Below are 57,671 nucleotides of genomic sequence, written 5' to 3' on the forward strand. Positions count from 1 at the left end.
CTCGTTTCCCCTCAATATAAGGGTAGAGGCAGAAGGCACAGTCGTAGGGACAGCCCCGCTTCGACTGGACCCCGATGGACTCACCCAGATACTCCTTATATTGCGGGAAGATCGAGGTCAGGTAGGGCAAGTCGACGGTCAGTGCATCCAGGAGAGCCGGCGCGCCCTGCTGGCCCTTTCGAACAGTCTTTCCCTCGCGGAGGATGTAGCGCTCCTGCTCCAGCGACTGGCCTTCGACCACCTTGAGGATGGCATCTTCACCTTCGCCAAGAATCCCGATGGTGCCTTCCGGGAGTTTCTGAATCAGTTGATCGGCAAAAGCCGTAAAGGCTCCCCCGCCGATCATGATCTGCGCCTTCGGGAATTCTTTCGCGATCAACCAGGGATAGGAGAGGGCGGCCCGGATATGGCTGTAGTAGCGGTAGAGCTGTTGCAGCCCCGCAAATGAAGCGGTAATCCGCTTGAGCGGGTTGCTCGCAAAGTAAAAGTTAAACGCATGTTCCAGCGAGGAGTCTCCCTCATGCGGCGAAAAGATCTGAATGTCGCGCCAGGAGAAACAGACGAGGTCCGGCTTGAACTCGGTGGCGGCATCCCGAACCGCGCTGATCCGCTGGGCGTCGGGAAAGAGGGACAGATCGAGGATGCGTTGCCGCACCTCCGGCTTGCGCCGATGAATAAAATCAGCCAGATAGGTGACCCCGATGGGGTAGACCTTCTTGCAAGGGAGAAAAATATAAAGAATGGATTCCATAGTCGGAGCTGATGGCTAATAGCGTATGGCGTGTAGCCGAGAAAAAATTGAGACCGTTATCTTGTGCTATATGCCATACGCCATAAGCTCTTTGCTATTTTGTCGCCACATGGATCGCCACGATTCCACCGCTTAGATTGCGATAGGTTACCTGGCGAAAGCCTGCATCGAGGAGTATCTGTTTCAACCGTTCCTGGTCCGGGAAGTTCCTGATGGAAGCAGGAAGATATTCATAGACGCCGGTCGTGTCGCGCGCCACTTTTGTCCCAATCCAGGGAAGCAGCCGGAACGAGTACCAATCGTACAGGGCCCGGAGCCACCCGAAGATTGGCCGGGAAAACTCCAAGCACACAAATCGCCCGCCTGGCTGCAAAATACGATGAATGTCTGTGACCGCCTGCTGAAGATTGCCAACGTTCCTCATGCAAAATCCTGTGGTGACGGCATGGAAGGTCCCGTCGGGAAATCCCAGATGCTCGGCGTTGGCTTCGAGACAGGTAATTCTCTGTCCCAGGCCTCGGCTGGTGACTTTCTTTAGCCCCTCGACGAGCATGGCATGGTTCAGGTCGGAGGCAATGACCCGGCCGTTGGTTCCCATGCGCGGTTCGACTAACAGCGCGAGATCGGCCGTGCCGGCTCCCACGTCGAGTGCTCTGCCTCCCGTGGTGACAACAGGGACATAGGAGGCGGTAATTTTCTTCCACCGGTGGTGGAGTCCAAAACTCAGGACGGTGTTGTTGAGATCATAGACGCCGGCAATGGCGGTGAACATCCGCTGGACGGCCTGCTCGCGGGCCTGACCCGACCAGGTCGAGACGGCGAGCGGAGGCGCCGGGGCGTCGGTCCCCTTCTGGACTGGTGGTGTTTGAGCCTGCAGCATGAGAGGTTGGTAGCACCGGCCTTCCAAGTTTGTCAAGGCGCGCCGGTTCGCATGGTATAATCCCGTCCCTTATGCATAACTCAATCATCATCAAAGGCGCCCGCGAGCACAACCTCAAAAATATCGATGTCACGCTCCCGCGCGACCAGCTCGTCGTGATCACGGGGCTGAGCGGGTCTGGCAAGTCGTCGCTAGCCTTCGACACGATCTATGCCGAGGGGCAACGGCGGTATGTCGAGTCGCTCTCGGCCTATGCCCGTCAGTTCCTTGAGCAGATGGGCAAGCCGGACGTCGATTCCATCGAGGGCCTCTCGCCCGCCATTTCCATCGAACAGAAAAGCACCAGCCACAATCCCCGGTCCACGGTCGGCACCGTGACGGAAATTTACGACTATCTCCGTCTTCTCTATGCCAGGGTCGGGCGGCCCTCCTGCTTTCAGTGTGGGGAGGAGATCACCGCGCAGACGGTGCAGCAAATGGTCGACGCGATCGGTCTGTTGCCGGAGGGAAGCAAGTTTCAGCTCTTGGCTCCCATCGTCCGGGGGAGGAAGGGCGAGTATCGGAAAGAGCTCCTCGATATGCGCCGGGCTGGCTATGTCCGGGCCAGGATCGATGGCCAGCTCATCGATTTGGATGAGGACATCACCCTCGATAAGCAAAAGAAACACCAAATCGAAATCGTGATCGATCGGCTGGTGATGAAACCAGGCGAGGCCTTGACGAGACGGCTGGCCGATTCGGTAGAGACCGCGTTGAAGCTCGCAGGTGGGCTGGTCGGGGTCCTGACGGAGAACGGGAAGGTCTCACTCTATAGCGAGAAGCTCGCCTGTATCAGCTGCGGAGTCAGTTATCCGGAAATTACCCCGCGCGTCTTTTCGTTCAACAGTCCTCATGGAGCTTGTCCTGCCTGCGACGGTATCGGCTATGCCATGACTCCCGGCTCTTCCGACGATGAAGATTTTACTTTGCTGGAACCTTGCGAGACCTGTAAGGGCGCGAGGCTCCGGCCTGAAAGCCTGTCTATCAAGTTAGCCACACAGTCGATTGCCGAGGTGACGCATCTTTCCGTTCGAGCAGCTGCCGACTTCTTCGGGTCGTTGAAATTCACCGAGCGGGAACTGGTGATTGCCCAGCGTATCTTGAAAGAGATTCGAGAGAGGCTCGGGTTTCTGGTCAACGTCGGCCTGGATTATCTGACGCTAGATCGGGCGGCCGCCACCTTGTCAGGCGGAGAAGGTCAACGGATCAGGCTGGCCACCCAAATCGGGTCCGGCCTTGTCGGCGTCCTCTATATCCTCGACGAGCCCTCGATCGGTCTCCATCAGCGGGATAATCGGCGCTTGCTCCAGACGCTGCTGCGCCTGCGCGATCTGGGCAACACGGTGGTCGTGGTCGAACACGATGCCGAAACGATGATGGCGGCGGACCATCTGCTGGATATGGGGCCTGGCGCCGGCACGCAGGGGGGCCATGTCATTGCCCAAGGCACGCCGAAAGAAGTCATGAAGAATCCCGCCTCCTTGACGGGTCAGTATCTCCGTGGCACGCAGATGGTCAGTCTCCCACGCCGCGAACGTAAGGCCAAAGGGATGTTGTCCATCGTCGGGGCGAAGAAACACAATCTCAAGGGGATGACCGCCAAGATTCCGCTCGGTCTGCTCACCTGTGTGACCGGTGTGTCGGGGTCCGGAAAGAGCACGTTGGTCTTAGAGGTATTGTTTCATTCACTTTCTCAGTTGCTCTATCACAAGAAACCGAAGATCGATGGCTGTAAGGAGCTGCTGGGTGTCGAGGCGTTGGATAAAGTCATCGACATCGACCAGTCCCCGATCGGCCGGACTCCGCGCTCGAATCCTGCGACCTATACAGGTCTGTTCGACTTCATCCGGGATCTCTACTCCAACCTACCAGAGTCTCGTGTGCGGGGGTACAAACCAGGCCGTTATAGCTTCAACGTGAAGGGCGGCCGCTGCGAGGCCTGTCAGGGTGACGGGTTAATCAAGATCGAGATGCATTTCCTGCCGGATGTCTACGTGACCTGCGAGGTCTGCAAGGGGCAGCGGTACAACCGCGAGACGATGGAGATTCACCACAAGGGGAAGAGCATCGCCGACGTGTTGAATATGACGGTGGACGATGCCGTGCAGTTCTTCGAACATATTCCCTTTATCAAGCGGAAGCTCGATACCTTGCACGATGTCGGGTTGCATTATGTGAAGCTTGGCCAGTCTGCCACGACGCTGTCCGGGGGGGAAGCGCAACGGGTCAAGCTTTCACGTGAACTGTCGAAACGTCCGACCGGACGCACCATGTACATTCTGGATGAGCCGACGACCGGGCTGCATTTCGCCGACGTGCAACGATTGCTGGATGTGTTGGATCGTTTGGTCGAGGCGGGGAATACCGTCCTGGTGATTGAACACAACCTCGATGTGATCAAGAATGCCGATTGGATCATCGATCTCGGCCCCGAGGGTGGCGACCGTGGCGGCGAGATCGTGGCGGAAGGCCCTCCAAAGGAAATCGCCAAGTCGAAACGGTCGTATACGGGGCAAGTACTCAAGGAAGCAGGGGTTTAGGGTGGAGTCCATAAGTCAATTGAGTCGTGTGAGCAACTGTCGATAATTAGGCTTGATGAAATGCGGTGGCGTAGTGTCGACTGTTATTGAATGTATCTATTGCAGAGAGAAGCAGCCGGTGTCGGCTTATACAAAGGCCGAGCATGTAATTCCTCAATCATTTGGGAAATTCAGGAATAACTTCACGCTGAGGCAACTAGTCTGTGATGCATGTAACCAATTCTTTGGTGACAATATTGAGCTAGCCCTCGCCCGTGACACATTGGAAGGGCAATCCCGAGCAGATATTGGGGTCAAGAAAGCAGAGGACTTTAAATCTCTAGGGCATCAGAGTCGAATCAGGATCATGATTGCTGAAGGTGATTTCAAAGGGGCATACGCCTTCCGCGATTATTCGGAGGCCGATGGGAAGGTTACGCTCCAACCTGTCCCACAGGTAGGTTTTCGTCAGAGAGAGTCAGGGGGGTACAAGTATTTCCCTCTCGATGAGCTTCCAGATAAAAAACAGCTTGCAGAACTTGATCTTGACTTGCAGCACCCTAAAAGTATTAGGGCTGTCGGTCTTGATGTAGAGGAGCTGTCAGGGAAGCTCGCTGAGAAAAACATTTCGTTTCGGTATGACTGTGACGTGGTATCGACGAATGAATCCACATCATTGCTCTGCGAAGTGCAGGGCACAATCGACCAAATAATTCACCGCGCCACGGCAAAGATTGCTTTTAACTACCTCGCTTACTGGGTCGGTGGTGATTTTATTAGACACTCATCATTCGATCAAACTCGGAGGTTCGTGAGACATGGCCAACTAGCACCCTATCCGCTTGTTAAGGTAGGTCAGCAGCCGATTCTTGCAGACGAAGAAGTGAGGAGAAGAGTGGGACACCTTGTGACGATCAACTGGGCTGCAGATGGAGTTTCAATTGTCGCGCAGGTTTCGCTACTTAACGTGTTTACGTATTCGGTCTGTCTTGCGAGGAACTACGACGGAGAGCGAAGGGGGATCACTCGGGGTCATTTCTTTAACGTGGCTGACGGAGCGATTCTAGAACTCGGCACGAACTGAGCAGGCTAGATGGTCAGGATAGGCACTTCCTGATTCTGATCTATGTGCCATATGCCATCAGCCATTTGCTCTTTCCCGAAAGGAGTTCATGCACACCATTCTGCTGCTCACCATCTCCAACATCTTCATGACCTTCGCGTGGTACGGGCATCTTAAATATAAAGACTCGCCCTTGTGGATTGCGATTCTGGTGAGCTGGGGAATTGCTTTCGTTGAGTATTGCTTTCAGGTGCCGGCAAACCGGATTGGGCATTATGAATTTTCAGCAGCGCAGCTGAAGACGATACAGGAAGTGATCACGTTGGTGGTGTTTTGCGCCTTTTCCGTGTGGTACTTGAAGGAGCCGCTGAAGTGGAACTATCTGGCAGGGTTTGCCCTCATGGCCGGCGGCGTGTTCGTGATTTTCAAAGAATGGTGAGGGCCGTTAGCAGGTTGCGGAAAGGCCTGCCTGTATTCCGGAGTTCCGTCGGGCTGCACGTCTGAGACAATATGAACGAAGCTGGCGGTCTTTTTCAGCATCCCGTTAGAAGTCGGTGAGCCGATCGTAGAGGTACAGCACATCCACCGTCAGGCGAGCACCGAAGGAGGGGCCATAGTCCTTCTGGTTGATGAGGTCGTTCCAGGTTTCAAAGGTCACGGCTGAGTATCGTAGCGCCACTGTCACGAACCGTTCTTCCAGCGAGTCTCCTCGATGGTCCACAAACAGGCCGGAATCCACGGTTAGGCCGAGCTCGATTTCCCACGGGGTGTCGCAGTCTGTTCGACGGTAGTTGCCGATCCCGACGGACGCCTGCCCGAGGTAGGAATGGTTGGAGACCTGGTGAAATGCGGCTCCGCTGAATGGACGGCCGGCGCGGGCCAACGCGGAGAAACGTATGTAGTCGGACACAACCGGCACAAACTCCAATAGAGATAGCCGTCTAAAGCCCATTTGGGCATAGGGCTCATAGTAGAGGGACCCTGCCGCTCCGCCTACCCCGTAGAAAAACACATCGTCGCTCCCCAAGAGCCCTGTCCATTTCGTCAATGTGCCACTGGTCATGAAGTCGATCGCATCGCGTGTGGCGCCGACGGGCACAGGGGTCAGACCGCGGAACTTGTGCACGACGTCGTTCTGAAGATACCGGCTAAACCTGTCTTGTGTGGGGCCGGCTCCGACCGTGAGGTTGGCATTCCAGCCTTTGAACCGTTCCAAGCGTTCCGTCCAGCTGAGCGACCAAAAATTAAAACCATCCGTTTGGCGCATGTCGTTATAGCGCTTGCCGGCTCCGTCAAACTCTGTGAAGCGATCGGTGGTGAAACCGAGTGCGACGGTGCGGTCGTGATCGGGAAATGCGAGGGCTCCCCAGTGGGTGCTTTGCGCCGTTGCTTCCGCCCAACTTGGCTGAGTCCATCCGAGTAAGGCCAGGACAGAGAACGCAAGAGTCGCTACGATTCGTGTAAGACCATACATCATCCGCGCATCCTGCACTGAAGTGGATTGGGGAGGCAACATTTTTTTGAGGGGCCCCACGGCAGGTACTGCTGAAGCCCGAGTGCCCATGCGGCTAGAGCAAGAGGAAAATATCCCACTAGAGATCGGCGAGTCGGTTGTAGAGGTAGAGGAGGTCCAGGGTCACGCGAGCACCGAAGGTTGGCCCGTAGTCCTTCTGGTTGATGGCGTCGTTCCAGCTCTCCACCGTTACGGCTGAGTAGCGGAGTGCGATCGTCACGAACCGTTCATTGATGGAGTTCCCGCGATGGTCCGCGAACAGGCCTGAATCCGCGGTCAGCCCGATCTCGATTTCCCAAGGCACGTCGCAATCTTTGCGCCGGTAATTGCCGATTCCGACGGACACCTGTCCGAGATAGGAATGGTTGGCGACGTGATGGAACGCGGCTCCGCTGAAGGGACGGCCATAACGAGCCAGCGCGGAGATGCGGACGTAGTCGGACAGCAAGGGGCCGACTCCCGGTAGAGACAATCGCCTCAAGCCCATTTGAACATAGGGTTCATAGTACAGGGACCCCGCCGCTCCCCCTATTCCGTAGAAAAAAACATCGTCGCTCCCCAAGAGTCCCGTCCATTTCGTCAACGTGCCGCTGGTCATGAAGTCGATCGCATCGCGCGTCGCGCCGACCGGGACACGGGTTTGACCGGTGATCCTATGCGCGACGTCGTTCTGGATCGCGCGGCGAATCTTGTCTTGTGTCGGGCCTGCCCCAACCGTAAGGTTGGCATTCCAGCCTTTGAACTGTTCCAGATGTTCCGTCCAGCTCAGCGCCCCAAAGTTAAAGCTAGCCGTTTGCCGCATGTCGTTATAGCGCTGGCCCGACCCATTAAATTCCGTGAAACTGTCGTTGTAGAACCCGAGCGTCACGGTGCGGTCGTGATCGGGAAATGCGAGGGCGCCCCAATGCATGCTTTGCGCAGTGGCCTCAGCCCATGCTGGCGAGGCTCCTGGTAGGACCAATAGGAACAGTGCAAGAGAGGCGGTGAGTCGCGTCAATGAAGAGATCATGTCATATCCTGCATAGAGTCGAATGCGCGGCAATATAGCATGTTGGCTTCGTCGCTGGTTGGTACGTTATCTTGCAGTCCGCAGGCCTCCTTACTAGAATGGCGCCGCGGATATGCGCAGATATTTAGCCGGCAGGCTCGTCGAAGCGACTGAAAGGAGTGTGGCGCCGTGGAAGATTTTGAAAAACTCGGGGTGTTCTACCTCGGACGTCCATACGATCTGGCCAAGAAGAAACCGAAGCCAGGCTGGTTGCTCTACGACTCGAAAGATCTGGTCACCCATGCCGTCTGCGTCGGGATGACCGGCAGCGGTAAGACGGGGCTCTGTCTTGGGCTTCTCGAAGAAGCGGCGATCGACGGAATCCCGGCTATCGTGATCGATCCCAAGGGGGACTTGGCGAATCTGATGCTGACCTTTCCGCAGCTCCGCGGCGAAGACTTCGCACCCTGGATCAACGAGGATGATGCGCGCAAGAACGGTCTCTCTCCTGGCGATTTTGCGACGCAGCAGGCGGAGTTGTGGAAGAAAGGTTTGGGTGAGTGGGGCCAAACCGGCGAGCGCATTCAGAAACTCAAGGATGCGGCGGATTTCGTCGTCTACACGCCGGGCAGCAATGCGGGAATACCGGTGTCTATTCTGAAGTCGTTTGCCGCGCCGTCTCAGGACATCCTGGACGATGTCGAGTTGCTGCGCGAGCGGGTGGGCACCACGACGACCAGCTTGCTTGGTTTGATCGGCGTAGAAGCCGATCCGATCAAGAGCCGCGAGCACATCCTGCTCTCGACGATTCTGGACCAAGCCTGGCGGAAGGGGCAGGACCTCGACCTCGCCGCGCTTATCCAACAGATCCAAACGCCACCCGTATCTAAAGTCGGTGTGCTCGACCTCGATTCGTTCTATCCGTCGAAAGATCGCTTTGCGTTGGCCACGCAGCTCAACAATCTGCTCGCGGCGCCGGGCTTCAGCGCCTGGCTCGAAGGGGACGCGTTGGATGTCGGGAAGATGTTGTATGGCCCGGAAGGCAAACCGCGGATCGCCATCTTTTCCATTGCGCACTTGAGAGATGCGGAGCGGATGTTCTTCGTGACCCTGCTGTTGAGCCAGACCCTTGGCTGGATCAGGGGGCAATCGGGAACAACCAGCCTGCGTGCCATTCTCTATATGGATGAAATCTTCGGCTACTTCCCTCCGGTGGCGAATCCTCCGTCGAAAGCACCGCTGTTGACGCTGCTCAAGCAGGCACGGGCCTATGGCCTTGGAGTCGTGTTGGCCACGCAGAATCCCGTCGATTTGGATTACAAGGGGCTGGCCAACACCGGCACCTGGTTTATCGGACGGCTTCAAACGGAGCGTGACAAGGCGCGGGTTCTTGAGGGGCTCGAAGGCGCTGCCGCCAGCTCCGGCAAGAAATTCGATACGCAAAAAATGGAACAGCTTCTTGCCGGACTGGGGAGCCGGGTCTTTCTTCTGAACAATGTCCACGAAGATGCGCCGGAGGTCTTTCAGACCAGGTGGACGTTATCCTATCTGCGCGGCCCCCTTACTCGGAATCAAATCAAGTTGCTTATGGATAAGGCGAAGGGCAAGGGGCTAGAGGCTAGGGGCAGTGAAAAAGATCAAAGCGGTCAGATCGCGTCGTCTTTCCCCTCGCCTCGTGCCTCTGGCCTCTCGCCTAGCGGCGCTCGTCCTCTGCTTCCCCCCGATGTCCCGCAACAGTTCATCCCTATTCGTGGCGCTCAGCCGAGTGGCAGTCGATTGGTCTATCAGCCGATGTTGCTGGGAGGGGCGCAAGTGAGGTTTTCCGACAGTAAAGCGGGAATCGATGTCACGGAGGATGTCACCGTACTGGCTCCGATTACAGAGGGGGCCGTACCGGTGGATTGGGACCATGCGACAGAGGCAGCGCTGGCCCTGTCAGATTTAGAGCAGGTCCCAGTGGAGGGGGCAGAGTTCGGGGCTCCTCCTGTCGCTGCCGGAAAGGCTAAGAGCTATGAGGTCTGGAATAAGGATTTCTCCGGCTGGCTCTTTCGCAATCAGAAGGTCGATCTCCTAAGAAGCCCCAGCACAAAAGAGGTCTCCAGGCCAGGCGAGTCGGAAAGGGATTTTCGCGTCCGGCTCCAACAGACTGGGCGGGAGCAACGAGACACACAATCGGATAGTCTCCGGAAGAAATATGCGCCGAAGATGACGGCACTCCAAGACCGTATTCGCCGAGCCGAGCAATTGGTCGAACGACAACAAACTGAGTCTCGATCAAGCCAGATCCAGGCAGCGATTTCGGTCGGTGCGACGATTCTTGGCGCATTTATGGGGCGCAAGACGATCAGCGCGACCACAATCGGTAAGGCGACGACAGCCATCCGCGGAGCCGGGCGTGCGATCAAGGAATCGCAGGATGTGGGGCAGGCTCAAGAAAATAGGGCGGTGTTAGAGCAGCAGCTTGCGGATCTTGAGGCGCAGTTCAAGGCCGAGACCGACGCGCTTGCCGCCGCAACCGATCCCCTCAACGAGAAACTCGAAACCCTCTCCCTCAAACCCACTAAAGCGAACATCGCGGTCAAACTTGTCGCGCTTGCCTGGGCCCCGCATTGGCAGGATGGGACGGGGACGTTCCTCTCAGCTTGGGACTGACGGGGTTGGCCGCGGCTGGTTCTCCTGTGCGGCTCGCAAGGCCCAGTGCGCGCGGAGATCTTCGAAGAGACGACCCTCTTTGCGGGCGGGATTCGACAGCGTCTCGTCAAACACCTCGTGGACAATATGCGCCCCGAGCTTCCTGTAGGATTCGAACTGCGATTCATCGAAAAACTGATCCGCCGTGGACTCATGCGGGAAGTCGGGGTTGCGGCCGGCATAGTCCTGCACGTCTGGCGGTTCGCCGCCCGTGAGAGAGGGCTTCAGGTATATCAGGAGGCCTTTGGGGGCTCCGGGGTCAACGAGATCGTACCGAATGGTGCCGATGGCATGGTGCCACTCGCTCTGATGCATCCCATTCTTTTGGCGCAGACGGTCCACATCTAATTCGATCTCCACGCCAAGATCGATCCGAATCTTTCGGATCGCATTTCCCAGGTCTGAAAACCCAGATTGTCGATCGCAGCCTGCATCGCTGACCACAATGATGTGGCAACGGCGGAGGATCATCTCGTAGAGACCGAGGTTTTCAAAGTGCCCACCGTCAGACAAGTAGACATAGCGCTTCTGGTCGTCGGTGAAGCCGAAGGCTTCAGCCAACAGCGGGCCTACGGAAAATTCAGGGCAGGACCTGCCGTATGTTGCCTGGCCGGCTTCTCCGGGATTGCCGAGCCACCACCCGAGCCGTACGTTGAAGAGGGTGAGGAGCATCGTCACCGGCGGCGAAGAATGGTAGCCCATGTTGGGGCTTGCCGCCGCGCCGGAAATCGCCAAGGCCGTTCCAATTGAAATGGATTGATTCACCGCGGGGTTTTTCCCGTACTCGGCAGATCGGCGATAGCCCAGGCTGTTCGCCGCGCTGCCGCAGTGGAGTGGAGTCACGGTAAACGATTGCGCCTTCCGCTGCTGCCAGGCGAGGTTCGTCCCATGCACCAGATTGAGGGCAATATTGACGACGTGCAACGGCCTCTGAATCGGACCCTGCTGCGAGGCCAGGTCCGCCATCGGAAAGTTATCGTTGGGATCGAATCCCGTAAACGGATTGGGCGACCGTTGCTCGCCGCGCGACGCACCGAGGTAGGCACGGATGAGACGGTTGCGATACATCGCATGGAGGGAGAATTTATTGATGTTGATAAAGAACGACATGAGCACGCTGAACAGAGCCATCCCGAGAATGAATTCTCCGACCTCGAACCATGAAGCCTTGCCGAGGACCGCGGTGTTTCCATAGGCGAGTGCCATAAGGATTAGCACGATCGTTGCTGGCGCCAGCACGAGGAGATACAGTTGTTGTCCGAGCTGTGTCAGCTTTCCCGGTTGTTCACCGGCCTGCTGCGCGGCTGTTTTCGCGCTGAACCCGAACAGCAGCGTGAAGAGTCCCGTGAGCCCGCCCGCCGAGGTGATCCAGCCTGGTATGTGTGAGAGCATCCAGGGTCCAAATATCACGATGCTGGAGGCTCCTGCCCAGGACACCGATCCGATGAGAACCCATGCCCCGGTGCGTCCCCACCATTCACGGTCGGCATCCCCGGTTGATCGGCTTGCAATTCCAACAAACAACGTGGCGGCGAGGATGAACAGCGTCAGAAAGGCCGGCACGGCACAGAATGTGAACCAATCGTCATAGCCGGCATGTCCGTAGAACGGCGACGTTTTTTTGAGGGTGAGCCAGAGCAGCCATCCGCCTAACAGTCCGCTGAACATGATGGTGAGCAGTTCCAGGTATCGCCATCCGTCGCCCCATGGGCGACGCAGCACGATCGCCGCGATCAGCCATGCGGTGCTATGCATCGCTGCGGCCCCAAGGGCCAGGGTTACGAGGCTGGAGAGTCCAAAGAGCGAGAGACTGTCGAGGCTGTGGCCTGCGGCTTGGAACCAGGCCCAGGCCATTGTTAATAGGATCACGCCTGCGAGCAGAGGGAGTAGGCTGAAGAACAAGAACGAGCGCTGTTGCTCAAACCATTCCCAGGTCTTGAGTGGCCGCAACTTCCGGAGACTGGGACGGCAGAGATGCAAGTAAATCAGATTCATGAGCAGGCACAGGCTTCCCACTGCGACGCAGCTCGCCATCAATTCGACGGACGGACGTGTTCTAACCAGCGCCCGATAAAACAAGGGGATGGCCAGCAGCGCCAGAAGAAAGGGAATCAGCACGAGCCAGTTGAGGATGAGATTTCTCAGGTAGGTTCCTATGAGAGTCCAGGAGTCCGCCGACAGCAACCCGAGCCGAGGACTGAGGTAGTTACTGTACATGCGAAGGTGCGTGATGGGACTTGGTTCAATATCTTGCTGGGGCTGGGGCTTCTGTCGCAAGGCCTCTGCGACCCCCGCGAGTCCCTGCGGGTGATTGCGAATCCATGCGGACAGCCAGCTGCCGATATATCCGCCACCGGATACGGTGGAAAGGCAGTCGAGTTTCTCGAGCAGTTTGAGCTTGGCTAACCCTTGAATGATGCCGAGGCCGAACGTGGCACTTCGAATCCCTCCACCGGAGAGACAGAGCGCCACACGCCCTCCTGGCACGCGATGGATGAGTGCGTAGATTGCCGCCTGTCGAACCTGATCCGATCCCGTCAGGGGATAGTCGGCGGGAAGTGGGCCATGGAGCCGAACGTACTCCTCCTCCAACACTTGACTGAGGAGTAGCCGTGGTTCGTGGGTTTCCGGTTGAGTTACGTCGTTCATCGCGCCTCAATAAAATTGATGATCCGCTGTTGCTGTTTCTTGACGACCTTTTGAGCCGCAGCAATCAAGAGTGCGCCGTGGCAGGCATCTTCGATTTTGAATAACGTCGGCACTTGGCGAATTGTGTGGGTGATGGCCTCAGGCGTCAGGGTGCTGGGGCAGCCGGCAGGAATGGGATCGCCCGCGGTCCACTCAGAATCCGTATAGCGAAGAATGATCAGCTTCAAATGATCGTAGTCCGGAAGGAGCGCGCCTTCGGTGCGCAGGCTGTGCCAGAGCATGGCCTGATAGGCATTAGCCCGCTCTTCCATGATTCCGACGATGCGGGCGGGATCGTGGGCAAAGACTTCAAACCCCTTCTCACTCGTATTGAGATCGGCATCTCCTTCGTCGAACGGGTAGGAGGCGTCGACGACGATGATCAAACCTCTTTTGGCGGCATGTCCGGTCGAGGTCAGTTTATTCAGGAAAAGCGTGGTCAACGACTCGGTGCCGAGGTTGTCGAACAGGCCGCCGTCCCCGACGTGGGTGTACATATCCGTTCCGGCGGTTTGATAGGTCACAGGTCCGACTACGGGAGGAAAGGACGCGGACGTGGCGACCGCGAGCGAAACAGGCAGTCCACGATGGTCTCCGGCGAGACCCTCAAATGTCTGCGGGAGGAATTGATGTTTTGCCCGTTCCACACTCTTGTCGAAGCTGGCTTTGCCTTCCGGGGTGAATTGCTGACCCTTGGAGACGAGTTTGGCCCGCAGTTCTTTCGTGAAGTCATAGGCAAAGTCTGCCGGTGGAAGCGTGGTCAGGACCAGCCGTCGCCCGCTGTTATAGATAGTGCCGTTCAAGATGATCCGCGGCGCATTCCCGCGCTGCTCTCGCTCATAGAGGCCCGCAAAAGTGATCTCGTTGAAGAAGTTCGCGTCCCAGACATCGGCGAAGGAGTAGGCCAGCTTCGTGGGATTGGCGACACGAAAATTGACCATCTGCCGACCGAGCGCCCGGAGCTGAAAGTTCAGCTGCATGTCCTCTTTGAAGGACGCGAAAAACTGCCGGTAGGTTGGAGAGAGTCCGTCCCCTGCCAAGATGGCTTCTGACTTGGCTGGTTTTTTGACGGCATAGTAGGCCGTGGCCAGGCTGCCACCGGACACGCTGGACATATGGGTGACTTTGTCCAGCACGCTTCGAGACTGTCCGTTTTCTAGAATGCGAACATTTGCCAGTGCTTCGAGGGCTCCGGCGGCAAAGGTGGCAGCGCGACTGCCGCCACCGGATACGGCAATGCCGACGAGCATGTCTTGGTCTGGCAGGGGTGCAAAGACCGGTGTGGCCGTATCAGGATGGGCCGGGAGTTGATGGATCTTCGCAAAGCAGCCGGTCAGGAGCAGGCTGATGCTGAGTGCAACCGACATGGACTTCATCGTCGTGTCTCCCTACTGGTACTGGTTCAATCGCGGCTCACCGACGGACGAACAATATGCCGTCCGTGCCTGTTACGAGCCCTGTGTGACTTGGAAATAGCAGAACCCCTCGTGTTCAACAAGCTTCTTGGCCATCACCCCAGCAGCGGTTTCGAGTGTGGCGGCAACGGTTTCGTTCTGGGTACTGAATACCGTGCCACCGCGGACGGCTTTCCCTACCAGTGATGTAACGGCCGCTTCGGCTCGCAGGGCGTCACGAGTCACTCGGGCCAAGGCCTCCAGTGGGATTGCGGGATGATGGGCATCGAATTCCGGGTAGGGCGACTGCTGGGGGATTGGCCCCACTTGCAAGGCGGTCGCGCCATGCACGGCCGGCACTCGAAACGCGGTATCGAAGAAGGCTTCCAGGAAAATACGTGTCAGGTCGGCACTGACACGCTGTGAATCGACCGTGGTGGCGGATACACGAACCGAATTGGTCGGACTCACTTCAATTTCCGCTGAGATTCCTGGGAAGAGCAGGGTATTCCCGCTTCGATCGACGAACCCCTTCGAGGTGACGCGTACGACGCCGTGGGACGCACCTCCGGATGAGTCGGGCTTGGTGGCAAAACTGAGATCGCCAAAATAGGCTTTATTGTAATTCAGGAGCATCCTGGCGAAACGAGAGGCGTCTTGTTCCAGTTGATCCTCATCCACTCCGAGATGTCCGTGCCATTGTCTGGCGACGTCAATGACCTGCTTGAGTTTGTCCAGGTCGATGCGCGCGTTCGCATCGTTGGTCACGTCATCGAAGACCTGGGCGAGGATGGTGAGGGAGGCCCCCTTGTCCTGGTGCCGCAGGCGAATCTTCTCGATGACGGCCGCGAGCGGACGGACGCTCGTGGTTTGTCCCTCCGGGGTCAGCTGCACGAGATCCTGTGGCGAAGTTCCCGTATCTCGTCGATCCCCCGGCTGTTCATCGTGAGCCTGTCTAGTACATGCGAGGAACTTTGCCGTGAGTTCTTTCTTGTCGGCTAACTTTTGGCGGAACGTTCCGCGATGGAGATCCAGTTGGTCACGGAGCTGCAGGACGGAAGAACTGCAGGCAGCCTGTGAGAGTAGAGCGATCAGGAGAATGAAGAGGGAGTAGGGTCGTCGTGTCATCGCAACCTCTTGATGGTGAAGGGGTAAGTCCTGGATGATGTCATGTGCGCTGCTGCCCCGATGGGTACGCAACAGCCATGCCGATCATAGGAAGGCTGTAATGGAGTAGGGGGCTTGATTCGACTGATTTTTCAAACGGTTCTGTGAGTGGCATAAGCAGGCTAGGTATCGCATCGGATACGTTCGTATCCGATGCGATACCTAGCCCATGTGTCAGTGCTTGCGATCTTTTTGCATGATCTTGTCAGTCCAGGCGAGGAGAATCGCAGAGCCGATGAATGTCAGGTGAATCAAAATCTTCCACTTGATATGTTCGGTGTCTTCATTCGCAATGTTGACGAACGATTTCAACAAATGGATGCTGGAGATGCCGATCAGCGAGGCGGCGAGTTTAATCTTGATGGTGCCTGGGTCGATGTGGGTCAGCCAATCCGGCCGGTCGGGATGGCCCTCTAAGTCTAATTTACTCACGAAGGTGGCGTAGCCGCCGATGATCACCATGGTCAATAAATTTGCCACCATCGTGACGTCGATCAGTCCCAGGATGCCCAGCATGAAGATCGTCTCTTCCTGCTGATTGATATGCCGGACCATCTCCCACAGCTCGACAAGAAACTTGTATGCGTACAGCAGTTCTGCGACGATCAAGCCGCCGTAGAGCGGAGCTTGAATCCATCGGCTGGCGAACACAACGGTTTCGAACACGTGCTCGATCCGGCTTGCGACCGAGGGGGTGTGTTTCACGGGTGTGGGTTCTGTATGGTTGGAATGACTCACGGCGCGTTATCCTAATCGGCGAGGGGGCAGCCTGTCAATTTGTATGACATGGGGGTGACTCGTTCTGGAGACGGGACGATCATGCCCGCAACGATGCTCAATTATTGGGGGTGGCAATGAGGGAGGCTAAGACGTCGACCTGGTGTTGTGTGACACAGAGTCGACGAATGGTATCGATCACCGTGCGATCGTCAGAAACCTTTTCGCAAATAAAATCAGCGCCAGCGACGGAGTAGGCATTTTTATTATCGAGCGAGGGGTTGTTCGTCACGACAATGATCGTGGGAGGAATCATCAATTGCCGAACGTGCCGAAGGACATCGAGGCCGCTGCTGCCCTCTAAGAGGGAACTCACGATGGCCACATCCGGGTTTCGATTGAGAATCATCGCGGTGGTTTCTGTCGAGTTCGACGATTCTCCCACCACAGTCACACCCGAGACTTTCTCCAGACGTTTCCGGAGTCTTCCTCGAAGGTGGGCGTCTATGTCGGCCAGAAGGATGGTCATATGATCGTTTTGCCAGAGATGACTGTGCGTTGTGTCATGCCTAGTCTTAGGGCAGATCGTAGGAAAAGACAATCAGCTGAATAGACACAGCCTGTAGGTGGATTCTGACGCCGACTCGATTGTCATGCAGAGGCGAATGGCTCCGGTCGCCACCTCTGTGTTCTGTGCCCCTCCGATGTGTCTGTACGCTCGGGTGCATCATCGTTGAGGCTATTCCACCAAATGATGGTCGAGTGCGTATCGGATGAGTTCAGCGGTAGTGGCGAGTTGCAACTTATCCAGGAGCCGCGCTCGATAGGTACTCACGGTCTTCATACTCAAACCCAGAGATTGTGCGATATGCTTGACGGACTGGCCCTGGGCTAACGACACGAGAACTTCGAACTCCCGCTCAGACAAGGTCTGATGGGCCAGGCCAGCGGGGTGTTTACTCAGATTGCCGGCCATACGCTCTCCGAGGGAGGCGGTCACATACCGGCGGCCGGACAGGACCTGCTTGACGGCTCTGGCCAGCTCTTCCGGTGCTGTCTGTTTGGTGAGATAGGCCATCGCCCCGGCACGGAAGGCGCGAACGGCATATTGCTCTTCCGGGTGCAGGCTCAGGACCATCAGTGGGAGCTGTGGCGCCATGTTGTGTAACTCACACAAAAGTTCCAGCCCGTTCTGATCGGGAAGGCTGATATCCACGATGGCCAGATCCCAAGGCCCTTGCCGTACCGCAGCCATTCCTTGCTGTGCGGTATCGGCTTCTCCGACTTCGACGTGAGGAACGGTTTCCTCCAGAATCTGTTTCACGCCCCGGCGGACGACTTCGTGATCGTCAATGATGAGAATTTTCACTACGTGTGTCCCAATCATGGTGCGGCGCACTCCGCAAGCGGCAGGGAAGCGGAGGCCGTGGTTCCTATGCCGGATGTGCCTGCGATATGAAAGCTCCCCCCCAGGAGAGAGACACGTTCCTGCATGCCACGAAGCCCGAAGGAATCAGTGGTGGTCACTCGTTCAGGGCTAATGCCCTTTCCGTTGTCCGTCACGTCTAACCTCACGTTGTCGCCATCACGGGTCAGTCGAATCTGTGCCTGCGAGGCCGCAGCGTGACGCATCACATTCGTCAGGAGTTCTTGTGCGATTCGAAATAATGCAGCCGACATCTCGGAGGGCAGTGCGAGGGATGACAACTCCGGAGCCACAGCGACCGCACATCCTGCGCCCGTACGATCTTGAAACGCAGTGGCGAGAGATTCGAGTGCCGGGATCAGTCCGAGGTCGTCCAGCATGGCGGGGCGCAAGGCTGTCGCAGTTGCACGAACAGCATTCAAGAGCCGATCGACTGAACCGGACATGGTTTGGACTTTGTGCTGGAGATCGCCGTCGTCGGTACAGGCAGGCGCTCGCGGAAGCTTCCTGTTGAGCCAGGCCAGGTCGAACTTCAGGCCGGTTAGTGCCTGTCCGAACTCATCGTGCAGTTCCCGCGCAATTCTGCACCGTTCTTCTTCTGCGGCGATGTGCGCTCGGCGCGTTGCGCTACGAGCTTGGGTCTGGGCCAATCGGAGTTCTTCTTCGACCCGGGTTTGCGGAACCGTGGCGGTGCCGATTGCGATGAGGCCGATCAGGCGCCCGTCGGCCCCTACCACCCGTGACATATTCCAGGAGAGTATCGTCAGTGAACCTGTACATGTCCGGAGGGGGCTCACGAGCCCTCGTAATTCGCTCCCTTCGGCAACTCGCACGAGTTCGGCTAAGAACGACTCACGCGCCTCGATGGGGAGACAGAGCTCCACATAGCTGCGGCCCAGTGCTTCGTCGGCTGTCCAGCCGGAGACCACTTCGGCTGCATGGTTCCATTCCAGAATGATGGACTCAGTCGATAGAAGCAGGATGGCGTTGCCGGATGCCTCCAAGATCGCGCGATAACGATGTTCGATCGGCTCCCCTGTGTGGGTAGCCGACTTCAGTGGGCGCAGGGTCTCGGTCCTACTGTGAGTGTTGGCGGTTCGCCGCAACGCGGGAGACGGTGTGGCGGTGACAAGATGGCTACGTGATCGTTTCATATCATTGTGAGAATCGGTTCAAGATAGACGTCCGCGGTGATGCAGGTGCCTCGCCCTACCGTGGACTGGATCTTCAGGCGGCCACCGATCTTTCGAACCTGGTCTTCCATTTGGACAAATCCCAGTCCCTTGGCTTGTGCCTGAGCCATGTCGAAGCCTGACCCGTTATCACGGATGCGCAGTCGAACGCAGGAGCCGATATGTCGAAGTGCGATCACGACTTGTGTGGCGCGAGTATGGCGAACGGAATTATGCAGGGCTTTTCTGGTAATGGCGACAAGTTCACGGGCTTCTTCGCCGGTCAGAATCTCCTCGGCTGCCGACTCGACCTTTACGCGAATTTGTACCGCATGTGTTTGCTCTGTTGTCCTGGCGAGGTCCTGTAACTCAGAGATCAGCCGAAATGGATCCACACGGTCGGACTCGAGACTTCGAATCATGCGTTCGATGTTCTGAATGAGCAGGCTGAGCTGGTTGGCTGCCTGATTGTGGGCATGAGGCCCAGTCGATGGCGCACCGTTGTGCAAGGCAGCAGGTTGCGCAAGGCTCACCCTGATCGTGTAGAGCGCCTGTAGCACAGACTCGTGCAGTTCCTGTCCAATGCGGCTGCGATCGTGCAGCAGGGCGTGTAGCCGTTCCTCGGATGCCTTGAGGGCAAAGGCAAGGTTGTCCTCAACCTGTCCGAGCAGCAGGGCACGGAGCGCGTCGGTGTTATCGGCGAACGCTTCTCGCGCGAGATCAGTTTCCTGCGCACGTCGCTTGCCGGAGGATTGCCGAAACCCGTCTAAGATCTGGAGGCCTCGCCGATTTTTCATCGGGTAGAACGTCCTTTCTGCACATGGGGCGTAACAACGAAGGAGCAAGGAGAGGCCAAACAAAAGCCTGGCTTATGGAATTTAAAAATCGCTAGATGGCCCCATTTCATAGCTTCTTACTCCCTGCCCAACACCAAGGGTAAGGACTGATAGCCGAACACGACGAAATTTTCCGTTTGCCTTATGGCAGGTGCCGCCCCTCGTGAGAGGGTGGGGAAACGATCGAGGAGAGCGTTTAAGGTGATGCTCGTTTCTGCCCGTGCCAGTGGTGCCCCAAGACAGTAGTGGACTCCCATGCCGAAGGCGACGTGATTGTGCAAGTCGCGATCCAATCGGAAGTCGTCTGGGTTAGGAAATGCGCGAGGGTCACGGTTGGCTGCACCGTAATAGATCGTTACAAGCGAATTTGCTGGGATTGTGGTGCCAGAGAGGACTACTTCGCGAGTTGTCTGGCGAGACAGTCGTTGGGTTGGACTTTCAAATCGAAGGGTCTCTTCGATCACTGCGTCAACCAATGTGCGATCCCCTCGAAGCCGCTGCCAGAGCTCAGGGCGGTCCGCGAGAATGCCCAACATGTTGCCGATGAGGTTCGTAGTCGTCTCATTTCCTGCGATCAGCAGCAACATGCAAAAGCCTAAGATCTCAGCATCCTCAAGGGATTCTCCCTCAATCTCTGCTTCCACGAGGGCTGTGATCAGATCTTCGGCTCCATGAGCCCGCCGCTCAGCGGCCATACGGCCAAAATACATCATCATTTCTTTATTGCTCTTCGCCCGTTCCTCTGGACTCACGGAGTCGAAGGCGAAAAATGTTTCACTCCACCGCTTGAAGGTTAGATAATCCTCACCGGGAATGCCGAGGAGGCGTGCGATGACTTTCAGCGGCATTGGAATCGCTAATGAGCCGATGATGTCGGTTTCTTCCGTGCCAATCTCACCCAGCAACTCATTGGCCACACGCTCCATCCATGGCGTCAGAGACTCAACGCGTTTGAGCGTGAAAGTCTTATTGACGAGCCGGCGAAATCGAGTGTGGCGAGGGGGATCGTCATTGATAAGCGCAAGAGGTGGGCCAATTTTCCCGACAAGACAATGGTGGGATGAGAATGTTTCGTGGTCACGTAGAGCGTGATACACATCATCATGTCTCATCAGCGCCCATGCCCGGACCGGCTCATCAAATCCTAAGACGGCTCCGGCCGGAAGAAATCGATAGTTGAGCGGGGATTGGTCACGCAGTTCATGAAAATACGGATATGGGTCTGCGATGACCGCTCGAGTCGATAGTTGATCGGCTGTGAGTCCCAATGTTGTAGTCATATCGTTTCTCCTCTTGAGCAGGTGTATTTCGCTATTTCCATTGAACAAGGTTTGCACGAAGCGATCGAGCCATGGCCGCTCCGACCGGCTGATTATGGATTGCATCCCAATCACTCATTCGTAGGAGCGGATCTTGCGGCGCGACCGCGTTGACGTGCGAGAGTGCCAACACGATATTCTTGCCCCCAAAGCCGAAGCTGTTTACCAGTGCCCGACGGATTCGTGCCGATCTCCCCGTTAAGGCGACATAGTCTAAGTCGCAGGTGGGGTCTGGGGTCGTCAGATTGAGAGTTGGCGGAATAAACTGATGCTCAAGCGCGAGTGCGGTCCCGATCACCTGAAATGCGCCACTGGCGGCGAATGCATGGCCGAGTGCTCCCTTGAAGGAGCTGACAGGAATTCGATAGGCCTGGCTGCCTAGGGCATGTCTAATCGCCGCTGTTTCAACAGCGTCGAGGTCGACGGTGCCTAATCCGCAGGCGTTAATGTAGTCCACTTCTTCGGGAAACCAATGGGCAGCAGAGAGACTTTGCCCGATGGCACGCTGTTGCTGCGCTCCCGTCTCAAGCGGTTTGGCCATCGAATAGGCGTCGCAGGTAAATCCCCAGCCCTCCAGCTCCGCGTACATCGGTCCGCCCCGTCGTCTGGCATGCTCAAATTCTTCGAGCACCACACAGCCGGCCCCTTCACCGAGAACCATGCCGCTACGATTGAGATCGAATGGCCGAGGGTGGTTTCGTACGGTTCCTCGCTCGTCAGGGGCGAGGGTTCGCGCTGCCTCCATGACGGAGAAGATGCTGGGGTGGAGAGGCGCTTCTGCTCCTCCTGCAATGACCACGTCAGTATGGCCCCCTGCGATCAGCTCATAGGCGCGTCCGATAGCATTTGCCGTAGAGGAACAGCCGATTGAGTAGGTTTCGCAGCTGCCGTGCACGTTCAGCGCAATGGCCACTTCTGCAGAGACGGCATTGGGAAATGTGGAGGTCATGGCGAAGGGGCTGGTGTGCTGGTACTGTTTCCGCAGGATGGAGTCGTGGGTCTCAAGGGCTTCCTTCAAGCCCGCAATGGATGTTCCCATACAGATTCCGATCTCTGATCGATCTTCAAGGTCGAGATTGAGCCGGGCATCTCGGACGGCCATCATGGCCGATCCAACCGCAAAGTGAGTCACGCGACCCATTCGGCGAGCCTGTTTGCGAGGAATGAAATCCAGGGGGTCAAAGTCCTTCACTTCGGCTCCCAATGATGAACTAAACGGGGACGTATCAAAGGAAGTGATCGGTGCAACACCGCCCAGGCCTTGACTCAATAGATGCCAAAATGTCTTGGGGTCACATCCGAGAGGAGAGATGACTCCGAGACCGGTCATAACGACTCGACGGGGCGCCCTCATAGCTTGCTCCCTTGCATGGCGAATGCGGGGTCTTTTTCCTGCAAGACTTCTTCGCGATGCCAGGTCCCAAGATGATCACGGTGGCCCTGTGGAAGCGATTCGCCCGGGTAGAATCGATCGTAGAATCCCACATCAACATGATGCGCTTGAAAGGCGATGACGGATTTGAATGCATCGACATGGGCGGGGAACCGCCCGTAGGTCCGATAGACGTAGTTGCAGAAGGAAATGGTGGCGTCGATCGCACGTTGATCGTGAGGGACGATGCCTGGTCCTCCCTCCTGGCCCATCCAGGGGCGTTTTGAGGGATTGGCGTAGATGCCTCCGGCTCCGAATTTTGAAGCAACGAGATTGAGGACGGCCTCTTCCATCGATGCGACAAAGGGTGGACAGACCCCTTCCCATACTCCTGGGATCCCGACAGGGTTGGGTCGCACATTTTGCATAGGAGACTTGGAGAAGGTGAAGCCTAACCCGGGGTAGATTTGGGGTTCGAGACCAAGCAAATGGCGGCCGCTTCCGACGTTATGAATTCCACCGCCAAGGCCGATCGCTTGTTGCATCAAGAACAAGTTTTGTCCGACCATCGCCTGTTCTTGAAGGGCGGTGTCGCAGATGCCGGCATCAAGGTCGCGCAGGGTCAGGACGCGGTTAGTACTGAGATCGTCATGTAAATGGCCTCCCCGACTTTTCCTGAACTGATCCAATCCGCAGCTGACGTCTCCCTGATCGCTATCCACGATATAGTATCCGTACTCCTCGCTGAGGAGGACCAAGAGCAAATTGAGATAGACGCGTGCCACTTCTGTGACGGGCATGAAGTAGAGAGTGCCCGGACGATTGGCATACCATTGGTTGAACGAGAGCATGTAGGGGAGCCGGCGCGGAATTTCGAGCCGCCCCTCTTGAAGCAGGGTCAAGTCAGGAGGTTGTCCGCTGTCCGGATGGGATGCACCTGCGACAAAGTACAGCCCTTCGTCATTTGTCATGAACAGTTTGGTCGTCTGAGCTGCACAGGGACTTGGCACTGTTCTGCCCAGATAGTTCATGATTGCCATGCCCTGCCCGTCTTCACAACGCAGCCGCTTGGCGTACTGCATGTCGGCCAGATGCTTTCCTGTCTCGCCGACGCCGGCGAACAGGAGATACCGCATCTCTTCAGCACTCAACGGAATGGGCGGTTGCTCGCTTCGATGTTGCAATGGGCCAGCCGGGAGCTCCATGCCGCACCCAAAGCGCCTCGTCTTACGTTCCGTCAGTAAGTCCACTAGAGTTTGGACTGCGGCAGATTTGGTTGCCAAGCATTCCGCTGTTGCCATTGCGTCCTCCTTATAGGCTGGCTGTTCGTTCCGCGCACCCTATTCAATTGCTGATCTTTCCCACGCGAACGAACAGTATCAAAGATACGTAGCCGTATGACCTACCCGGATGGGTAGGTGGCGCGGAGGGGGACAATGGGGGATTGAGATGATCAGCGCGCGCGCGAGGAACGGGTCATTGAGCTAGACAGTAAGGAAACGGGGCATGTGATGAAACGGAGGCGCTAGGGGTGAGGTGCCTGAGGGTCTGCTTGTTGAGAATCGTGGGGGACCGACTCTGAATAACCATTTTTCCACTGAGTTTGCCACTGGGCTACGGCTGCCCAACGGTTTTCCACGCCACCAAGCTTCTCGAATACGTTTTTAAGGTGGAACTTGATCGTATTGAGACTGACGTGAAGAATGATAGAGATTTCCCAATTGGTCTTGCCCTCTGCCACCCAGCGCATGATCTCTACTTCTCGATGCGTCAAGGCCAGCAGTTTTCGGGAAGGGAGATTTGTTCCCTCCCATGAGGTTGCCCGCATGTAGGCAAGGTGCAAATGTGGCGCGAGAATCTGTGTCATTGTCCGCAGTTTCGAAAGTAACTTCTGATCGAAATTGCTGAATGCAAAGTAGGTGCATTCCCCCATCACTCCGCGAACTCCGACCGATAGACAAGTCTTTATTCCGAAGTCGAGCTTAAGACTGGTGACCGCTCTGGGAACGACTAGCTCCGGGCAATCCTCGCTCGATACCGTGCCAATCCTGGTTTTCTGCAGAAGCAGGATCGCGGGGTCAGTAAGAAATCCCTGCGTCATATACAGATGATGGAGCTCAGAGTTGAAAGTCGTATGTCCCGCGGTTATTTGACATTTCTGGGTACTAAAGGCCCCACAACCCGCGAAACCGTGTGGGACGAGGGGATGTATCGTTGCGGCCAGGCTTGGCAATTGAGCGGTTGAGTTAATTGATTGGATCTGGTGCATGACCTCACCCAGAAGGCCAAACTCCTTCTTCGAGGGATAGGTGAGTCGATCGGGCCCTCGTAGTAACACTGTGGGGACTCCTTGTGGCCGAGTCTGCTGTCACACGTAAGTGAGAGGATTAGACGTATTGTGAATACACCTCAATATTCATCTTGCAGAACGGTAAGGCCAGACAAACCAAAGTGTGTGATTAAGTAATGGCCCCAGAGCTATCTTGAATAGAATGAGAACATACCGGAGGTATCTCTGGCAAGTACATTTCCCCCCATAGAGCCATAATTTAATGTGTTTGGCCCCCCTGGTTAATTCTGGACAAGGCAAGAGGCAGCCTGTAGCATGGCGCGTCTTTCGGGCGTTTCGTTACTAATCGGTGTCGCGGGGCACAGTATGATCTGGATCGTTCTCTCCTTATGCTTACTTACGCCATCGGTGGTGTTTGGTCAGGCCTTTCGGCTGCAGTCACAGGGAGGGGCGGCAGCCGGTCAGGGGAATGCCTTTGCCGCACAGGCAGACGATGCGTCAGCCATTCACTACAATCCGGCCGGGTTGAGTCAGGTCGAGGGGGTTCAGGTCGCGTTTGGAACGACCTTGCTAGGCGGATCGATTAAATACAAGAGCCCTTCGGGAGTCGATACGCGAGGCGATTTTGGCGGCAGTATCGCATTCCCTGCTCCCAGCTACTCGTATATGAGTGCCAACCTCAGCGCCTTTGGGTGGGACAAGCTCTCGGATGTAACTGTGGGACTTGGGCTCACCTCTCCGTTTGGGCTGAATACCCGATATCCTGCCGATGGTCCGTTCAATACGGTCGTGACGTCGGCCACGCTGCCCCTCGTCGATATCAAGCCAACCGTCGCGTACAAAATCAACGACGCACTGTCATTGGGTGTGAGTGCAGATATCTATACGTTTGCAGGCTTTCTCGGGGAAGGGCAGGTTGAGCAGCGGCAAGTGGGATCCGGTGCGCTTGCCGGGGCCTCCATAGAACTCAATGGGAAGGGAACGGGGGCCGGTGCAACGGTCAGCCTGCTCTATACGCCCCTGAGAAATAGCGACGGTAAGCCGATTGCCTCTGTCGGGTTGGTCTATCGCACCCAGGCAGTGCTGCCCTTGAGCGGATCGCTGCTGGTGAACGGGGCTAAGATTGCGGATACTACGACGAATCTTGTGCTGCCGCAGATCTATACCGGCGCCATCGCGGTCTGGCCAGTTCGTACGAATGAGCGGGAATGGAAGTTGGAACTCGATGTGGAATATGTCGGGTGGAAGTCGAATCGTGATCTCGATGTGCATCTCTCGACGGGAGGGGTGATCCCGCAACCGCAACAATGGAAGACGGTCCCGGTTGTGGCGGTCGGCACTGAATATAGATGGCTCAACCCAGAATGGTTGCCCCATTGGGACGTGGCCGTTCGATCGGGGTATACCAGAACGGAGAATCCGGTGCCCGATCTGACCTTCAATCCCGGGACGATTTCGCTGGCGTCCAACACGCTGTCTATTGGGGTGGGGTTCTTGTGTAAGAGCGGGGGACGTTTCTTAGGAATGGTGCCTTGCGGAGGGGGGAGCGCACTCTGGCCGAAGGCCATGGGGCTCGATGTGGCGTTTCAGGAATGGTTTTATGAATCGCGGACGGTAGCCGGTAATCAAAACTCCATCGTGAATGGGACCTACCATACCTATATTCATTTGGGGACCGTCAGCCTCAAATTTGTATTTTAATATGAGCGCCAGGCTATTAGGCTGAAGGCATCAAGGCGTCACTCAACCTCGTCGACGCGGACTATGCGGTGGTCTGTGGGGCTGGCATAGGGATGTCGAGCACGACCTGCGTACCTTTTTTTGGACGGGATCTGATCGTGAGTCTCGCGCCGAGTTTTCGCGCCCGTGTCCTCATGTTGGCCAGGCCCATCCCGGATGATTTTCGGGCTGTCGGGCTGAAGCCTTTCCCATCATCGGAAACGTCCAGTCTGAATTTCCCACGATAGAGTTGGACCGTGACCCTGCGATGAGCGGCTCCAGCATGTCGGAGACTGTTGCTCAGGGCTTCCTTGGCGATGCTGAGTACGGGGCCGCATTGGGCTCGTGAGAGTCCATCGGCAACTGACTTGTCGATGGCCAGTTGTATGTCGCCTGCGCCGGCAACGGTCAATGACTGCACGATGGCGAGGAGTGCCTGGTCGAATGCGCCATGCTGGATGGCGGGCGTTTGCATGCGAGGGATGAAGCTTCGTACCTGGCGGATAACTCCGTTCAGTTGGGCGACGGAGCTATCCAATCGGCGGGCGTTTGTGGGGGAGATTCGTGAGATGCGCTGTCGCATGTGCTCCAATCCCATGCCGACGGCATAGAGCGATTGGAGGATATCGTCATGGAGATCCTGGCTGATCCGCTCTCGCTCTTCCGCGATTAGCTTCCGTTCAGATATGTTTTCAACCACCGCGAGCAGGAGCGGGCCGGTATGGCCGGGTAGTTCGATCCCGGTGGTGGTGACGGCGACCCAGATGATGTCCCCGGTTTTTCGGATATAGCGCTTTTCATACGTATAGCCGGACCGCGCTCCGTCAAAGAACGCATTGGTTAGGGCGAGATTGTCAGGCAGGTCCTCGGGGTGGGTATACAGGGCATAGGTGTTCCCGACTACTTCCCGTTCGCTGTATCCAGTCAGGGCACAAAAAACCTTGTTGGCGCTCAGGACTCGTTGGTGACTGTCCAGAATAACCAGTCCGACCGGTGCATCTGCCACGAACTGACGCCACTGGACTTCGCTGGTGCGCAGGGCTTCCTGCGCCTGCATCCGCTCTTCTTCAGTCTCGATCGCCGAGGCCAAAATACCCATCAATCTTTCGTCGGCCTCGGTTGGAACGAAATCGTGTTGGAACACGACGCAGAGCGACCCGATCGGGTCTTTGCCGCGTGTGACGATCTGGCCGACGTAGGTTTGCAATTGGTAGCGACTGACGTTGGGATCCGTTCGGACATACGAGGTGTTGGCCAGATGGCGAACCGTCCAGAGATGGTCGTCTCCCTTTTTGATGAGGTCATCGCAGAGATGTCCGTCGGCTTGGTCTGCCGGATTGAAGTCCGGAGGGGTCTGCCATTGTCCGATCGAATGGAGGAGTGCTCCCTCAAGACGTGAGTATAGCGCGCATGTTCCTCCAAGCAGCTCTCCCCCTAAGGCCGTCAGTCGATTGATATTTGCCAGCGGATCGCTACCGAATGTGAGGAAACACTCGTTGATTTTTTGCAATCTCAGCTCGACCTGTTTGTGGGTCGAGATGTCTTCGCAAACGACAAGAATGAGGGTTGTGCCAGTTTCGTCCTTGATAGCCAGCGCATGTTCTCTGACCCATAACCGCGCACCGCTCTTTCTGGTTTTTTGGATCTCCCAGTGGAAAAGCTTGGCGGGGTTGGATGCGCAGATATTCAATTGCTCAAGGACGGTTTGATGGTCATGAGCATCGAATACAAGGAGTATTGAGTGACCGGTCAGCTCCTCCTGGCTGTACCCCAGTTGATCTGCTCCATAACGGTTGACGGCCAGAACGGTCCCCTCTTGGGCGAGGGTAAAGTACATGGAAGGATTATTCTCGTAAAGAAACTGGTAGCGTTGATCGCTGGCTTTGAGGGCCGTCTCCGCCCGTGTTCGCTCGGAGATATCGCGGATGATCCCGCTAAAGAACAGACCGTCTCGAGATCGCCAGCAGGCAAGCGAGAGTTCCAGTGGGAATTCCCGGCCTTGTTTTGTGACGCCGACAAGCTCAAGTGTCTTTCGGACGAGCGAGTCTAGGCTGGCACTTCCCATGCGAGCCAGCCCCTGCTCATGTTTCTGTCGGTAGCGTGGGGGCATCAGGATGGTCAGTGGCTGGCCAAGTGCTTCCTCCAAGGAATAGCCGAAGATCTGTTCCGATGCTTTATTCCAGGAAATAATCCGGCCTTCATGGTTGGCCAGTACAATGGCGTCCGTCGCCGACTCTACGAGCGCACGAAACTGTTCCTCGCTTGCTCTCAGCGTCTCCTCCGCCCGAAGTCGTTCAAGCTCAGCGGCTGCGCGCCTGGCAAAGACGTTCAGGATGGCGGTGCCCTGACTCTCATCAAACAAAAACGGGTTTACGTCCATCACGCACAGATGACCGGTCGGCTGGCCCTCGCTATTGCGCAAGACCACTCCCATGTAACTCTCGACGTTGATTGAGGAGAGCAGTGTGTTTTGGGGGAACAATTGGCGGACGCCTTGAGTGAAGAGGGCCGTTCCGTCTTTCATGACCTGCTGACAGGGGGAATCCTGCAGATTGATTTCCAGGGGATCTGCTGCACAATTGCCGGACCATCCGGCCACAGTTCGAAGCCGGTCGGTCCTTCCTGGCGCCCATTCTGTCACGAAGGCATACTGCGTATTCAATGACAGAGACAATTGACGAACGAGGGCCTGCAGAAACTCTCTCCCTGTGGCCGCCGCGGTGCCGAAGGCCAATGCCTCGAGTGCGTCGTTCTTCCATTTTCGTTCGGCTGAGCGCTGCTCCAGTTCAGCGAGACGGGCGCGCAACTGGGCCAGCTCTGCTTCAGGGGAGAGTGACGTGCGGTCGTTGGTGGTGACTGAGTCGGGGTCGAGTGGCGTGGTCATGAGTCCTTCCTGAGGCCTACATCGTTAGACGTCGGTATCCCGACTATAGAGACGTTTAGGTCCCCCGCATAGCGCCATTCGGCCTTGGAGCTCTATCCTAGGTGATATGTGGCGTGGAGGAAATGATTTCTGGCTCTGTCATTCATTGGTTATGAGGTGGGGTTCGCGAGGGATTTTCGCATGGCGGCGACGGTCTTGGCATCCAGGCCGGCCGACGTTAGTTCATCATCTGTGGCGGCCGCGATATTGGCCAGGCTGCCATATTGCTTGAGCAGGCGGGTTCTGGTGACCTCGCCGATGCCGCGTACGCGATCGAGTGGAGAAGCCAGCATGGACTTGCCACGCAGTTTGCGATGGAAGGTGATCGCAAACCGATGAGCCTCGTCGCGAATACGTTGGACGAGATGGGTGGCCGGAGAGTTCGCGCGCAGGAGAATGGGGTTTTTCCGGCCAGGCAGGAAAATCCGCTCCTCTTTTTCGCCGCGTGCTTTGGCCAATCCCATAATGGCCAGGTCCTGATGTCCGACCTGTTTGAGTCCTTCCATGGCCGCGGCGAGCTGGCCGAGCCCTCCGTCGATGAGGATGAGATCCGGGCGCGCGAGATGCTCGCTGTCTCCGTAGCGGCGTGTGACGACTTCCTGCATGCTGGCGAAGTCATTCGCGCCGGTGACGGTTTGGATGGTGAATCGCCGATAATCCGTTTTCTTCATCTGGCCATCTTCCCACACGACCATGGATGCGACAGATTGCTGGCCCATCGTATTCGAAATGTCGAATCCCTCGATACGCCGGGGCACGATGTCCAATCGTATCAGCCGCTTGAGTTCTTCGACAGCCTGCCGTCCGACTTCTTCGTCTCGCAGGTGGTTGGCGGCGGCGGCGGCGGCATTTTCCTCTGCCAGGAGGAGCAATTGGTGTTTCACGCCGCGCTCCGGCGCGACGACACGGACGGCGTTTCCACGTTTGCCTGAAAGCCATTCCTCGATCACCATGACGTCGTCGAGTTCGGTGGGAATGAGCAGCTCTTTGGGCGGTTGGCCATCTTTGTTGTAGAACTGCTCAATGGCCGATCGAACGAGTTCTTCGTCTAAGGCGTCGGCTGAATGGGGCCAAAAGAAATCTTTACGTCCGATGAGGAGGCCTCCGCGCACGAAGAGAATCTGGAGGTCGACCGCCGTGCCTTGCCGCGCCAGGCCGATCACGTCCTGGTCGGTTGTCGTCGTTTGGGTGATACGTTGCTTCTCCAGCGTGCGTTCGATGTTGAAAAGCCGGTCGCGCAGGCGCGCCGCCTCTTCGAATTCCTCCCGCTCCGCCGCCGACTCCATCTGGGCCCGCAAGTCGTCCAGCAACTCATGGTCGCGTCCTTCGAGGAACTGGCGGACCTGGGCGACGATGTGATGGTAGTCCTCTTTCGATTGATTGCCGGTGCAGGGGGCCATACAGCGTTTGATTTCGAATTCGATGCAGGCCCGTTCCGCCTTGCCGTTGATGTCGATCGTGCAGGTGGCTAGGGGGAAGGCCTTCTTGATGACTTTCAAGGTTTCCCGCAGAGCGCCTGCGGGTGTATAGGGGCCATAATAGAGCGCTCCGTCTTTGTGCACGCGGCGCACGATGGAGAGGCGCGGGAAGTCCTCTTTAATTGGCAGACGGAGGTAGGGGTATTGTTTGTCGTCCCGTAAGACCACGTTGAATCGTGGCCGATGCTGCTTGATCAGATTGCTTTCCAGAATCAGTGCTTCGAGCTCTGAACGGGTGACAATCGTTTCGAGGTCTGCGATGTGGCCGACCAGGACGGCGTTTTTCGGGGAATGTTCGGTCCCTTTCTGAAAGTAGGACCGTACGCGGTTGGAGAGGACTGACGCCTTCCCGATATAGAGCAGTTCGCCCTGTGCGTCCCTGAATAGATAGACCCCTGGCTGATCTGGGAGGTGGTCGAGCTTGGATTGAAGTTCTGGAGAAGAGGCCATCAGCTGTCAGCCATCAGTGGTCAACAAAAATAGAATGCCTTCAGGCAACATTCTACGGTCCGAGACCATCTGGGGCAACTTGTCCGATGGATGAAGGATGAAAGCTGATCGCTGACGGCTGATGGCTCACTCAGCGCAGCCCCCGCACGAACGACGAACTGAGGCTTCCCCGCGCGACCTCTGCGACCGGACCCTTCATGGTGAGACTGAAGTCCGAGGCAACCTCGATATTGAGCTGGCCCCCAGGCATCTTCACCGTGACGGGGCTCTTCACCAACCCGAGTCGGACCGCCGCACTTGCCGCGGCGCAGGAGGAGGACCCGGAGGCCTGGGTTTCACCGGCCCCCCGTTCCCAGATAAGGATGAAGAGTTCTTTCGGGCCGGTTGGCACGGCCAGTTGTACGTTCGTACGCTTGGGGAACAGGGGATGATTCTCCAGCGCCGGCCCTAGCGTCACAAGATCCTCTCGCGACCAGGACTGTCCGGCTGGTTTGAAGACGACACAGTGGGGATTTCCCACACTCACGCCGGTGAAGATGAGCGACTGGCCTGCGGCCTCGATGGGCTGTTCGATTAGTTCGCCGACGGTGAGGGTGCAGGGGAGTGCCGCCGGCTGAAACGTGGCCTGGCCCATTTCAACGGTCACGGCGCTGGCGTCCCCATGCCGGTCGACATGCAGATCGATTGTTACGAGCCCGCCCTTGGTCTCAACGGTGAAGTGGGTCTTTTTCGTCTTGCCGGTGGCATGAAGATAGCGGGCGAAGATTCTCAGGCCGTTGCCGGACTTTTCCGCTTCACTGCCATCTGGATTGTAGATGCGCAGGCCGAAGTCCGATTTTTTTGACGGCACCAGCGCAAGAATTCCATCGCTGCCCAGCCCCCAATTGCGATCGCAGATGGCTTTGATCCTCGATGGGCTGAGCGAGAACGAGAGCTCTTTGGGATCCATCACCACATAGTCATTACCGAGTCCATGTCCGCGAAAGAAACCGTTCTTCATGCTCTGGCTCCTTTGAAGGGAAATCGGCAACCGTCATTCGTCAAACGGGAGTGAAGGTACTTGGGAGAGTAGGCTGTCGTCAACAGGGAGAGCGCACTTCCGGCTGTTTCCCCACGTATGACGAATGACGATTGACGGGTGCTTGGGGCTCAAACGATCGTTACGCCGGGAGGCCGTTCGATGAGTTCGATCTCATAGCCGTCTGGGGCATCGATGAAGATGAAGCGGCTGCCCGACGATGTCTGGGTAGGGCCGTCCGTGATCGTGATGCCGCTTGCGGTGAGGGACGCGATGGTGTCGTCCATGTTCTCGACTTGAAAGGCCAGATGGACCAGGTCTTCCTGGACTTTCACCGGCCCGCTGGGTGGAAAACTCGTCAGCTCAATCAGCTCATCGCTGTTGGGAGCTTTCAGGAACGCGAGATGTGATCCGCGAGGCGAGGTCTTCCGTTCAATCAGGTCGAGGCCAAGCACGGTCGTATAGAACTGAATCGTCTGATCCAGATCGCTGACCCGCATGCGGGTGTGGAGGAGCTTCGTGACTTTCATATGAGGAGCTTATAGCAGATGGTCTATAGCTGATAGCAAGAGGGGCGAAGGGAAAAATAGCGTCTCCCTCTCATGCTATCGGCTAAATGCTATCAGCCATCAGCTCTTTCTCGCCGGGCCATTGGTCTTGCGGAGCAGGATCTCGGCGCTGCCGGGAATCAGAAAGTTCGGCATGGGGCCGATTTCCTGATAGCCGTTCTTCTGGTAGAAGGCACGAGCGGTCTCATTGAAATCGGAGACACAGGCAAAGAGGTTCTTCGTTCTGGTGAAGACGGAACGTTCCACCTGAGCCAGGAGGGCGGCACCGATGCCTATCTTTCTTGTTTCTGGGGCCACACCGAGCAGTTCCAGATAATCACCCAGTAAGAACTTCTCACGAATGAGCGCAACTCCGGCGATCTTCCCATCGACCAGCGCCACGAAGCTCTCACGCCTCTGTGGCAGCGGGCAGAAGATGCGATTCCAATCCGTACTGGTATAGCCCAACGTTTTCCAAGGCTCGGAATCCGCTAAGAGCTGCACGACGGCATCACGGTCCTCCGCCTGCATCGGTCTGATGTATGGCATGGTCATGGAGCGGCCTGGCCATTACAGATGAGGAGATCGCTCATGGTCATGGGGGTGAGGCGTCGCTCCGGTAGGAGATGTTCCTGGAGGTCTTGCACGACTTCGTGTGTATGTCTGCCCTTCCCGTTGGCATGCATCACGATCACGCTGCCCTTTCGGACTGTTCGCTTCAGCCGATCTTCGATCTGGATTGCCGTAATCGTCGGGTCTGGATCGCCGGACACCACATTCCAGAGAATGAACTGGAGGCCAAGGGATCGCACCATATTGACCGTGTCGTCGTTGAACTCCCCATAGGGAGGGCGAAATAGGGTCGCGTCATGATGGTATTTGGTTTTGAGAAGACGAACCGGGCCGAGGATTTCTTGTTTCTGTTCGTCCGCCGAATGGAGCGGCAGATGGGCATGAACTTCCCCATGGGTGCCGATTTCAAAGAAGGAGACTTGGAGGAGGGCTTGCACTTGCTGGTCGTGCTTCGCCATCCATTTTCCCGACATAAAGAAGGTGGCTGGGATCTTCTGCTCAACTAAATAATCGATTAAATTCTGATCGTAACCTGCCCCTTTCCGAACCGGGCAGAGGTCGAACGTCAGGGCCACTCCGGGACAGGAGGAGGGCCCCGATTTGATCACCTGGGCCTGCGCGAAGGGGGGCAGCGCCGGGGCAAGCAGCATTGCGAGGGGCAGGCACAGCATGGCGGGCAAGTAGCGCGGGTGCATGGAGGCAAGTATACCCGATCTTGCAGGTTGCTCAAAATGACCGTCCAGCGAGGCCGCAGCGAGTGAAGGGCCGAGGCGTACCCGCTGGGGTACGTTGAGGGTCTGAACGATGCGAGAACGACGCTGGTGGACGTTTTCAGCTGCCTGCGTGAGGGCGATGCCGAGTTGACGCTCTAAATCTCCCGCTGTTACGGTGGATGTATGACGTTACCCAATTGGAAAATCGGCCGTGCGCTCGGTATCCCGATTCATGTGCATGCCTCCTGGTTTGCCGTGTTCTTCTTTGTCACCTGGTCCTTAGCGACAGGCTATTTGCCTGAGATGCTGCCAGGCCTGTCGGCTCCACGCTATTGGGGGATGGGTGGCATTGCCGCCCTCTTGTTGTTTCTCTCCGTCCTGTTGCATGAACTGGGACATTCCTATGTGGCGCTGCGTTACCAGATCCCGATCAGGCAGATCACCCTGTTCATTTTCGGCGGGATGGCGCATATGGGGAAAGAGCCGCCTACTCCGCGGGCGGAATTTTTGATTGCGATGGCGGGACCGCTGGTGAGCTTGATTCTGGGGGCTGGCTGTCTCGGCGTAGCCATGGCGATGGATGCGTTGTTTGCAGGATCGGGGTTGCAAGGACTTGTCGCCCTAGGAGGATTGCTCGGCATGGTGAATGTGCAGCTTGGACTCTTCAACCTGATTCCGGGGTTCCCATTAGATGGCGGACGGGTCTTACGGGCCGGGCTCTGGGCTTGGAGCAAGGACTTTGATCGAGCGACCGGCCAGGCCGCGCTGACGGGAATCGGATTCGGTGTGGCGCTTGGGTTGACCGGCGCGGTCTTGATGGCGGGAGCCTGGTCCGGTGTCCTGGGACATTCCATCGCGACAGACGGGGGCTGGCTCATCTTCATCGGCGCCTTTCTTTTCTCGGCGGCTCTGGCCAGCAGAAGGCAAGCGACGATGCGGGCTTCGTTATCGTCGGTGACAGTGCGTCAGGTGATGGTCCACCCGGTTGTACTGGTGCCACCGGACATGACGGTGCAGGATGCGGTCGATCAGTACTTTGTCGCGCATGGGTTTAGTGGATTCCCCGTCTGTGAGGAGGGGCAGGTGCTCGGGGTGGTCACCGCGGGAGACGTGCAAGCTATTTCGACGGCATTGTGGCCATGGCGCCGCGTGCGCGACATCATGAGTCCCGTGTCGGAGGTGTTCTGTATCTCTCCGGACTGGTCTGTCATGCAGGCGATGGAGCGGATGGCTCAGGGCGGGTGGGATCGTCTTGTGGTGATGGAGAATGGAGTAATCGTGGGGCTCATCACCCGGTCGGCCATCGCACAGTTCCTGCAATTGCACAGGGCGTAAAACATGAAAAGTAAGACGTGAATGGTGAGCGCCAACAAGGGGTGAAGAGATGATCAGTCGTTTGCGCGGGCGATGGAAATGTTCTGCGCGATGGAAATACGTAGGAGGTGGACCACCAGCAGGAATCCATAGACGACGCAGAAGAACTTAAAGGTGGCGCGGTAAAAGTCTGTTAACAGGATGGGGAGGCAGAGTGCAAAGAGCAGGCTGGCGATGAGCGTCATAAAGGTTAGGCGCTTGCAGAACTCATGGGACGGTTCCCGTCCAATTGCTTTGAGGGCGCGGGCATAACGCTCGGCTCGTTGAAGCTTGGCGGCCTGCAGCGCCGCCTCCCCCACGCCCCAGTAGCGCAAACGGAAGTAGCCAGCCAGAATTAAGAGCCACGGTAATGCCCACAGAGGCCAGTAGGCTGTTCCCCCGTATGTTTCGCTGCTGATCAAGGTGGCGAAGGAGGGGGCATAGAGCAACCCCAGCACCAGCGGCAGGATGCGCTCATCGTTCGGACGTTCGCCATCCGGTCCCCCGTGAATCAGCTCCCGTTCAAAGAGCGGGTAGCCGTACTTCAGCACGACAAGGGCGATGGCCGCACTCATGGTCTTGTCCGGAACATATCGGATAAAGTTCTGGAACCAATTGACGATCCACCAACTCAGACTTTCACCCCAGGTAAATCCGAAGAAGGATTCGAGGTAGAGGTGTGCGGTCTGTTCCCATTGGAGCACACGCTGGCTCACGGACTCAGCGACCTCAGGGTTCAAGGCAAAGGTCGTTTGTTCATGTAACGCGGCTTGGACGAACGTTCCTGGCAGACTCATGACGATTGCGCCACCGACTCCAAAGATGTAGAGGAACCAGGCATGGGAGAGGGCGGAACTGCGTCCCGTGCGAAGATACTTTTGAAAGCCTACCTGCCTGGCCATCCAGCCCCAATAAAAAGCGCCGACGATGTTCACGAGCGACCAGGGGAAAATCACCACATCCGCTCCAGTTTCCGGGTAGAGCAGCCAATTCACGACAGAATTCGAGAGGAGCGCAGCGATGGCTCCCCACCAGGGACCTAAGAGGAACGCCACCAGCGCCGTTCCTGTCATGTCGAGAAAGAGAATACTCTCCAGATGACGGCTTAACGTAAGCCCGACATAATTGAGAAGCAGGCCGGCTGCGACGATGACGCCGGTTTCGTATAGGAGGAGATAGGAGGTTCCCCGAAAGGGTTTGGACGAAAAGAAATCGATCGGGGAAGGGGCGCTGGCGACGGGACGTTCTGTTGGTGACGGTGATTTCTGCTCTTTTTTCCCTGTGAACCGGCTGCTGATATCCAGTAGCTTCTCCATCACGGTCAACATGGCCGCGACAAAGCCCGCGATGGTGCCACCGAGCATGAGCATGTCTTTGCCGAAGTCTTCTGGCATGGAGCGACTCCCGTATTGTACCGGTAGTCATTCTAGCCACGAAGGGATACCTCTGCCAGCAAAAGTCCAGAAGCTGACAGTCTGATCTGGTCTATCTGGTTTGACCGAATAGACGAGACAGAGGAGCTGGACTCGACAGACCAGTCTTCTTAGACGGGGGGGCCATCCGGCAAGGCTTGCTCTGAGGGGGTTGCTTTGGTGGCTGTCGCGGATAGAGCCTGTACCTGTTGCTGGAGATGGTGGGCCACTTCTGCGCCGATCAATAAGAGTGCTGCAGAGTAATAGACCCAGAGGAGCAATAGAACGACTTCCAAGAGAGATCCATAGAGGTGCGCGTAGAGGGTGGCATAGGTGCTATAGGTCACGAACAACAGTTTGGCCGAGACCCAGAGCAGGCTAAACGTGAGCGCCCCGATCATGGCCTCCCGCCATTGTGGCCGTCGCCGCGGCACGAGTCGATAGAGGCCTGTGACGGTCAGGAAGGCCAGCCCGAAGGGAAGGGTGTAGGTGAGAAATAGATCGTGGGCTGCGAGGGCCAGAAGGTCCAGCCCCCAGAGTTTTGGCGCGTATCCCGTTAAGAAGTTGACGGTTTGAGTGGCGACATAGGAAAGAATCAGCACGAGCCCGGTCACACCGAGGGAAGCCACCGCGATGGCCGTCGAGATGAGGGGATGGCGGCGCCAGGCGCTTTCGAAGACGACGTTCAACGCATAGTCGAGTTCATAGAATACCAATGCGCCGAACCAGGCGACGGCCAGAAACACGGCCCATCGAACGGTTTCGAGCCCGCTCACCCGATGTAATTCATCTGCGACATGTTCGCCCAGTGAAGGGAGGAAGCCCTTGAGGAAACTGAGGAGCACCTGTTCTCCAATCATGTCCTGACTCACCACAAAACTCAGGGCGTAGAGCAAGAGAAAGACGAGGGGGAAGAGCGAGAGCAGGGAAAAAAAAGCGAGAGACGCAGCCAGACTGGCACAGCCATGGCGTTGAAACGATCGGAGTAGGTCTCGGAGAAAGCGGAAGAGCTGCATATGCATAGGACGTACTGCGTGATGGGCTTGTCGCAAGCGTAGCACGAGTGGCCTGATCCTGCACCTATTTGGAGCCCGCCGGCGAGCGACTTACTTGAGCGTCAGGACAGACTGCAGCGCAAAGCTGACGAGAGGGTTGGGGAAGAGGCCAAAGAGAATGACGCCGGCAACGGCGCAGGCTAACACGAAGGAGAGGGTCGGGGACGTCACGAGACGCGGCGCAACCGCAGCGGAATCAGGCTCGCGCATATACATCACCATCACGACCCGCATGTAGTAGTACGCCGATACGGCGGCAAAGAGCAGGGCGATGGCGGCGAGCCAGGCCAAGCCTGCGTCGACTGCCGCCATGAAGACATAGAACTTTCCGATGAAGCCGGCGGTCGGCGGAATGCCTGCGAGTGAGACCATGAAGACCAGCATGAGAAAGGCCGCGAGCGGTTGGCGTTTTGCGAGGCCCGTGAAATCCTCAATCTCTTCTCCCTCGCGCTCACCCTTCCGGAGCATGCCGATCACCGCGAAGGCTCCGAGCGTCATGAACGAATAGAGGGCGAGATAGATCATGACGCTGGCAAGGCCCGGCGTGGATCCCGACGGGCCGCCGGCGCGGCCTGCCGCCACAAAGCCGATCAAGGCGTAGCCGGCATGAGCGATGCTGGAATAGGCCAGCATCCGTTTGATGTTGGTCTGCACGATGGCCACGACATTCCCGAGCACCAGGGTGACAAGGGCGATGAGCAGGAACAGGAGCGACCAGTCGGCCTTGAGCCCGCCAAGCCCTTCTACGAAGACACGCATGAAGGCGGCAAAGCTGGCCGCTTTTGCCGCCACTGCCATAAAGGCCGTCACAGAGGTCGGCGCTCCTTGATAGACATCGGGCGTCCACATATGGAACGGCACGGCGGCGAGCTTAAAGCTGAAGCCCACGGCTACGAGAATCGTGGCGATCAGCACGAGGGGGTCGTTGGCCCCATGAGTGCCGATGGCGCTGGCGATCGATGCCAGCTTGGTGCTGCCGGCCATGCCGTAGAGCAACGAGATGCCGTACAAGAGAATCCCCGAGGAGAAGGCGCCGAGGACGAAGTATTTGGCGGCGGCCTCCAGCGAACGAGGTTTCGATCGATTGAGCCCGGTCATGACGTAGAGCGAGAGCGACATGAGTTCGGTGCCGAGATAAATCGTGAGCAAGTCGGCGCCGGAGACCATGACCATCATACCGGACAAGGCGAGGAGAATGAACCCGTAGTATTCGCCCAGATGGATGCGTTCGGCCTTCAGATACGGCAGCGACATCAAGATAGTCAGGCCAGTCACGCCATAGAGAAGGACTTTCCAGAATCTGGCATAGGCATCGATCACCACCAGGTCGCTAAAGGCAGAGACCCGGACGTTCAACGTGCTGATCTGTCCGCCGGTGAGCCCAAGGCAGAGGGCGAGGGCGCCTAGGCTCAGCCAGGCCAGGAGGTCTCGCCGCGAGGCCGGAGTGATGGGGTCCAACGCGATGACAAGACAGGCCGCCGCGACGACAATGAGCTCGGGAAGCAGGGCTAAGAGGTCGGTACCGTAGAGGCTCATCGCGAGATTCCTTCAGTCGTCAGCGGCTGTCCACCGTCTGCCAACAGCGGCGCGGCTTCTCCGGCAGAGAGTTGGGTCGTTGGTGCAACCTTCGCCCGGGACATGGAGGCGATCATGCTGTTCACACTCTGGTGCATCCGGCTCACGAGCGGATTCGGAAAGAGTCCGATCCAAAAGACCAACAGAGCCAGCGGTACCAGCGTGGCGAGCTCCCGTCTGTTGAGGTCCTTCAGCTTCGGGAGCTGGTGGGGGAGCGGGACGCCAAAGACCACTCGTTGAATCATCCAGAGGATATAGGCGGCGGCGAGGATGATGCCTAGCGACGCAAAGGCAGTGGCAACTTTGCTCCAGAGGAATGTGCCGACGAGCACGAGGAACTCTCCGACAAAACTATTGGTGCCGGGGAGGCCGAGTGACGATAAAGCAAAAATCACCAACAGGGTGGCATATTGCGGCATCGGTGACGCCAGGCCGACATTGTCGGCGATCAATCGGCTGTGGGTGCGCTCATAGATCATGCCGACGCAGAGGAACAAGGCGCCGGTCGTAATGCCATGGTTGACCATTTGCAGGACCGCCCCTTCGATGCCCTGTTGGTTTAAGACAAAGATCCCGAGGGTCACGAACCCCATGTGGCTCACACTCGAATAGGCGATCAGTTTCTTGAGATCCACCTGGGCCAGCGCCATATAGGCGCCATAGATGATCGCGACGATGGAGAGAGCGACCATTATGGGCGTGAAGGAACGGCTGGCGTCCGGCAGCATCGGCAAACTAAATCGCAGAAATCCATAGGTGCCCATTTTCAGCAGAATGCTGGCGAGGATGACGCTGCCGGCTGTCGGGGCTTCGACGTGGGCATCCGGGAGCCAGGTGTGAAATGGGAACATGGGGACTTTGACGGCGAAGGCGGCGAAGAAGGCCAGGAAGAGCCACATTTGCAGCGACGCCGGGTAGGTACCTTGGCTCAACGCGAGGATGTCGAACGTATGCCCTCCGTAAAAGTAGAGGGTAAAGATGGCGACCAATAACAGCACGCTCCCCGCGAGGGTATAGAGAAAGAACTTGATGGCCGCATAGAGCCGATTCGGTCCTCCCCAGACACCGATGAGGAGGTACATCGGAATCAACATGGCTTCCCAGAAGATATAGAACAAGACGAAGTCCAAGGCGACGAACACCCCGACCATGGCTGTCTCCATGATCAGTAGCATGGCCATGAAGCCCTGCACTCTTGTCGTGATCGCAGTCCAGGATGCCAGGACGCACAGGGGCATAATCGCAACGGTCATCAAGACCAGTGGGAGGCTGATTCCATCGAGGCCCAGGCTGTAGTAAATGGGGGGAGCGGTAATCCAGGCGATATGTTCGGTGAACTGCATCTGGCTCGCCTGGGGATCGAAGAGCCACCAGAGCGGGAGCGCGATACAGAGGTCTGCCAGGGTCGCGGCCAGCGCAATCCAGCGAGCGGCCGATTCCGTCACGACATACATCGCGGCGGCTCCCACAAGGGGGAGGACGAGGAGTAGTGAGAGCCAGGGAAATCCGCCGCTATGCATACAACCTCAGAACATCAAAAAGACGGTCAGGATCACCACGACCCCGAGCGCCATACCGAGCGCATAATGTTGCGTCTGTCCGCTTTGTGTGAGCCTCAAGATCCAGCCGCTCCAGGCGATCGCACGGGCCACACCATTCACGGCGCCATCGATCACGGCGACGTCGACATGCTTCCACAGTTCGGTGGCGGCGGAAAAGGTGGGGCGGACGATCGTCCGATCGTAGGCCTCATCGACATACCATTTGTTCAGCGATCCGCGATACAGCGATTGCCACCGTCTGGCGAATTGATCGGGGAACGCCGGGTTGAGGACGTAGACATAATAAGCGGCGGCGATCCCGAGCAAGCCCATACTCGTAGCCAGTACCATGATGGCGATGGCGGCTCCGCCTTCGTGTCCCGCGCCGCCAGTGCCGGTCTCAAACATCGGTCCAAGAAACTCCGGGATGCCGAGATACCCTGTGACGACGCTCAGTACGGCGAGGACGATGAGCGGCATGGTCATGGTTTGCGAGGGTTCATGGATATGGCCTGCGTGATGAGGGTCGACGTGCGAAGGGCCCCAAAATGTGACGAAGACCAGCCGGAAGCTGTAGAACGCCGTCATCAGGGCTGTTATGAGGCCGAGCACGGTCAGAAATTGACCGAGCGAGCCGCTTGACCAGGCTGAGACGAGCAGGGCGTCTTTGCTAAAGAAGCCCGATGTCAGGGGGAATCCAGCCAGTGCGAGTGAACCCACCACAAAGGTCCAATAGGTGATCGGCAGCTTGTCTTTCAGCCCGCCCATGCGCCGCATGTCCTGCTCGTGATGCAGCGCGATAATGACCGACCCACACCCGAGAAAGAGGAGGGCTTTGAAGGCCCCGTGGGTCAGGAGATGGTACATGCCGGAGGCATAGGCGCCGAGACCGCAGGCCATGATCATGTAGCCGAGTTGACTGACCGTCGAATAGGCCACGACACGTTTGATGTCGGTCTGGGTCAAGGCGATCGTGGCACCGACCACCATGGTCAACCCGCCGGTGAGCGCCACGACAATCATGGCGGTGGGAGACAAGTTATAGAGTGGGGCCAAGCGCGCCACCATGAAGACGCCGGCCGTGACCATCGTCGCGGCATGAATGAGGGCCGAGATGGGGGTGGGGCCTTCCATCGCATCCGGCAGCCAGACGTGGAGCGGCACTTGGGCGGATTTGCCGATTGCGCCGGTGAAGAGGAGGAGACAGATGAGCGTCAATACGGAGATGTCCCAGGTTCCGCCAAACGGCCCGAAGACATTCATGACGTCGCCTGCAGACTCGTGGGCGCGGGCAAATATTTCCGAATAGTCGAGCGATCCGAAGCTATACCAGACCAACAGCAGGCCGAGCATGAAGCCGAAATCGCCGACGCGGTTGACGATGAACGCTTTGGTCGCGGCGGCGCAGGCAGCCGGACGATCGTACCAATGGCCGATGAGCAGATAGGAGCAGAGCCCGACCGCTTCCCAGAAGATGAAGAGTTGCAGCAGGTTGTCTGCCATGACCAACATCAACATCGAGAAGGTAAAGAGGGCAATATAGCTGAAGAAGCGGGCATAGCCGGGATCTCGATCCATGTACCCGATGGTATAGATGTGGACGAGTGAGCTCACGGTGGTGACGAGGAGCAACATGACGGCGGTCAGCCGGTCGATGGAGAAGCCGATGTGAATGTCGAGCGCGCCAGAGGTCAGCCAGGTATAGAGGGGAAAGCTCGTCTGATGTCCGCCTGCCACATCGAAGAAGACCAGGAGGGAGAGGAGCCATGACACGACCACCGCCGGGACGGCGACGAGATGGGCCTGGTCCTTGATCCAAGGTCCGAAGAGCCCGAGGATCAGGAACGACGCCAATGGGAGGAGCGGAATAAGTTCGTACGTCATAAAGAGCTAATAGCCGATAGCTGATGGCTGATAGTAAACAGCTGCTGACGGAGGGGAAGGGAGCTATCGCGTGGCGTCAACCCGCTCCGAAGCGTTCGAACTCGTTCTCCTGCTATTCGCCATACGCGATATGCCATCAGCTCTGTGATCCGCTTTACCATTTCAGTAACTGAAATTCGTCGATGTTGATCGTGGATTTGGCTCGATATAAGGCGATGATAATCGCCAACCCGACTGCCACTTCTGCCGCCGCGACGGTCAGGGCGAAGAAAACGAAGACCTGCCCTCCCACATCGTGGAAGTACTGCGAAAAGGCGACGAAGTTGATATTCGTCGCATTTAACATCAATTCGACCGACAGCAAGATAATGATGATGTTCCGACGAAGGAGCACGCCGATGACTCCGGTCAGAAATACGATACCGCTCAGCACGAGATAGTAGGACAACGGGATCGTCATGATGCCGCAGGCTCCTCCGGGTCTTTTTTGGCCAGGATGATGGCGCCGATCATCGCGACGAGCAAAATTAAGGACGCCACCTCGAAGGGGAAGAGATAGGTGGAGTAGAGCACGTCGCCAATCGCTTCGGTGTTACCGGCTTCCCCGACTGTCGTTTCCGTGCCGGTTGCCACGGGCGGGGCCGTCCAGCCTTTCATCGCCGTGAGGATGACGGCTTCGATGAAGAGCGTCAGTCCTACTGCTGCGGCCATGGGCCATTGCCGATGGTAGCGGTCATCCTGTCGCATGTTCAGCAGCATGACGACAAAGAGATAGAGGACCAATATCGCGCCGGCGTAGACGATAATTTGTACGGCGGCCAGGAATTCCGCGTGCAATGTGACATAGAGTCCCGCCACGTGAAAAAACATGACGAGCAGCGCCATCGCACTGTAGATCGGGTTGCGGACCGCGATCACGAGCACCGACGCGGCGGCGATCACGAACGCAAAATAGAAAAAGAATGCCTGTTCCATCTATCTCTAGAGCCCCTTAGGACGGCTTTTGCGGCAGGTGTTTGAACGCCACGTTGAAGAACGCCACATTCGGATGTTGGAGTTCCAGCTGTTTCTCGCGAACGGGAAACGACCGGTCGCCGATGGCGAGCAATTGCTGCTTATTCAGGTGCAGCTGCCGCTTGTCGTACACTGCCCATTCATATTCGCGTGTCATGCCGAGGGCATCTACCGGACAGGCATCGACGCACAGCCCGCAAAACAGGCAGCGGGTCATGTCCATGTAATATTCTTTCGAGTAACGTTTCGTCGGCTCACCCGGCACTTCGGCGCTGACCACGCGAATGACCCGCGACGGGCAGGCCGCTTCACAGAGATCGCACCCGACGCATTTTTCCGTTCCGTCGTCGTACCGTAACAAGGCCAGCATGCCGCGGTAGTTGTCCGGCAACGTTCGTTTTTCATGCGGGTACTGCAAGGTGATCGGTCGATAATGGATCAAATGCGACATCGTCGCTTTCATGCCTACGAGGAGGTCGTAGAAGGTGATGGTTTTGATCCAGGTCTTGAACGTCATTCTTGCAAACTCTCAACGATCAGCAGTCAGGGCTATCGAGATTCAAATCCAGCGCTGACAGCGCGGTTGCGTCACCGCGGAAAGAAATAGGCGGTGATGGCCGTGACGACGATATTGGCCAGCGCGATCGGTAACATGACCTTCCAGCCGAACCGCATCAATTGATCGTAGCGCAGCCGGGGCAATGTGGCGCGCAACCAGAAAAAGAGGAAGAGGAACAGGTAGACCTTGAACGTGAACCAGGCGACGTTTTCCACCCAAGCCAGCTGTTCGAGGCCGATATAGCCCAGAATTGTGCCGGGATAGGGGGCGTTCCAGCCGCCCAAGAATAACGAGGCGGCGACGCAAGACACGAGGACCATGTTGGCATATTCGGCGATGAAGAAGAACGCGAAGCGCATGCCGCTATATTCCGTAAAAAATCCGGCCACGAGTTCGCTTTCCGCTTCCGGCAGGTCGAAGGGAACACGATTGGTCTCGGCCACGGCAGAGATGACGAAGACGACGAAGGCGAAGATCTGGGTATGGATCGGAAAAAACCCGTCCGGGCGCGCGCCCCAGATGAACCAATGCCAGAAGCCGCCGGCTTGGGCTTCCGTGATCGTGACGAGGCTCAACGACCCTGCCAACAGCAGCACCCCGATGATCGCGAGTCCGACGTTCAACTCGTAGCTGATGACCTGGGCCGCGGAGCGCAAGCCTCCCAGGAGTGAATACTTGCTGTTGGAAGACCAGCCGCCCAGGATAATGCCGTAGGCGCCGATCGAGGTAAAGGCCAGGATGTACAAGATGCCGATGTTGATGTCGCTAATCACGAAGGGTTTGATCGTGAGGCCAAAGACATCGACGGTCATGGCCGGGCCGAAGGGAATGACCGCGAATCCGATCATGGCGGGGACCATAGCCAGGATCGGCGCCAGAGTGAACATCGCCTTGTTGGCGCCGGCCGGCACGATGTCTTCTTTGAAGAACAACTTGAGGCCGTCTGCGATCGGTTGAAGGATGCCATAGGGGCCGACTTCCATCGGGCCCATGCGATCCTGCATCCAGCCGAGCACCTTTCGCTCGGCCAGGGTCAGGATCATGACCGTCAACATCACGATGCCCATCACCGCCGCTATCTGGGCAAGCGAAACCGCAAGGCGCAGGCTTAGTTCAGTCACGACAGCACTCCCGGATGACAAGTGAAAATAACCATGGGTTCTCGTCTGCTCACGTTGTTTTCATGACCGACACGGAGACCGTCCGATAGGATGGGACCTTCGTCTCCAGATCGATGACACAGTCGAAGAGTCGCAAAGCGTCCTGGGTAAAGTGATCGGGAAGCCAGGCCAATCCCTCTGGCACGCGATCGAATACTTTTACCGTGGTGGTGAATTCACCCCGGCTGTTCGAGAGGCGAACGCGATTCCCTGTATCGAGGGAGCATCGGGCCGCATCCACGGGATTCATCTGCAAGAACCCGCTCGGTTCGATCTGTAGCAGCCCCTTCGAACGGGTCGACAGCTTCCCTGAATGGAACAGGCTCTGGACCAGCCCAAGCTGGACCGTTCCCTCCGGACGCATGGTTCGCGCGGGCAGAGTATACCGAGACACAAGGTCCTGGCGATATCCCCCGCCGACATATCGGTCGACAGCGGCAGCATCCACCTTGGGAGAGATCGGCGTTGGGCTGAGCGATCCATATCCGGGAATGACGGTCCGGATCTCTTTGAGGATTTCCTTCGCATCGCCGTATTCCAATGGCACGCCGAGGAAGACGGAGATGGCCGACAGGATTTCCCAGTCGGGGCGGCTGTCCCCCACCGGATCGATCGCAGGCCGAACGGTCTGAATGTGTCCCTCGGTATTCGTGAAGGTCCCGGCTTTCTCCATGGCGGAAGCGGCCGGCAGCACCACATGGGCGAGCGCAGCCGTTTCTGTGAGGAACAGTTCCTGGCAGACGAGGAGATCGAGTTTGCCCAAGGCCTCTTTGACTCTGGTCTGGGGTGGCAGGCTCCCGACGGGATTTTCTCCGATGACGAAGAGGCTCTTGATGATTCCGGCTTGTGCCCGGTCGATCATCTCGATGAGGGTGGCCCCTGCAGCCAGAGGGAGCTCCTCTTTCCAGGCACGAACCATCTGTGCGCGCGCGTCCTGAGCGGTGAGGTCGAGTGCGCCGGGCAGCAGTTCCGCAACCGCTCCCATTTCAACCGCTCCTTGATCGTTATTCTCTTCTGCCAGGGGCGCAAATCCGCAACCCGGTTCGGATAATTTTCCGGTCACGAGCAGGAGATCGAGAAGATTGAGGCAGATACCATACGCACCCTGGCTGCGCAGCAGAGTTTGGCCGGCCAGCGCGACGACACGCCGTCCCTTGGCGAGTGACGAGGCCATGCTCGCGAAGGATTCGCGTGACATCCCTGTGTGCAGGGCCAGGTCGTCCCAGGATAGTTGTTGGACCGCGTGAGAGACAGACGAGACATAGTCCGATGCCCGTTGACGGAGCGCACCGTCGATATGGTCGCCCTCGACCACCGCTTTCAAGAGGCCTAAGACGGCTGTGCCGAACTGGGATGGAGCCACACAGAGATGATGCTGCGACAGGTTGGTAATGTTGCTGATCGTGCCTATCGCCGGCTGGAGCGCCTCGATCGTCAACAGGGTCGCGTCATGTTTCTTGACGGCTTCTTTGACTTGAAGGCCGGTGATCGGGTTGGCTTCCGTGATATTGGTGCCGACCAACAGAAGTACGTCTGCTTGCACGATGTCTTCGAAGGTGACGGTCCAGCGATGTGTGCCTTGCACACGCCGGAGGGCCTGGGTTCCATTGATATGGCCGTACCGGGCGCTGCTGTCGAGATTGTTCGTCCCAATCGTCACGCGCATGAACTTTTGGAACAGATAGAGCTCTTCGTTGGTGCAGCGGCCGGAAATCAGGCCGCCGAAGGCTTGGGCGCCATGCGCCAGCTTGATCCGCTTGGTCTGTTCGGCCACATATTCCAAGGCCTCTTCCCAGGTGGCTTCGACCAGCGAGCCGTTCCGTCTGATCAAGGGTTGGGTGATCCGGCTGGGATGGCTCGTGGCGTGGAATCCAAAAAACCCGCGGGCGCAGAGGTCGCCGTTATTCCGGCCGGCACCCTGGGCGCTGTTCACTTCGATCAGTTCCTGGCCCTTGGTTTGGACCGTGATCTGGCAGCCGTCTCCACAAAATGAACAGACCGTATCGGCGCGTTTCAGCATCCAGGGACGGTATTCGTACATCGAGAGCCGGCTGGTGATGGCACCGACCGGGCAAATCTGCACGCAGCCGCCGCAGAACTCGCAGTCTAACGGGTGGGCGCCAAACGATTTGATCTCGGTCATCGTGCCTCGTCCGACCGGAGCGAGGGCTTTGACGTCCATGACCTCGTCGCAGTAGCGGACGCACCGTAAACATTGCACGCAACGGTTCATCTGCGTTTCGATGAGGGGGCTGAAGTATTCCTTTTGGAAGATGCGCTTGGTTTCCGCAAACCGGCTGGTGGTCGCGGTGTATTCATGAGAAAAATCTTGCAGGTCGCACTTGCCGCCCTGGTCGCAGACCGGGCAATCCAGCGGGTGATTGGCCAGGATGAATTCGAGCACCGACTTGTGGGCATCCTGGACGACCGTCGTTGCGGTTCGAACGGACATGCCCTCGGTGGCAACCGTACTGCAGGAGGTCTGGAGCTTCGGCATCTTTTCGATTTCAACCAGGCACATGCGACAGTTGGCATCGGGCTTGAGCTTCGGGTGGTAACAGAAGTGTGGAACCATGACCCCAACACGCCGAGCGGCTTCGATCACCAGGGTGCCCTTTGGCACCGAGATGGGAATGCCATCGATCGTTAAGCGAACGGTGTCGGTCGTGGTAGCCATCGTTAGGGTTGAGCCATGATCCGCTTCGGGTGAATCAGATTGGCTGCCTCCGCTTCGTGAATCATTTTGACGTATTCAGGCCGCCAATGTTTCAGCGTGCTCATAATCGGCGATATTTCCGCATCGCCGAACGCGCAGACCGTCCGGCCCGCGATGTTCTTGCATAGATCGACCAAGGTTTCAAGGTCTTCCATCCGCCCTCGTTTCGCGACGATCCGTCGCATGGTTTGGACCAGCCAGGAGCTACCCTCGCGGCAGGGACTGCACTTGCCGCAGGACTCATGATAGAAAAATTCCATGAGGCGGAGCGCGGCCCAGACCATGTCCGTGCCTTCTTCCATCACGGTGACTCCGCCGGAGCCGAGCATCGAGCCGGCGGCGGCGACGGACTCGAAGTCGAGTTTGACGTCGAGGCTGTCCGGCGTCAGGAACGGCGCAGAGGCTCCACCCGGGATGAAGGCCTTGAGGGGCTTGTCTGAGCGCATGCCTCCGGCTTCTTCGTAGATCAACTCTCGGAAGGTAACCCCCATAGGCACTTCGTAGTTGCCCGGCCGTTTGACATGGCCGCTGACGCAGAAGATTCTGGTGCCGGTGCTCTTTGGCGGGGAGCCGATCGACGCGAACCATTCGGGTCCACGGCTGATGATGTGAGGAAGGTTCGCGAGGGTTTCGACGTTGTTCACCACGGTCGGCTTGTTATAGAGACCATGGGTTGCCGGGAATGGCGGTTTGACGCGCGGGAGCCCGCGCTTGCCCTCAAGCGATTCCAGCAATGCCGTCTCTTCACCGCAGATATAGGCGCCGGCGCCCCGGTGCACCCAGACATTGGCGGTGATCCCTGTGCCGAGGATGTTTGTGCCGATATAGCCGGCGGTGCGCGCTTCGACAATCGCTGCTTCCAAGATTTTGGCCCCGAGGACGAATTCGCCGCGGATATAAATGTAGGCGGATTCTGCTCCGATGGCGTAACACGCGAGCAGGATGCCTTCCAGAATCTGATGGGGGTCTCGTTCAATGAGCTGGCGGTCCTTGAACGTGCCTGGCTCGCTCTCGTCCGCATTGCAACAGAGATAACGCGGGCCCTGGTAATCTTTGGGCAGGAATCCCCATTTGACGCCGGTCGGAAAGCCTGCGCCGCCTCGTCCCCGAAGCCCCGATTTCATCACGGTGCCGGTCACGTCGGTTGGTGACACTTTACCCACAACTTTGCGGAGCGCCTGGTAGCCGCCCGTTTTTTCATAGTCCGCCAGCGACCCGGTATAGCCGGGCTGCAGCATGTTCTTCAATAAGACTGGTTCGTGCTTAGGCATTCAAATTCTTTCGTCAACCGTCAATCGTAGAATCAGGGTAACTTACCGCCCGCCTTTCGATTGACGTCTTAGGCCCCGTGTTTTGCCGGGGCCGGTTCCGGCCACATAAATGGGCCGGTCTTGAGGGAACAGGTTCCATCTTTCTTGAGATCGGCCAGGATGCGGTCGAACTTCTCTTCCGTCAGTCGTTCGTAATAGTCCTCGTTGACCTGCATCATCGGCGCGGTGCCACAGGCGGCAAGGCATTCGACCGTGCTGAGAGTAAAGAGTCCGTCGGCCGTCGTTTCGCCCGGTCCGATTTCGAGTTTCGTCTTCACCCATCCAATGACCGTATCCGACCCGACCAGCGCACACATCAGGGACTTGCAGATTTGGAGATGAAATTTTCCCACAGGCTTGAGATTGAGCATCGTGTAAAACGTGGCCGTCTCATAGACCTGGGGCGGAGTCAGGCGCAAGAGCCCCGCGATTTCCTTCATGGCAACCTCGGACACATAGCCTTCGTCCTGCTGCGCCAGGTACAGCAACGGAATCAATGCCGAGCGTTTCACCGGATACCGGCTTAGGATTTCGTCAATTTCTTTCTGATACTTATCTTTCAGCATCTGGTTTTCCTGTCCACCCACTCACGGTGAGGGAGCGGAGGGTGCCCTTTTACTGCGCGCGTCCAACGAGGGCCTTCCGAGGCCGCGCGTTGCGCGAGCACAAGGGCATCCTCCGTTCCCTCATCTATCGCATTCTCCCATCACGATGTCGTATGTCCCGAAGATCGTGATGATGTCTGAAATCAAATAGCCTCTTGCCATGTGGTCGAAGGCGCCCATGTGCACAAAGGATGGCGAGCGAATCTTCATCCGGTAGGGGCGTGGGCTGCCGTCGCTGACGATGAAAAATCCCAATTCGCCCTTCGGGGCTTCGGTTGCACAGTAGGTCTCGGCCTTCGGCGGCTTGATGCCCTGGGTGTAAATAATGAAATGATGGATCAAGCTTTCCATGTCCCGCATGACCAGTTCTTTAGGCGGCGGAATATATTGCGGTGCCTCGGCCATGATCGGTCCGGCCGGTAGTTGATCGAGACATTGGGCGATGATTCTGGCGCTTTGCCGCATTTCTTCCATGCGAATCCAGTATCGATCGTAGGTATCGCCGTGCTTGCCGACCGGCACGTCCCACTCGACTTTGTCATACACGCCGTAGGGCTCGACCTTGCGGACATCGTAGGCGACGCCGGACCCTCGCAAGACCGGTCCGGTGCAGCCGAAGTTGATTGCGTCCTCGGCCGAGAGGACGGCCACGTTCTTTGTGCGGCCTAGCCAGATGCGGTTCGACGCGATGAGCGAGTCGTATTCCTTGACCTTCTCGGGAAAGGTCTGGAGGAACGTCTTCATCCGTTGGACCAGTTCGGGCGTGAAGTCGCTGTCGACGCCACCGATGCGGTAGTAGTTCAATGTCAGTCGGGCGCCGCACAGCTTTTCGAACATGTCCAAGAGAATCTCGCGCTCCCGGAAGGTCCAGAAGAATACGGTCATGGCGCCGATATCGAGGGCCTGGGTACCGAGCCAGAAGAGATGCCCGATGATGCGTTGCATCTCGGCCACGATAGTCCTGATGTATTCGGCCCGAACCGGTACCGTAATCTCGAGCAGTTTCTCCACGGCCCGCACGTAGGCATAGTTGTTGGACATGGCACAGACATAGTCGAGCCGGTCCGTGTGCGGGATGATCTGCATGTAGGTCAATCCCTCTGACAATTTCTCGACGCCTCGATGCAGGTACCCGAGGTCCGGTGTGGCTTTCACAATCCGTTCGCCGTCCAATTCGAGGACCACACGCAAGACGCCGTGGGTGCTCGGATGTTGTGGCCCCATGTTCAGCAACAGTTCTTCTTTCCGTCGGGAACTGGGCAAGCCTGGTTCCGCGCGAAAGGCGTTCTTCTGTTCTTCGGGGATCTCAAACGCACTCATGTCGAGCGGAGAGTCGTCCATTTTTGGGATGAAATCGAACTCGCTACGCCAGCCACGGCCTTCGGTCGGGAAGTCTTTTCTCAGCGGGTATCCCTCGGCATAATCTTCCGGCATCAAGATGCGCCGGAGATCGGGATGGCCTGAAAAGCGAATGCCCATCATGTCGAACACTTCGCGTTCCAGGAATTCCGCACCCTTCCAGATGCCGGTGACCGACGCGATCGTCGGGTCGTCTTCCGTGAGGCGGACTTTGAGGCGAAGGCGTTGGCGAAGCGGGAGCGAATGCAAGTGGTAGACGACTTCGAACCGCAGCTGATCTTCGGGATAGTCGACCGAGCAGATATCCGTGAGTTGGTCGAAGGCGGCTGTCGGCGCATCGTACAAATAGCGCACAATGTCCAGCAGACGCGCGGCGGCCACGGAGACGGCAGTTTCAGCACGTGCCGCATCGACGTAGGTCGCGAGGATCGCGTCAGGGAATTTCGCTTTCAGGCTATCGAGTAGAGCTTGCATAATCCTAATTGCGAGAAGTGTGAGAGTTGGGAGAAACGCGCGATTGGCCAGTCACGCATGTCCCGCCATTCTCGCTCGTCTCGCGGGTTATTTCACGAACACCTTTTCCCGCTGAATCTTTTCTTGGAGCTTCAATAATCCATCGATTAACGCTTCAGGACGGGGTGGACAACCAGGCACGTACACATCGACTGGAATAATCTGGTCGACGCCCTGGACCACGGCGTAACTATTGTAATGGTTACCGGACGTGGCGCAGGAGCCCATCGAAATGACGTACCGTGGTTCCGGCATCTGGTCGTAGATGCGGCGGATCACCGGCGCCATTTTGCGCGACACCGTGCCGGCGATGATCATGAGGTCGGCTTGTCGCGGCGAGGCCCGAAAGACCCCGGCACCGAATCGATCCAGATCGTAACGCGACGACACGCTTGCAATCATTTCGATGGCGCAGCAGGCCAGGCCAAAGGTCATCGGCCAGAGGGCCGACTTCCTGGACCAATTCACGACCGCATCAAGATTGGTCGTCAGAATATTCGCCTCAAACTGTCGTTCCAAGAAACTCATGTCATCTCCTCTACTCTCTTCAGTTGGAGGGGATTGTCGGGGTGCTCTTCACTGCGCGCGTCGAACGAGGCCTTCTGAGGCGCGCGTTCCGCGAGCACGAAGGGCACCCCGACGGTCGCCTCACTCATCAATCCCACTCCAACGCCCCTTTCTTCCAGGCGTACCAGAATCCGACCAGCAGGATGCTCAGAAATACGAGCATTTCGATCAGTCCAAGCAGGCCGAGCGACTGATACCGGACGGCCCAGGGAATCATGAAAATGATCTCGATATCGAAGATGACGAACAGCATCGCGATGATGTAGTAGCGCATCGGAAACTGAATGCGCGCGTCTGAAAACAACGGGCTTCCGCTTTCATAGGGCGTCAGCTTGGCTCGATAGGGACGGCTTGGTCGGACAAGCCAGCCGGCGCCAAGCTGGACAGCCGCAAAGACAATGGCAATGCCGATAAACAGGAGAATCGGTATGTAATTCTCTGGAATGGCGGTGTTACCCATTTTCGTTACGCCTGTAGGCTAGGGGTGAGGGGCGAGCGGCTAGAGGGAAGACTCCGACCCATCGCCTCGTGCTTCTCGCTTCGTGCCTGGTTCGTCGTTAGTGCCGAGCCAAAGAAGGGTTTGAACTTCAGCCCGTCAAGGTCCGGTCGTTCAACCCCGCAATGCTGCATCAGAATCTTGAAGGTCCGTCCCATTCCGTCCGGCTTAAGGAGATGGATAGCTGCGCCGAACTCCGGACTCTCCGGGTCGAGTTGGCCGATCATCTCTTCCACCCCGAGCCCCATGAGAAAACTCATCTGATTTGTAAAGCCTGTCACCGCCAAGCCGGTGGCGGCTCCGACAGTCGCCAGGCTGGTGAAGTCCACATGAGCGGTCATATCCTGTTGTCCGACACGCACATAGGGTACATCGCCGGTCAACTGTTGGTGGTAGCAGAGGAATGTGCCGTCCTTCCGCTCCGGTCCGTACAAATCTTCTGCCGTATGACCATAGTCGATCGTCACCACGAATCCGCGATCGATCCGTTGCGCGACTTGTGCCATCCACTCCAATGCCTGGAGGTTGATCTCGGTTCGGTACCCGTCCGGCCAGCTCAGTTCGAGCTTCTGGATATATTGATCGAGCGCAGGATTCGACAGAGGCTTGAGACATTCCTCAAAGCGTCCATCCCGATAGTCGACGAAGAGTTCTTGTGCCTGACCGGCGACCATTTGAATGCGGTGAACCGGGAAGGCATCCACGAGTTCATTGCTGAAGAAGAGGCCGGTCACGCCCTGAGGGGCGAGGGCGTCCAGTCCTTCGATCCAGGCGACCTGTCCTGGCTCGCGTAGCCAAGGGGCCAAGTTCTGTCGTTGGAGTCCCTGCATCGCAGGGCTCCGTTCGATCAGCACGTAGCGAACGCGCGCGGCGAAGTCGTCCTGCTTGGCATGGATCGCCGCCAGACAGTCCCGGGCGAGCAAGCCTTTCCCTGCGCCCATTTCAACGATCGTAAAGGGAGTGGGGTGACCCAATAATTCGTCCATTTGCCGGGCCTGCGCCGCAATGGCGCGGCCAAGAATCGGATGCACATCGGAGCTGGTGTAGAAATCGCCGGACCACCCGATGCGTTCATGGTCCGCACCGTCCGGTTGGCGCATGTAATAGCCGTAGTGAGGATGATAGAGGGCCAGTTCCATGAAACGGACGAAGGGAATGGGTCCGTTCCCGATGATCTCGGACGAAATAGCAGCGACGAGTTCAGGATGTCCCAATGACACAGACCACTCCTTCGGCTCTGTGAAGACAGCTCGAACCAACCCGAGAAAACGGGCAGACTATGCCTGCATCTCAGGGAGGGGAAAAGAGGCGTAGATTAACTTTCCAGTCGCCGCTAAGTCAAGGCAAGATCAGGGGGAATCTCTGGCAGATAGCGCCTTTCCGGCCATGTCAGGCCGGTCTCTTTGGAGAGATGAAAGATGCGCCGGATAAGTAGTCGGAAGGGGATTAGTATAGGCTTGCTGTCAGCTTATATTCCGTGGCATTTCTTGTATTTTTTCCCGCTGCCGCAGTGGCAGGGGTCGTTACGGCCGACTTTGTCGTCGCTTCGCTGAACCGTCTGAGGCGCGACCGGTTCTTCTCCGCGATTGAGAGTGAAGGTGGGTTGGGGACGCGAGATGACGGGTGGCGGCGGTGGCGGCGCTGAGGGTTGGCCTTCGTTCCGGACTGCCTGGACGTGAAAGAGCCGGTCGAGTGCGTCGGATTTGACCCGTTCCATCATGCCCGCAAAGAGATCGTAGCCCTCGCGCTTGTACTCGATGAGCGGATCTTTCTGTCCGTAGCCGCGCAGGCCGATTCCGTCGCGGAGATGATCCATTCCCAGGAGGTGGTCCTTCCAATGGTGATCGACGACCTGGAGCATGAAGTTTTTTTCCAGGAAACGCATCAAATCTGAGCCCAGTTCCTGTTCTCTCTTGTCGTAGGCATCGCGCACTTGTGCGCGGAGGTCTTCGATCAAGGCATCGCGTCCCATGTCGCGGAGCGCTTCGGCGCCGTCGCTCTTGCCATGGGTGATGTCGAGGGCGAACTGGCTATGCATAAGTTCCGCGAGCCCCTTGATGTCCCATTCTTCGGGGTATTGTTCAGCCGGGCAATAGATGTTCAGGGCGGAGTCTACCAGGCCGTCCATCATGTCGCGCAGGTCGTCTTTCAGATTCGTTCCGCCCAGGACGGCGCGCCGGTGTTGGTAGATCACCTCGCGCTGCTTGTTCATGACGTCGTCGTATTCGAGCAACTGTTTCCGGATTTCAAAGTTGTGGGCCTCGACCTTCTTTTGAGCGTTGGCGATGGCTCTGGTGACCATGCCATGCTCGATCGGGACGCCTTCTTCCATGCCGAGCTTGAGCATCAGTTGGGAGACCCGCTCGGAGGCGAAGATGCGCATCAGGTCGTCTTCCAACGACAGATAAAATCGTGACGAGCCGGGGTCGCCTTGGCGGCCGGCGCGGCCCCGGAGCTGGTTGTCGATCCGGCGGCTTTCGTGACGTTCAGTTCCGAGAATATGGAGTCCGCCTGCCGCGATGACCGCCTGCTTGTCCTTCTCGCAGTCGGACCGGATCTCTTCGAAGATTTCCTGCTTGCGCGCGTCGGGGAGGTTCTCTTCCCGATAGAGGATCTGTTTGAACATGAAGTCGGGGTTGCCGCCGAGGAGAATGTCCGTGCCGCGGCCCGCCATGTTGGTGGCGATGGTGACGGCGCCCTTGCGGCCGGCCTGGGCGATGATCTCGGCTTCCCGTTCATGCTGCTTGGCGTTGAGGACGTTATGCTTGACGCCGTTCCGGCCCAAGATGCCGGCGAGCCGCTCCGATTTTTCGATGGAAATGGTGCCGACCAGGACGGGTTGGCCGCGCTCGTGGCATTCCTTGATATCCTCGACGATCGCGGCGAACTTCTCTTTCTCGGTCCGGTAGACGACGTCGGCGTAATCCAGCCGGACCATCTTGCGATTGGTCGGAACCACGTTGACGTCGAGATTGTAGATCTTGGCAAACTCCGCCGCTTCCGTGTCCGCTGTGCCGGTCATGCCGCCGAGCTTCTTGTACATCCGGAAATAGTTCTGGAAGGTGACCGAGGCCAACGTTTGATTCTCGTTGGCAATTTTGACGCCTTCTTTGGCTTCGACGGACTGGTGCAGGCCGTCGCTCCAGCGGCGCCCCGGCATAAGCCGGCCGGTGAATTCGTCCACAATGATGACTTCGCCGTCCTTCACCACATAGTCCACATCCCGTTTGTAGAGGGCATAGGCCTGGAGTGCTTTGACGACGTGATGGACGAGATCCATATGGTCGGGATCGTAGAGATTGTCCACGCCGAGCAACTGTTCGACCCGGACGTTGCCTTCTTCGGTCAACGACGCGGTCTTCGTCTTTTCCTCAACCGTGTAGTCGTGTTCGGGCTTCAGCTGCGGGATGATCGCGTTGATGCGGTAGTAGAGATCGGTCGTTTCATCCGTCGGACCGGAGATAATCAAGGGTGTGCGGGCTTCGTCGATGAGAATACTGTCGACTTCGTCCACGATGGCGAAGTTCAACTCGCGCTGCACGCACTGAGCGAGATCGGTGACGACCAGGTTGTCGCGAAGGTAATCGAACCCATACTCGTTATTGGTGCCGTAGGTGATGTCGGCACGATAGGCCTCGGGCCTCGTGCAGGGGCGGAGCGACTGGAGCCGCTTGTCGGAGGCGTCATAGGCCGGATCGTAGAGAAAGGAGGCATCGTGTTGGATGATGCCCACCGAGAGTCCCAGGGCATGGTAAAGGATGCTCATCCATTGTGCATCGCGCTTGGCGAGGTAGTCGTTCACCGTGATGAGGTGCACGCCCTTCCCTTCGAGCGCATTCAGATAGACCGGCAGCGTCGCAACCAGGGTCTTCCCTTCGCCGGTCTTCATTTCGGAGATGCGGCCCCGGTGGAGGATCATGCCGCCGATCAACTGTACGTCGAAATGGCGCATGTTCAGCTTGCGGCGGGACATTTCACGGCAGACCGCGAACGCCTCCGGCAGGATATCGTCCAGCGTTTCGCCGGCCGCAATGCGTGCCTTGAACTCCGGGGTTTTGTCCGCGAGCGCCTGATCGGAGAGCGGCGTCAGGCCGGATTCCAGGCTATTGATCCGCTCCACCGTTGGGCGGAGCGCCTTGATTTCACGATCGTTTTTGCTGCCGAAGATCAGATTGAGTAATTGCGTAACCATAGTGCTGTTGATCGGAACGAACGCCGATGCCTCCGAAAGTAATCTGCGCAGTATACAGGATCTTTCCCCTGAATCCTACAATCCAATCAGCAGAGGCTCAGGTGTCGAGTTGT

At 57.5% G+C, this 57,671-nt stretch carries 46 protein-coding genes (1 of these 46 only partly in view); 6 read left to right on the forward strand and 40 right to left on the reverse strand.

All coding sequences use genetic code 11. The features are described 5' to 3' along the window. On the reverse strand, positions 1–751 hold the 5' portion of the coding sequence (locus Q7U76_16735) for a radical SAM protein (GenBank protein MDO8358024.1). 878 nt of this gene lie to the left of the window's left edge; the window shows 751 of its 1,629 coding nt (coding positions 1–751); it begins with the start codon at positions 749–751; its stop codon lies beyond the left edge, outside the window. 94 nt (positions 752–845) lie between these two features. Continuing rightward, complete coding sequence (locus Q7U76_16740; GenBank protein ID MDO8358025.1) at positions 846–1,631, reverse strand: class I SAM-dependent methyltransferase; 786 nt, start codon at positions 1,629–1,631, stop codon at positions 846–848. A 71-nt stretch (positions 1,632–1,702) separates the two neighbouring features. On the opposite strand from Q7U76_16740, the gene uvrA reads away from it, so the two are divergent. From uvrA to Q7U76_16755, 3 genes are all read left to right on the forward strand, one after another. Then, a complete protein-coding gene (uvrA, locus tag Q7U76_16745) occupies positions 1,703–4,210 on the forward strand; it encodes an excinuclease ABC subunit UvrA (protein MDO8358026.1) in 2,508 nt (835 codons plus the stop codon). Positions 4,211–4,283: 73 nt separating this feature from the next. Next, positions 4,284–5,273: an HNH endonuclease gene (locus Q7U76_16750; protein MDO8358027.1), complete on the forward strand. Its 990-nt coding sequence runs from the start codon at positions 4,284–4,286 to the stop codon at positions 5,271–5,273. An 88-nt stretch (positions 5,274–5,361) separates the two neighbouring features. Beyond that, the gene (locus Q7U76_16755; protein ID MDO8358028.1) at positions 5,362–5,691 is read left to right on the forward strand and encodes a DMT family protein; all 330 of its coding nucleotides are present in this window, start codon (positions 5,362–5,364) and stop codon (positions 5,689–5,691) included. Positions 5,692–5,796: 105 nt separating this feature from the next. Here Q7U76_16755 and Q7U76_16760 read toward each other — a convergent pair whose 3' ends face one another. Together Q7U76_16760 and Q7U76_16765 are read right to left on the reverse strand one after the other, a co-directional pair. Next, a complete protein-coding gene (locus Q7U76_16760) occupies positions 5,797–6,729 on the reverse strand; it encodes a hypothetical protein (GenBank protein ID MDO8358029.1) in 933 nt (310 codons plus the stop codon). 115 nt (positions 6,730–6,844) lie between these two features. Beyond that, on the reverse strand, positions 6,845–7,774 hold the full coding sequence (locus Q7U76_16765; protein ID MDO8358030.1) for a hypothetical protein: 930 nt from the start codon (positions 7,772–7,774) through the stop codon (positions 6,845–6,847). Positions 7,775–7,942: 168 nt separating this feature from the next. Between Q7U76_16765 and Q7U76_16770 the strand changes: the two genes are divergently transcribed. Beyond that, positions 7,943–10,405, forward strand: a complete 2,463-nt coding sequence (locus tag Q7U76_16770) for an ATP-binding protein (protein ID MDO8358031.1) — start codon at positions 7,943–7,945, stop codon at positions 10,403–10,405. On the opposite strand, the gene Q7U76_16775 is transcribed toward Q7U76_16770, so the two are convergent. The 12 genes from Q7U76_16775 to Q7U76_16830 all read right to left on the reverse strand — a co-directional run bounded on the left by Q7U76_16775 (position 10,391) and on the right by Q7U76_16830 (position 24,636). Next, entirely contained in the window at positions 10,391–13,093 is a 2,703-nt protein-coding gene (locus Q7U76_16775) for a patatin-like phospholipase family protein (protein MDO8358032.1), read from the reverse strand. The two genes, Q7U76_16770 and Q7U76_16775, sit on opposite strands and share 15 nt — an antisense overlap. Beyond that, on the reverse strand, positions 13,090–14,508 hold the full coding sequence (locus Q7U76_16780) for a patatin-like phospholipase family protein (protein MDO8358033.1): 1,419 nt from the start codon (positions 14,506–14,508) through the stop codon (positions 13,090–13,092). Before Q7U76_16780 ends, Q7U76_16775 begins: the two co-directional genes overlap by 4 nt. Positions 14,509–14,580: 72 nt before the next feature. Beyond that, positions 14,581–15,654, reverse strand: coding sequence for a hypothetical protein (locus Q7U76_16785; protein ID MDO8358034.1), 1,074 nt, complete (start codon positions 15,652–15,654; stop codon positions 14,581–14,583). A 213-nt stretch (positions 15,655–15,867) separates the two neighbouring features. Further along, the gene (locus Q7U76_16790; protein ID MDO8358035.1) at positions 15,868–16,398 is read right to left on the reverse strand and encodes a TIGR00645 family protein; all 531 of its coding nucleotides are present in this window, start codon (positions 16,396–16,398) and stop codon (positions 15,868–15,870) included. Positions 16,399–16,528: 130 nt separating this feature from the next. Beyond that, positions 16,529–16,939: a response regulator gene (locus Q7U76_16795; protein MDO8358036.1), complete on the reverse strand. Its 411-nt coding sequence runs from the start codon at positions 16,937–16,939 to the stop codon at positions 16,529–16,531. Positions 16,940–17,149: 210 nt separating this feature from the next. Beyond that, positions 17,150–17,797 carry a response regulator transcription factor gene (locus tag Q7U76_16800; GenBank protein ID MDO8358037.1) on the reverse strand — a complete coding sequence of 216 codons (648 nt, stop codon included), beginning with the start codon at positions 17,795–17,797 and terminating at the stop codon, positions 17,150–17,152. Next, a complete protein-coding gene (locus Q7U76_16805) occupies positions 17,794–18,990 on the reverse strand; it encodes a histidine kinase (protein ID MDO8358038.1) in 1,197 nt (398 codons plus the stop codon). The genes Q7U76_16800 and Q7U76_16805 overlap by 4 nt, the downstream gene beginning before the upstream one ends. Further along, positions 18,987–19,805 carry an ATP-binding protein gene (locus tag Q7U76_16810; GenBank protein ID MDO8358039.1) on the reverse strand — a complete coding sequence of 273 codons (819 nt, stop codon included), beginning with the start codon at positions 19,803–19,805 and terminating at the stop codon, positions 18,987–18,989. The genes Q7U76_16805 and Q7U76_16810 overlap by 4 nt, the downstream gene beginning before the upstream one ends. A 116-nt stretch (positions 19,806–19,921) precedes the next feature. Then, on the reverse strand, positions 19,922–21,124 hold the full coding sequence (locus Q7U76_16815; protein ID MDO8358040.1) for a cytochrome P450: 1,203 nt from the start codon (positions 21,122–21,124) through the stop codon (positions 19,922–19,924). A gap of 31 nt (positions 21,125–21,155) precedes the next feature. Continuing rightward, the gene (locus Q7U76_16820) at positions 21,156–22,517 is read right to left on the reverse strand and encodes a beta-ketoacyl-[acyl-carrier-protein] synthase family protein (GenBank protein ID MDO8358041.1); all 1,362 of its coding nucleotides are present in this window, start codon (positions 22,515–22,517) and stop codon (positions 21,156–21,158) included. Further along, positions 22,514–23,836 carry a hypothetical protein gene (locus tag Q7U76_16825; protein ID MDO8358042.1) on the reverse strand — a complete coding sequence of 441 codons (1,323 nt, stop codon included), beginning with the start codon at positions 23,834–23,836 and terminating at the stop codon, positions 22,514–22,516. The genes Q7U76_16820 and Q7U76_16825 overlap by 4 nt, the downstream gene beginning before the upstream one ends. Positions 23,837–24,060: 224 nt before the next feature. After that, positions 24,061–24,636: a LuxR C-terminal-related transcriptional regulator gene (locus tag Q7U76_16830; GenBank protein MDO8358043.1), complete on the reverse strand. Its 576-nt coding sequence runs from the start codon at positions 24,634–24,636 to the stop codon at positions 24,061–24,063. Positions 24,637–25,140: 504 nt separating this feature from the next. On the opposite strand from Q7U76_16830, the gene Q7U76_16835 reads away from it, so the two are divergent. After that, a complete protein-coding gene (locus tag Q7U76_16835; protein MDO8358044.1) occupies positions 25,141–26,526 on the forward strand; it encodes an outer membrane protein transport protein in 1,386 nt (461 codons plus the stop codon). Between the two features lie 61 nt (positions 26,527–26,587). Here Q7U76_16835 and Q7U76_16840 read toward each other — a convergent pair whose 3' ends face one another. The 6 genes from Q7U76_16840 to Q7U76_16865 form a co-directional block, all read right to left on the reverse strand. After that, positions 26,588–29,428 (reverse strand): PAS domain S-box protein, encoded by a 2,841-nt coding sequence (locus tag Q7U76_16840; protein MDO8358045.1) that lies wholly within the window; start codon positions 29,426–29,428, stop codon positions 26,588–26,590. A 149-nt stretch (positions 29,429–29,577) separates the two neighbouring features. Further along, the gene (gene uvrC / locus Q7U76_16845) at positions 29,578–31,395 is read right to left on the reverse strand and encodes an excinuclease ABC subunit UvrC (protein ID MDO8358046.1); all 1,818 of its coding nucleotides are present in this window, start codon (positions 31,393–31,395) and stop codon (positions 29,578–29,580) included. 130 nt (positions 31,396–31,525) lie between these two features. Then, on the reverse strand, positions 31,526–32,395 hold the full coding sequence (gene dapF / locus Q7U76_16850; GenBank protein MDO8358047.1) for a diaminopimelate epimerase: 870 nt from the start codon (positions 32,393–32,395) through the stop codon (positions 31,526–31,528). A 149-nt stretch (positions 32,396–32,544) separates the two neighbouring features. Beyond that, complete coding sequence (locus Q7U76_16855; protein MDO8358048.1) at positions 32,545–32,943, reverse strand: VOC family protein; 399 nt, start codon at positions 32,941–32,943, stop codon at positions 32,545–32,547. Positions 32,944–33,042: 99 nt separating this feature from the next. Next, positions 33,043–33,510 (reverse strand): GNAT family N-acetyltransferase, encoded by a 468-nt coding sequence (locus Q7U76_16860; GenBank protein MDO8358049.1) that lies wholly within the window; start codon positions 33,508–33,510, stop codon positions 33,043–33,045. Between the two features lie 2 nt (positions 33,511–33,512). Beyond that, complete coding sequence (locus Q7U76_16865) at positions 33,513–34,229, reverse strand: polysaccharide deacetylase family protein (protein ID MDO8358050.1); 717 nt, start codon at positions 34,227–34,229, stop codon at positions 33,513–33,515. A 201-nt stretch (positions 34,230–34,430) separates the two neighbouring features. Here Q7U76_16865 and Q7U76_16870 point away from each other — a divergent pair, with 201 nt between their 5' ends. Beyond that, entirely contained in the window at positions 34,431–35,582 is a 1,152-nt protein-coding gene (locus tag Q7U76_16870) for a site-2 protease family protein (GenBank protein ID MDO8358051.1), read from the forward strand. A 53-nt stretch (positions 35,583–35,635) separates the two neighbouring features. Here Q7U76_16870 and Q7U76_16875 read toward each other — a convergent pair whose 3' ends face one another. From Q7U76_16875 to secA, 18 genes are all read right to left on the reverse strand, one after another. After that, positions 35,636–36,994, reverse strand: a complete 1,359-nt coding sequence (locus tag Q7U76_16875) for a hypothetical protein (GenBank protein ID MDO8358052.1) — start codon at positions 36,992–36,994, stop codon at positions 35,636–35,638. Positions 36,995–37,143: 149 nt separating this feature from the next. Continuing rightward, complete coding sequence (locus Q7U76_16880; GenBank protein MDO8358053.1) at positions 37,144–38,034, reverse strand: YihY/virulence factor BrkB family protein; 891 nt, start codon at positions 38,032–38,034, stop codon at positions 37,144–37,146. An 84-nt stretch (positions 38,035–38,118) separates the two neighbouring features. Further along, on the reverse strand, positions 38,119–39,603 hold the full coding sequence (locus Q7U76_16885) for an NADH-quinone oxidoreductase subunit N (protein ID MDO8358054.1): 1,485 nt from the start codon (positions 39,601–39,603) through the stop codon (positions 38,119–38,121). Then, positions 39,600–41,162, reverse strand: coding sequence for an NADH-quinone oxidoreductase subunit M (locus Q7U76_16890; protein MDO8358055.1), 1,563 nt, complete (start codon positions 41,160–41,162; stop codon positions 39,600–39,602). The genes Q7U76_16885 and Q7U76_16890 overlap by 4 nt, the downstream gene beginning before the upstream one ends. 6 nt (positions 41,163–41,168) lie before the next feature. Continuing rightward, positions 41,169–43,067, reverse strand: a complete 1,899-nt coding sequence (gene nuoL, locus Q7U76_16895; protein MDO8358056.1) for an NADH-quinone oxidoreductase subunit L — start codon at positions 43,065–43,067, stop codon at positions 41,169–41,171. 154 nt (positions 43,068–43,221) lie between these two features. Next, positions 43,222–43,527 carry an NADH-quinone oxidoreductase subunit NuoK gene (nuoK, locus tag Q7U76_16900; GenBank protein ID MDO8358057.1) on the reverse strand — a complete coding sequence of 102 codons (306 nt, stop codon included), beginning with the start codon at positions 43,525–43,527 and terminating at the stop codon, positions 43,222–43,224. Then, on the reverse strand, positions 43,524–44,042 hold the full coding sequence (locus Q7U76_16905; GenBank protein ID MDO8358058.1) for an NADH-quinone oxidoreductase subunit J: 519 nt from the start codon (positions 44,040–44,042) through the stop codon (positions 43,524–43,526). The genes nuoK and Q7U76_16905 overlap by 4 nt, the downstream gene beginning before the upstream one ends. A gap of 16 nt (positions 44,043–44,058) precedes the next feature. Next, positions 44,059–44,598 carry an NADH-quinone oxidoreductase subunit NuoI gene (gene nuoI, locus Q7U76_16910; protein MDO8358059.1) on the reverse strand — a complete coding sequence of 180 codons (540 nt, stop codon included), beginning with the start codon at positions 44,596–44,598 and terminating at the stop codon, positions 44,059–44,061. Between the two features lie 71 nt (positions 44,599–44,669). After that, positions 44,670–45,761: an NADH-quinone oxidoreductase subunit NuoH gene (gene nuoH, locus Q7U76_16915; protein ID MDO8358060.1), complete on the reverse strand. Its 1,092-nt coding sequence runs from the start codon at positions 45,759–45,761 to the stop codon at positions 44,670–44,672. A 49-nt stretch (positions 45,762–45,810) separates the two neighbouring features. Continuing rightward, positions 45,811–48,477, reverse strand: coding sequence for an NADH-quinone oxidoreductase subunit NuoG (gene nuoG, locus Q7U76_16920; protein ID MDO8358061.1), 2,667 nt, complete (start codon positions 48,475–48,477; stop codon positions 45,811–45,813). A gap of 2 nt (positions 48,478–48,479) precedes the next feature. Then, entirely contained in the window at positions 48,480–49,787 is a 1,308-nt protein-coding gene (gene nuoF, locus Q7U76_16925) for an NADH-quinone oxidoreductase subunit NuoF (GenBank protein MDO8358062.1), read from the reverse strand. 68 nt (positions 49,788–49,855) lie between these two features. Next, positions 49,856–50,392 carry an NAD(P)H-dependent oxidoreductase subunit E gene (locus Q7U76_16930; GenBank protein MDO8358063.1) on the reverse strand — a complete coding sequence of 179 codons (537 nt, stop codon included), beginning with the start codon at positions 50,390–50,392 and terminating at the stop codon, positions 49,856–49,858. A gap of 120 nt (positions 50,393–50,512) precedes the next feature. Then, complete coding sequence (gene nuoD / locus Q7U76_16935) at positions 50,513–52,264, reverse strand: NADH dehydrogenase (quinone) subunit D (protein MDO8358064.1); 1,752 nt, start codon at positions 52,262–52,264, stop codon at positions 50,513–50,515. Between the two features lie 87 nt (positions 52,265–52,351). Then, a complete protein-coding gene (locus tag Q7U76_16940; protein ID MDO8358065.1) occupies positions 52,352–52,831 on the reverse strand; it encodes an NADH-quinone oxidoreductase subunit B family protein in 480 nt (159 codons plus the stop codon). Beyond that, on the reverse strand, positions 52,828–52,959 hold the full coding sequence (locus Q7U76_16945) for a hypothetical protein (GenBank protein ID MDO8358066.1): 132 nt from the start codon (positions 52,957–52,959) through the stop codon (positions 52,828–52,830). The genes Q7U76_16940 and Q7U76_16945 overlap by 4 nt, the downstream gene beginning before the upstream one ends. Continuing rightward, positions 52,959–53,330 carry an NADH-quinone oxidoreductase subunit A gene (ndhC, locus tag Q7U76_16950; GenBank protein ID MDO8358067.1) on the reverse strand — a complete coding sequence of 124 codons (372 nt, stop codon included), beginning with the start codon at positions 53,328–53,330 and terminating at the stop codon, positions 52,959–52,961. Before ndhC ends, Q7U76_16945 begins: the two co-directional genes overlap by 1 nt. A 5-nt stretch (positions 53,331–53,335) precedes the next feature. Beyond that, positions 53,336–54,586: an SAM-dependent methyltransferase gene (locus Q7U76_16955; GenBank protein MDO8358068.1), complete on the reverse strand. Its 1,251-nt coding sequence runs from the start codon at positions 54,584–54,586 to the stop codon at positions 53,336–53,338. Positions 54,587–54,834: 248 nt separating this feature from the next. Then, complete coding sequence (secA, locus tag Q7U76_16960) at positions 54,835–57,558, reverse strand: preprotein translocase subunit SecA (protein MDO8358069.1); 2,724 nt, start codon at positions 57,556–57,558, stop codon at positions 54,835–54,837. Positions 57,559–57,671: the final 113 nt, after the last annotated feature.

The organism is Nitrospirota bacterium, from assembly GCA_030645475.1.
Classification (GTDB): domain Bacteria; phylum Nitrospirota; class Nitrospiria; order Nitrospirales; family Nitrospiraceae; genus Palsa-1315.

What these genes read in the sequence shown, in the direction of transcription:
- Q7U76_16740 (MDO8358025.1), bottom strand. Translation starts at nt 1,631, where the DNA reads ATGCTGCAGGCTCAAACACCACCAGTCCAGAAGGGGACCGACGCCCCG.
- uvrA (MDO8358026.1), top strand. Translation starts at nt 1,703, where the DNA reads ATGCATAACTCAATCATCATCAAAGGCGCCCGCGAGCACAACCTCAAA.
- Q7U76_16755 (MDO8358028.1), top strand. Translation starts at nt 5,362, where the DNA reads ATGCACACCATTCTGCTGCTCACCATCTCCAACATCTTCATGACCTTC.
- Q7U76_16760 (MDO8358029.1), bottom strand. Translation starts at nt 6,729, where the DNA reads ATGATGTATGGTCTTACACGAATCGTAGCGACTCTTGCGTTCTCTGTC.
- Q7U76_16765 (MDO8358030.1), bottom strand. Translation starts at nt 7,774, where the DNA reads ATGATCTCTTCATTGACGCGACTCACCGCCTCTCTTGCACTGTTCCTA.
- Q7U76_16775 (MDO8358032.1), bottom strand. Translation starts at nt 13,093, where the DNA reads ATGAACGACGTAACTCAACCGGAAACCCACGAACCACGGCTACTCCTC.
- Q7U76_16780 (MDO8358033.1), bottom strand. Translation starts at nt 14,508, where the DNA reads ATGAAGTCCATGTCGGTTGCACTCAGCATCAGCCTGCTCCTGACCGGC.
- Q7U76_16785 (MDO8358034.1), bottom strand. Translation starts at nt 15,654, where the DNA reads ATGACACGACGACCCTACTCCCTCTTCATTCTCCTGATCGCTCTACTC.
- Q7U76_16795 (MDO8358036.1), bottom strand. Translation starts at nt 16,939, where the DNA reads ATGACCATCCTTCTGGCCGACATAGACGCCCACCTTCGAGGAAGACTC.
- Q7U76_16800 (MDO8358037.1), bottom strand. Translation starts at nt 17,797, where the DNA reads ATGATTGGGACACACGTAGTGAAAATTCTCATCATTGACGATCACGAA.
- Q7U76_16805 (MDO8358038.1), bottom strand. Translation starts at nt 18,990, where the DNA reads ATGAAACGATCACGTAGCCATCTTGTCACCGCCACACCGTCTCCCGCG.
- Q7U76_16810 (MDO8358039.1), bottom strand. Translation starts at nt 19,805, where the DNA reads ATGAAAAATCGGCGAGGCCTCCAGATCTTAGACGGGTTTCGGCAATCC.
- Q7U76_16815 (MDO8358040.1), bottom strand. Translation starts at nt 21,124, where the DNA reads ATGACTACAACATTGGGACTCACAGCCGATCAACTATCGACTCGAGCG.
- Q7U76_16820 (MDO8358041.1), bottom strand. Translation starts at nt 22,517, where the DNA reads ATGAGGGCGCCCCGTCGAGTCGTTATGACCGGTCTCGGAGTCATCTCT.
- Q7U76_16825 (MDO8358042.1), bottom strand. Translation starts at nt 23,836, where the DNA reads ATGGCAACAGCGGAATGCTTGGCAACCAAATCTGCCGCAGTCCAAACT.
- Q7U76_16830 (MDO8358043.1), bottom strand. Translation starts at nt 24,636, where the DNA reads ATGACGCAGGGATTTCTTACTGACCCCGCGATCCTGCTTCTGCAGAAA.
- Q7U76_16835 (MDO8358044.1), top strand. Translation starts at nt 25,141, where the DNA reads ATGGCGCGTCTTTCGGGCGTTTCGTTACTAATCGGTGTCGCGGGGCAC.
- Q7U76_16840 (MDO8358045.1), bottom strand. Translation starts at nt 29,428, where the DNA reads ATGACCACGCCACTCGACCCCGACTCAGTCACCACCAACGACCGCACG.
- uvrC (MDO8358046.1), bottom strand. Translation starts at nt 31,395, where the DNA reads ATGGCCTCTTCTCCAGAACTTCAATCCAAGCTCGACCACCTCCCAGAT.
- dapF (MDO8358047.1), bottom strand. Translation starts at nt 32,395, where the DNA reads ATGAAGAACGGTTTCTTTCGCGGACATGGACTCGGTAATGACTATGTG.
- Q7U76_16855 (MDO8358048.1), bottom strand. Translation starts at nt 32,943, where the DNA reads ATGAAAGTCACGAAGCTCCTCCACACCCGCATGCGGGTCAGCGATCTG.
- Q7U76_16860 (MDO8358049.1), bottom strand. Translation starts at nt 33,510, where the DNA reads ATGCCATACATCAGACCGATGCAGGCGGAGGACCGTGATGCCGTCGTG.
- Q7U76_16865 (MDO8358050.1), bottom strand. Translation starts at nt 34,229, where the DNA reads ATGCACCCGCGCTACTTGCCCGCCATGCTGTGCCTGCCCCTCGCAATG.
- Q7U76_16870 (MDO8358051.1), top strand. Translation starts at nt 34,431, where the DNA reads ATGACGTTACCCAATTGGAAAATCGGCCGTGCGCTCGGTATCCCGATT.
- Q7U76_16875 (MDO8358052.1), bottom strand. Translation starts at nt 36,994, where the DNA reads ATGCCAGAAGACTTCGGCAAAGACATGCTCATGCTCGGTGGCACCATC.
- Q7U76_16880 (MDO8358053.1), bottom strand. Translation starts at nt 38,034, where the DNA reads ATGCATATGCAGCTCTTCCGCTTTCTCCGAGACCTACTCCGATCGTTT.
- Q7U76_16885 (MDO8358054.1), bottom strand. Translation starts at nt 39,603, where the DNA reads ATGAGCCTCTACGGTACCGACCTCTTAGCCCTGCTTCCCGAGCTCATT.
- Q7U76_16890 (MDO8358055.1), bottom strand. Translation starts at nt 41,162, where the DNA reads ATGCATAGCGGCGGATTTCCCTGGCTCTCACTACTCCTCGTCCTCCCC.
- nuoL (MDO8358056.1), bottom strand. Translation starts at nt 43,067, where the DNA reads ATGACGTACGAACTTATTCCGCTCCTCCCATTGGCGTCGTTCCTGATC.
- nuoK (MDO8358057.1), bottom strand. Translation starts at nt 43,527, where the DNA reads ATGACGATCCCGTTGTCCTACTATCTCGTGCTGAGCGGTATCGTATTT.
- Q7U76_16905 (MDO8358058.1), bottom strand. Translation starts at nt 44,042, where the DNA reads ATGGAACAGGCATTCTTTTTCTATTTTGCGTTCGTGATCGCCGCCGCG.
- nuoI (MDO8358059.1), bottom strand. Translation starts at nt 44,598, where the DNA reads ATGACGTTCAAGACCTGGATCAAAACCATCACCTTCTACGACCTCCTC.
- nuoG (MDO8358061.1), bottom strand. Translation starts at nt 48,477, where the DNA reads ATGGCTACCACGACCGACACCGTTCGCTTAACGATCGATGGCATTCCC.
- nuoF (MDO8358062.1), bottom strand. Translation starts at nt 49,787, where the DNA reads ATGCCTAAGCACGAACCAGTCTTATTGAAGAACATGCTGCAGCCCGGC.
- Q7U76_16930 (MDO8358063.1), bottom strand. Translation starts at nt 50,392, where the DNA reads ATGCTGAAAGATAAGTATCAGAAAGAAATTGACGAAATCCTAAGCCGG.
- nuoD (MDO8358064.1), bottom strand. Translation starts at nt 52,264, where the DNA reads ATGCAAGCTCTACTCGATAGCCTGAAAGCGAAATTCCCTGACGCGATC.
- Q7U76_16940 (MDO8358065.1), bottom strand. Translation starts at nt 52,831, where the DNA reads ATGAGTTTCTTGGAACGACAGTTTGAGGCGAATATTCTGACGACCAAT.
- Q7U76_16945 (MDO8358066.1), bottom strand. Translation starts at nt 52,959, where the DNA reads ATGAGTGAGGCGACCGTCGGGGTGCCCTTCGTGCTCGCGGAACGCGCG.
- ndhC (MDO8358067.1), bottom strand. Translation starts at nt 53,330, where the DNA reads ATGGGTAACACCGCCATTCCAGAGAATTACATACCGATTCTCCTGTTT.
- secA (MDO8358069.1), bottom strand. Translation starts at nt 57,558, where the DNA reads ATGGTTACGCAATTACTCAATCTGATCTTCGGCAGCAAAAACGATCGT.